Raw genomic sequence first — 53,900 nt, forward strand, 5'->3', positions numbered from 1 at the left:
CGCGGCACGGAGCGTTGGGAGTGGTCGGTCCGGATCGGCTGCTCAGCGCTTTCGTCACGGTCGTGCTGGAGACCGACGAGAACGGGACGGCCTCGTCGCACCCCCGGGGAGACGGGGCCCCAGGCGCATCGGGCCCCGGTCCGCGTCCCCTGCGCCTGCACGACCTGCGCCCGCACGAGCGCGCGGCAGGCTTCCCTGCCCGGCATCCGGAGATGAGCTCGTTCCTCGGAGTCCCCATTCGGATCCACGACAGGGTCTTCGGGACTCTGTACCTCACCGGGAAGGACGGAGACGGAGGATTCACCAGCACCGATGAGAAGCTCCTCGTCGCTCTCGCCGCGGCGGCCGCCATCGCGATCGCGAACTCCCGCCTGTTCGACGACTCGACGCGCAGGACACGATGGCTCGAGGGCGGGCTCGGTGCGGTCCGCGAGATCCTCGAACAGACCGACCCGGTCCGGAGCCATCCCGAATCGGTCGCGCACCACGCCCTGCGGGCATCGCACAGCGACCTCACACTCGTTCTCCGCGAGCACGGTGATCGACGAGCGCTCCTCTGCGTAGCGGCGGAAGGCCGGGACGCAGGCTCCTTCAGCGGGGAATCCTGGGACTATCCGGCGCTGCTGGACGATCTGACCGCGATGTCGCCCCCGTTGCTGCTGACACCGGCGGATACCGCCCGCCTGCTGCACGGGTCCTCCCTCCCTGCCCCGACGACGGCGGTGTGCGTACGACTCGCCGGGTCGGGAGAGCGGCACTACATCCTCTTCGTCCGCCGGGCGGAGGTCCCGTTCACCGACGTCGACCACGAGATGGTCCGGACGTTCGCGTCCCATGTGTCGTTGGCCCTGGAACTGCTGCGGGCCCAGCGGGAACGGGAACAGGAAGCGGTGTTCGGCGACCGGGACAGGATCGCACGCGACCTCCACGACCTGGTCATCCAGCGACTGTTCGCGACAGGCCTGAGCATGCAGGTCCTCAGCAAACAGCTCACGGATCGCAGGGCGCTCGAACGCATCAGCGTCGTGACCGCCGAGCTGGATGCCACGATCAGGGAACTGCGCGACACCATCTACTCACTGCGATCCGTTCCGCGGGCCACCTCGACCTTCAGCGCCGGCGTCTTCGCCCTCGTGGCGGCAGCGGCCAGGAGCCGCGCCCTCCAACCCGTCCTGCACCTCTCAGGCCCCCTCGACGCCGCTGTCGACCCCGAACTGGCCGAACATGTCCACGGGGTCCTCACGGAAGGCCTGTCCAACGCCCTCCGGCACGCCGCAGCACACTCCGTCACGATCACGCTGCAGGCCCTTCCGGATCGCCTCGAGATGGAGATCATCGATGACGGCTCCGGGTTCGCAGAACCGCCCTCGTGTCCCGGACTGACGGAGATGCGGCGCCGGACCGGACTCTGCGAGGGCACCCTCTCGATCTCGAGCACCCTCGGCCATGGAACGCACATCCTGCTCATCGTGCCCCTGGGCACCGAGGGCGGCGGGGACCAGGAATCCGGGAGGTAGGAGGCGATTGCGGTAATGTCGGTCTCGCCTCTAGAAGCGGGGCTCTTGGGTTTGTTGCATGTGAATGAGGCACTTCGTGAGTGATAACAGCAGGTTGGACCCGGCGAAGCTCTTCCCGGAGGATCTGACATCGATCGATCGGGATGACCTTGACATCCTGAACAGCAGGAACCACCGCTCGAGGGATGTGCAGTACATCCGTGACGGGGGCGTGGACGCGGAGACCGAAGGGCAGCACCACGAACTCCGGGAAGAGCTTGATCGCCGTCAGCTGGCACGCGACACCTTCGTATCCGCCGACAACGAGGACGCCGACAACGAGGCGAAGGAAGCCTGAGCCCGCCTCCGGTGGGCGCGACTACCGTCAGAGCGCCACGAGGGCATCGATGATGTCGCTGGTCTCCGTGCGGTTCGTGTAGTCCACGTGAACATCGATGAACCGGATGGTGCCCGTCGCGTCGGCGACGATCACCGTGGGGAACGGGATCGTCAGCGACCGGTCCAGGTTGGATCCGGCGACGTCGATCCCGAGGGCTATGCGCGCCAGCGTCGACTCGGGGCTGGGTGACGTGACGATCCCGAGCTGCGAGGCGAGGGTGTTCCCTGCGTCCGAGTAGAGCGATACGTACAGCCCCCTCTCGTGTGCCATCTTCCGCGTGATCTCCGGGTGCTGGGGGCTGACGGCGATGAGCCGCGTCCCGAAGGTCTCGGCGAGGGGGCTCAGTTCCCGCTGGTAGGTCTGCAGGGTGATGCTGCAGTAGGGGCACCACTCGCCCCGGTAGAACACGATGATCGCGGCTGCGGCCCCGAGGACCTCGCGCAGGGGCACCGGATGCCCTCCGTCGTCGTACAGGATCGCCTCGGGAAGCTTGTCGCCCACGCGGGCGATCCCCTGCGGCAGCCCTGCACGGCGGAGTTCCTCCTGCTCCATCATGAAGACCTCCGCGAGCGCCGGGCCCACCTGCGCCTCGAAGGTCGGCCTGAACTCGTCCACCTGCGCCGCGATCGTGTCGGTGAATTTCTGTCGTTGCTTCATCTTCTCCCTCCGCACACCACGACGGGAGCCTCGAGCCCGTCGCACTACCAATTGTGGGCCAGGCCACACGATTTCCCAAGACGACGGCCATATTCGGGCGGCGGCCGGGGCCCACCGGGGATGCGCGCTGCGGAAGACCTGACGGAATCCTTGGCCACCGCTCAGCGGATTCCGGCGGCTGCGGGGCAGATGCGACGGGACAATGGGGTGCGGGTCCCGCTGCATCGCGGGGACCCACGACGCCCGGGCAGCCGCTCGGCGACAAGGGCAAACCCGGCGCGAGCCGGGGACGCAAAGCCACGGGACCCTCGCGGTCAGCCGGGCCACCGAACCCGTGAGGTGCCGATCATGCTTCCCGTTCCCCGTCTCGCAGCAGCTGCAGTCCTGACGACCGCCGCGCGCCTCGTCGTGGTCGCCGCGGTGCTGTCCGTCCTCATGCTCGGGGTGCCGCCGGTGTCCGCCCAGGCCGCGGCCACGGGCACGCCCAGGGTCACGGTCAGCACCACCTCCGGAGTACCCGGCGCCGCCGTCACGGTGACGGGCGCGGGCTTCCCGAGGAAGAGCAGGGGAACCGTCGTGGCAGGGGCCGTGGGTGCGGCTCTGACCACGTCGCCGACGGGCGCCTTCACCGTCTCGATCGTGCCGACGGGGACCGGCCCGGTGGACATCACGGCGACGGTCGGTACCAGCACGGCGAGCGTCCGATACACGCTTCTCGAGCCTGCGCCCGCCCCGGGCGCCCCGAAGGGCATCCGCTTCGGCGTCGGCACCAATGGCGGGCCCGCGGCCGGCGGCGAGCTCGACGAGGTCGCGACACTCGCGGGCGAGGCCCCTTCCCTCGTGCTGTCCTACAAGGACTTCAACCAGCCCGCGCCCATCGCCGAGCTGGACGCGGTGCGCGCCCGCGGCTCCGAGACGCTGCTGACCTGGGAGCCGTGGACCTGGGGTGGCGGCGCCGACCAGCCCGCCTACTCCCTCGACCGCATCGCGGCCGGCGAGTTCGACGCCTACCTCCGCGAGTGGGGCACGGCTTTGGGGCACTGGGGGCAGCCCGTGTATCTGCGGTTCGCGCACGAGATGAACGGGGACTGGTACCCGTGGGCCGCCGGCGTCAACGGCAACACCGAGGCCGACTACATCGCGGCGTACCGGCACGTACACGACGTCGTCGCCTCCACCGGCGCGACCAACGTCAGCTGGGTCTGGAACCCCAATGTCCCCTACTGGGGGTCCACGCCCATGGATCGGCTGTACCCGGGTGGAGACTACGTCGACGTGGTGGCGCTCGACGGCTACAACTGGGGCACGTCGCAGGCGTGGAGCTCCTGGCAGGAACCCGAGGCGCTGTTCGGGGACGGCATCGCACAGCTCCGGCAGATCGCCCCGGGCACGCCGATCATGATCGCCGAGACTGCCTCGTCCGAGATCGGCGGGTCCAAACCCCGGTGGATCTCCGACCTGTTCAGGTACGTCTCCGCGCAGCAGGACGTCGTCGCGCTCGTCTGGTTCCACATCGTCAAGGAGGCCGACTGGCGCATCGACAGCTCCCCCGCCTCGACCGACGCCTTCGCCACGGCACTCGCCGCGCGACGCTGACCGGCGCCCGGCACGGGATGAGCCCGGACGCCGGCGTCAGTGCCCCGGCGGTGGCGGCTGGCAGCGCGGACACCACCAGGTCCGACGACGGCCAGGATCATCCGGGACCTCCGCCCTGACGTGCACGGCGGTGCCGCACCGGAGGCACGGCCTGCCGGCGCGACCGGCCACCCAGTGCTTCTCGCCCGGCCGGGTGTTCCCCGTGGTGACCTGGTGCGCACCCGGCTGCATCGCGGAGAACCGCAGGCACCGGGCGCCGAGGGCCACCAGTGCCGGCACGTCCACGTCGGCCACTGCTGTGTCGGGGTGGACACCCCGCAGGAAGCAGAGCTCGTTGGCCCACAGATTTCCGAACCCGGCGATGTTCCGCTGATCGAGCAGGGCGGCCGCCACGCGCTCTCCCGGGCCGCGGCGCAGCCTGCGCACCGCCTCGTCCGCGGACCAGTCCTCCCGCAGCGGGTCCGGACCGAGGTGACCCACGGCGTCGCCCTCCGCCCGCGTGGCCAGGAGGTTGACGACGGGCAGGTCCAGCCCGTACGCCGTGGGCCCGTCACGCACCGCGAGGATCACCCGAGCATCCGGCAGGAGCCTCCGCGGCAGCGCCCTCCCGGGGGCCGTGACCGTCCAGGACCCCTGCATCAGCAGGTGCGTGTGCAGGGTCAGCCCGCCGTCGAACCGCGTCAGCAGGTGCTTGCCGTGGGTCACGTGCTCCGCGATCCGCATCCCGTCGAGCGGCGTGGCGGCATGCGCGGGAACGCGCAGGTCGCCGCGGCTGAGCGCGCGCCCGTCGAGGGATCGCCGCAGGCGGACGGCGAGCCGGAACACGCTGTCCCCCTCGGGCACGGAGCCTCCCTGTCCTGGTGCTTCCGGCCAACCTAGCGCCCGGCACCGACACTTCCTCACACGGCAGGGCCTGCATCGCGGCACTCCCCTACAGCATGTTGCCTCTGGAAACTCCTCTCGCCCCGGCCGACCAGGTGGTCTAGATTCGAGAGGATCGCAGTCCATCGAAGGGAGAACACCATGAAGAACAAGCTTGTTTTCGCCGCAGGCACGGCGGTCGGCTACGTCCTCGGGACGCGGGCCGGCCGGGGGAGCTACGAGCAGCTCAAGACGAAGGCGCAGGCTCTGTGGGAGAGCCCGAAGGTCCAGGAGACCGTCGCCTCGACCACCGGCACGCTCAAGAGCAAGGCCCCCGAGCTGCAGGACTCCCTGAAAGGCGTCCTCAAGAAGGGCGGGTCCAGCAAGGGCGACAAGGCGCAGGGTGGCACCTCCGGGACCACCGGACCGAGCGGTGGGAACCCCCGCGACGTCGAGGACACCCCGTTCCAGGCCCAGGACAGCGAGACCCGTCCTGACCTCGGGAAGGATCTCGGGAAGTAGCGCTCGTCCCGGAGGCGGGTCACGACACGACGTCGGGGCCCGCCTCTCCCCTGCCCCCTGCGGGAGCAGTCAGACGCCCTCGCTGACCGCCTCCTCGACGTCGAGGAGGTCCTCACAGTCCTCCTTGACGAGGACGGCGTTGAGGGCCACCGCCGTCCGGTAGGCATCTCCGGCCGCGGTGATGAGGTGGGCTGCGGGGTCGGCTGCGTTGCCGACCACCCAGAGCCGGTCGCGGGACGCCCGGCCGAGGTGGTCGGTGACGATGCACCCGTCGTCGCGCACTTCGCATCCCAGCGAGGCCACGAGCGGCGAGCCCGCGTCCGCCCCCGGCTCGCAGAACACCGCGACGCACGGCACCCGCTCCCCGTCGGCGGACCCGTCGTCGACCCGGACGGCGACGAGCGCCTGCGGGGTACCGCCGCCGGGCACCCCGCCCAGGACGAACTCCCGGACGAGGCCTTCCACGACCCGCACGCCCCTCGTCCGCAGGCGGCGTGCGTCCTCCTCCGGCACGGAGCCGAGGAGGTGGGGGAAGTAGGTCACGTCCGCCGACCACTGCCGCAGCAGGAGCGCCTGCGCGAGTGACGCGTCGGTGGAACCGATCACGCCGAGGGCCTGGTCCGCGACCTCCCAGCCGTGGCAGTACGGGCACTGCAGCAGCCCGCTGCCCCACGCCTCCCGGGCTCCCGGGACCTCCGGGAGGACGTCCCGGAGACCCGAGGCGAGGACGAGGTGCCGTCCCCGCGCCGTCCCGCCCGCCGCGGTACGCACGCTCCAGAGGCCCCCCTGCTCCTCCGCGCCGTCCACGACGTCGTCCACGACGTGCACCCCGTAGGGTTCCAGTTCCGCCCGCCCGAGGGCCACGAGGTGCTCCGGTGTGGCGCCGTCGCGGGTGGTGAAGCCGTAGGTGGCGCCGGCCGGGGCATTGCGGGGCGTCCCGGCGTCGATCACGAGGACGCGCCGCCGCGCGCGCCCGAGCACGAGGGCTGCGCTCAGGCCCGCGATCCCGCCACCGACGACGACGACGTCATATGTTCCGAGTCTGTCCATTCCTCCATCCGACCACGCCGCGCGGCTCCGCCGTCCCCGGAGTTTCCGCTTGCGCTCAGTCGGCGGGCCCGGGGTGTCCGCCGGCTCCGCGCGCTCCGCCGTCGACGGGTAGCCCCAGCGACGCCACGAGGGACGAGAAGCGACCGTTCGCGGCGAGGTCCTCGACGAGGACGGCCCTGCCGTCGGCGTCGGCGAGGGGGATCCGCCAGTTGGGGTACTCGTCGCTGGTGCCCGGCTGGTTCTGCGTGCGCCGTTCCCCGACGGCGTCGGCGAGTGCCACGCCCAGCAGGATGGACGGCGTCTGCGCGATGAAGGCGTGCAGGGCCTCGACGGTCTCCGGGACCCCGACGGGGCCGTCCGCGAGGAGATGCCGCTCCCGGAGGAGGTCCAGGAACTTCTCCTGGACGGCGCGGTCCTCGGCCTGCTCCTCCGCGACGGGCCGGCTGAGCAGGCCGAGCCGTTCGCGCAGCGCCACGTGCTCGCCCGCCAGGTACCCTGCGCTCGGAGGGAGGTCGTGCACGGTCACCGTCGTCAGGCAGCCCTGGCGGTAGGCCTCGGGGGGAAGGGGGCCGTCGGCGTCCTGCTCGAACCACAGGATCGAGGTGCCGAGGATGCCGCGCTCGGCCAGGTACTCCTGGACGCCTGGTTCGAAGACCCCGAGATCCTCCCCGACCACGATCGCACCGGCCCGTTCCGCCTCGAGGGCGAGGATGCCGATCAGCGCCCGATGGTCGTAGTACACGTAGGCTCCCGCGCCGGGCGCCTCGCCCTGCGGGATCCACCACAGCCGGAACAGGCCGAGGATGTGGTCCACCCGGATACCGCCGGCATGCCGCAGGATGTTGCGGAGCATGTCGCGGAACGCCGTGTAGCCGGAGGCGGCCAGGCGCTCGGGGTGCCACGGCGGCTGGCTCCAGTCCTGGCCGAGCTGGTTGAACATGTCCGGTGGCGCGCCGACGCTGATCCCGGGGGCGAGCACGTCCTGCAGCGCCCACGCATCCGCCCCGCTGGGGTGGACGCCGACAGCGAGGTCATGCACCACGCCGATGGACATGCCGGCGTCGGTCGCCTCCAGCTGGGCTTCCTGCAACTGCTCGTCGAGCAGCCACTGCAGCCACGCGTGGAACTCGATCCGCGCCGCATGGCGCTCGGCGAACGCGCGGGCTCCGGGCGAGTCGGGGCGTCCGACGGTCTGCCATTCCGGGGCGTCCGGTGGATACGCCTCGGCGAGCGCCGACCACAGGGCGAAGTCGGCCAGCCCCCGGCCCTGCCGGGCGCAGTAGGCGTCGAAGTCCTGCCGGCGCTGCGCGGTGCGTTCGACGGCGAAGACCAGCTCGAGGGCCTCCAGCTTCGCGGCGTACGAGGTGTCCCGGTCGAGCAGTTCGGTGGCCGTATTCGCGGCGGAGAAGCCCGCGGCCAGGCCCTCGATGCGCTGCCGCGCCGGGGCGTCGAGCCTCGCGTATTCGGGGATGTCCTCGATGCGCAGGTACAGGGGGTGGAAGTACCGGCGCGTGGTCGGCAGGTAGGGCGAGGGTTCCACTGGCGGTACCGGCTCGGCGGCGTGCAGGGGGTTCACGAGCACGAAGTCGCCCTGGTGCTGCGCGGCCGCCTGCGCGATCCGGCCGAGGTCCGCGAGGTCGCCGATGCCCCAGGAGTCGGTGGATCGGACCGAGTACAGCTGGGCCATCAGTCCCCAGCTGCGGTGGTCGGCGAGCGCCGCCGTCGTGCTCAGCCGGTCCGGCGTGACGACGAAGGCGCAGGTACTCTCCTGCCCGTCCACGCTGGCGTGCAGCGTGTGCCAGCCGAGCGGGACGGCGTCCGGCAGCGTGCCGTCGCGCCGCTCGAGGTCCTGGCCGTCGACGGTCCGGGCCTGCCCGGCCGCACCGACGGTCCCCTCGTGGCGGACGCCGTCCTCGTCCACGGCCCAGAACTCCACCGTCGCACCGACCGGCACGTGGAGGGGCACAGGGTCGGCGTCGCTCTCGCGCACGACGACGACGGCGGGCAGGATCGAGCGCCAGGGAGCGGCCGCGGTGTCGGCGAGGGCCTGCGCGATGGCGGTATCGGAGGAGGCATCGACCCCGAGCGCCGCGAGGACCGCCACGAGCGTCTCCGGGGTCACCTGCGCGGGTTCGCCGTCCCACCCCTTGAAGGTGGTGCCCACCCGGTGCTCCTCGGCGAGCCGGGCGAGGGGGGACGGGTTCCGCGGGCGTGCGTCGTCGTGCTGCGTCGTATCGGCCATGGCTCCAATCTAGGCGGCCATCAGCAGGCTGTGCATCCGTTCCCGCAGCACGCCCCGCATTTGACGGGCTCCGGGACCCCCGCCTCCCTGCACCGCCGGCGCAGGGAGGGGCTACCAGGTGTCCTTCGTGTAGGTGCTGTTGAGACGGGCGATCAGCGTGCCGAGCGCCTCCACGTCCTCCGGCTTCCAGCTGCGCATGAGGGCCGTGAAGGCCGTGCGTCGGCCGCTCTGCGCGGCGGCGAGCTGCTGCTGCCCGAGCGGGGTCAGGACCACGCGCTGGGAGCGGGCATCGTGCGGGTCCAGCCCCCGGTTGACGAGCCCCAGCCGCTCGAGCCCGGCGAGCTGCCGGCTCACCGAGGGCTTGCCCACTCCGATGCTCAGGGCGATGTCCGTCGCCCTGAGGGACCCTTCCCGCTGCAGGAGCGTCAGGATGCCGTACGCGGCCGGCTCCATGTCCGGATGCACGTGCTTCGCCAGCGCGTGCGAGGTGGTCCGTTCCCGGCGCCACAGCACGCTGGTCTGTTCCTCGAGCACCTCGATGGCGTGATCGAATTCGACGTCACCGGCCGCCGTTGCTGTCTCCATCCCCGAAGCGTATAGACGAGCGGCCCGGCCGGGGAGGGGTTACGGCGAACAATCCGAAGATTTCAGGGCGCGGGCCTCGTCCCCGCCCTGACGAAGTCCCGGTGCATCTCCGTCTGGGAGAGCGCGGACAGCAGTTGGAAACCCTGCAGCCCCTCCCAACCCGCGGTCCAGGTCAGGCGCGACGCGAGGTCCCAGACGGTGGGCTCCCCCAGGGTCTCGAGGACCACCTCCACCTCCCGTGCGCGCTTCAGCTGATGGTCGGCGCTCTCCTCCGCCCGCTCGCCCAGCCCCGTGAACCGGTGGCCGTGCCCGGGGAGCGCCTCGTAGTGTCCGTAGCGGCGCACGCTGTCGATCGACGCCACGTAGTCGGCCACGGGGTTCGACGGCGTCGCGCCCCCGAGCCCCACCCCGGCGAACACGGTGGGCAGCACGTGGTCGCCCGTATAGAGGAGCCCGCGGTCGTCGTCGCGCAGGCAGATGTGGCCGCCCGTGTGGCCGGGCGTGCCCATCACCACCGTCCGGAAGCCGGGAACGGGCAGGACGTCGCCGTCGGTCAGGGTACGGTCCACGGCCGGCCCGAGCCCCGCGGGCGAGCGGTCCACGAATCGGGCCAGCTCGTCCCGGCGTTCCCGCGGAACATCCCACCCGTCGAGGCGCGCGGTCACCTCGTCGGGATCGAGCAGACGGGTGTGGTGCCGCTCGAGGGCGGCACGCTCCACGCCGTGCATCGCCAGGGGTGCGCCCGAGGCCCGCCGCAGCCGCGCGGCCATGCCCACGTGGTCGGGATGCAGGTGCGTCCCGGTGATCCCGGTGACCGCTCCGTCCGGCGCGACCGCCGCGAGCGCCGCCGTCAACCGGTCCCAGTTCGCGTCGGAGTCCCACCCGGGATCGACGACGTGGACACCGGCGTCCGCGCCCCGCAGCAGGTACGTGAGGGAGTAGGCGAGGTGCCCGCCCGGCATGGGCTGCGCGAGGCACCAGACGTCGTCGCGCACCTGCTCCAGCGGCGGGAGCTCTCCACGTGCGAGGGCTTCGACCTGCTGCGTGCTGGTGGCGTGCATCTGTCCTCCCGAGGGTCCCCTCCACCGTAGACCAGGCGTGCACGACGGGGGCGAAGCCGCGGCCGAGCCGGAGTGGTCGCCCACTCCCAGCCTGTGGTGCATCGGCGATGTCGGTTGCGCCGTGGACACCCCGAAGGGCTCACGCGAGAGGACTGCTGCCCGATCAGCCGCCGAAGAGAGCCGCGGCGCGGGTGAGGGTCTGGAAGATCCCGTAGACCAGGGGGACCCCGACGAGGGCCCAGACGGCGGCGATTCGTGCTCCGGCCATGTCAGGCCTCCTTTGCAAATTCTCGTGGCGCATTCCGGACGGGTTCGTGGAAGCGGGCGTTCACTGGCTTGACGAGCAGGTTGGCGATGAATCCCACGACCAGCAGGGCCACCATGGTGAGCAGGGCGGGCTGGTAGGCGCCTGCGGTGAGTTCGCCCGGGGTGCCCTGGGCATCGAGGAAGGAGTTCACGATCAGGGGCCCGGCGATGCCTGCGGCGGACCACGCGGTGAGCAGGCGGCCGTGGATGGCCCCGACCTGGTAGGTGCCGAACAGGTCCCGCAGGTAGGCCGGCACGGTCGCGAAACCGCCGCCGTAGAAGGAGATGATCACGAAGGCGAGCGCCACGAACAGGAGGGTCGTGGAGGAACCGGCCAGGGCGAGGATCAGGTACAGCACCGCGCCCACGCCGAGGTAGATCATGTAGATGCGCTTGCGGCCGATGAGGTCCGACAGGGTCGACCAACCGAACCGACCGCCCATGTTGCCGATGGACAGCAGGCCCACGAAGCCACCGGCGACGGCGACGGAGACCGCCGTCGTTCCGTCCGCGCCGCGGAAGAAGTCCTGGATCATCGGGGAGGCCTGCTCCAGGATGCCGATACCCGCCGTGACGTTGCAGAACAGGACGACCCACACGAGCCAGAACTGGGGGGTCTTGATGGCGTTCGCCGCCGAGACGTTGTCAGAGGTGATGAGGGGCTTGGACTTCAGCTGGGAGGGATCGAAGCCGTCCGGCTTCCAACCCTCGGCCGGCACCTTGATGGTGAAGGCGCCGAACATCATGTAGACGAAGTAGATGACGGCGAGGGTCAGGAACAGCTTCCCGACGGCGTCGCCGCTGGCCACCCAGCCCTCGGCACCCGAGTTCGGGTCGTACATGCGGAGCAGCTGTGTGGACAGGGGGCTCGCGATGAGCGCGCCGCCGCCGAAGCCCATGATCGCCATACCCGTGGCGAGGCCCGGGCGGTCGGGGAACCACTTGATCAGCGTGGACACGGGGGAGATGTACCCGATGCCCAGCCCGATGCCGCCGATGAACCCGTACCCGACATAGACGAGCCACAACTGGTTCGTGAAGATGCCGAGTGCTCCCACCAGGAAGCCGGAGGTCCACAGGGCGGCCGAGGTGAACATGGCCTTGCGCGGCCCGTTGCGGTCCACCCAGGTCCCGAGGAGCGCCGCCGACAGGCCGAGCATCACGATCGCGATCGAGAAGATGATGCCGATCTGTGTCAGCGTGGCGTCGAAATGCGCCGTCAGCGCGGTCTTGTAGACACTGGTCGCGTACGCCTGGCCGATGCACAGGTGGACGGCCAGCGCGGCGGGCGGGATCAACCAGCGGTTGAATCCGGGTTTGGCGATGGTGTGGTCGCGGTCGAGCCAACTCATCGATGGCCTCTCTGTCAGCTGGAGTGGCCTCCCCCGGCCATTGTTATCGAAAGCAATTATGCTGTGCATCACAGCGGCCGGGGTGCAACCCGCGTTCGACGGTAGTTGTGGCGCGTCGAGCGGTTCTGTGATTCGGACAATACCCAGCCAGCTTAGTAGTTTCGTTTACACTGACGCTCATGACCATCACCGAACAGAGCCCCGACACCAGACTGAAACGCGGCATCACCGGCCCGCTCCTGTACCTCTTCATCCTCGGTGACGTCCTCGGAGCCGGTGTCTACGCCCTGGTCGGGGTCATCTCGGAAGAGGTGGGTGGTGCCATCTGGATGCCGCTCATGGTCGCACTGGCGCTCGCCCTCCTGACGGCGGGCTCCTATGCCGAACTGGTGACCAAGTACCCGAAGGCCGGTGGAGCCGCCGTCTTCGCCGAGCGCGCCTTCAGGAAGCCGTTCATCTCGTTCCTCGTCGGGTTCTGCATGCTCGCTGCGGGCGTGACCAGCGCCGCCGGACTCGCCCAGGCGTTCGCCGGCGGCTACCTCACCACCTTCATCGACGTGCCCGCGACTCCGGCCGCGCTCGTCTTCCTCGTGCTCCTGGGTCTGCTGAACATGCGCGGCATCAAGGAATCGGTGCGCAGCAACGTGGTCATGACCGTCATCGAGGTCTCGGGCCTCGTCCTCGTGATCGTCGTGGTCGGGATCTTCGTGGCTGCCGGCAACGGTGACCTCTCGCGTGTCAACGAATTCCCACCCGGTGTGGGCCCGGCATCGGCCGTGCTCGCGGCGTCGCTCATCGCCTACTACTCCTTCGTGGGCTTCGAGGTCTCCGCGAACGTCGCCGAGGAAGTCCACGACGTCAGCCGTGTCTACCCCAGGGCCCTCTTCGGCGCACTCCTCACGGCCGGCGTCGTCTACCTCCTGATCGGGCTGGCCTCCTCCGCCGCCCTCGCCCCCGACCAGCTCGCGGGATCGAGTTCGCCGCTGCTCGACGTCGTGACGGCCACCGGCGCGGGCATCCCCGGCTGGCTCTTCAGCCTCGTGGCACTCATCGCGGTCGCCAACGGTGCACTGCTGACCATGATCATGTCGAGCAGGCTGACGTTCGGGATGGCCGAGCAGGGACTCTTCCCGTCGGTCTTCGACCGCGTGCTGCACCGCCGCCGCACCCCGTGGGTGGCCATCGTCGCCACCACCCTGGTCGCCATGGCGCTGACACTGACGGGCGGGCTCGAGTCCCTCTCCCAGACCGTCGTCCTGCTTCTGCTCTTCGTCTTCCTCAGCACCAACATCGCCGTGCTCGTCCTGCGGAAGGACGCGGTGGAGCACAAGCACTTCCGCATCCCGGCGGTCTTCCCCTACCTCGCCATCGCGTCCTGCATCCTGCTGCTCACCCAGCAGACGGCCGAGATCTGGTTCCGCACGGGTATCCTGCTCGCCGTCGGCCTCGCCCTGTACGGCGTGCAGCGGCTGGTCCGCAGCCGGGCACGGAGGGCTGTCGACCAGTAACTGGTCCCCCGCCTACCAGGTGTGGGGTGCGGGCCTCCGGGTGCTGGGCAGCCCGTTGTTGAGGCGCCACTCGTGGATCCAGTCGGGAAGCACCAGGTCCTCCGGCGGCGCCCCGAAGGCCGCGATGATCTCCTCGTTGCTGACAGGGCCCGACGACGAGACGAGCCTCGTCGCGATGAAGGCCCGTGCGTAGATCTCGCCGTCGGCCACGGCACGCTGCTCGAAGTAGACGGCGCGCTCGTCCAGTCCGATGATGCGCGTCTCGACGGCATAGCGTTGGCCGAGCTGGAGCGACTTGCGGAAACTGATGGTCTCCCCGGCCGCAACCGGGCTCCACCCGCGACGGCGCATCAGGCGCCACACCCCGCTGCGGACCATCAGGTCGAAGCGGCCGAGGTCGAACACCGAGAAGTACATCCCGTTGTTCATGTGCATCGCGATGTCGATGTCCGTGAGGAGGACCCGGAGGGTGACGCTGCTGGAGCCCCAGATACTGAGGTGTGACCGTCTGCCGGACCGGAAGAGCTGCAGCATCGTGCGGAAGATCAGGTGCATGGACAAGATATTACTCGCCGGTAACATAACCCCGGTCGGACGCACCCGCCTACACTCGGGAGATGGACCAGGCCTCCCCGCACGCCCTTCCGTTCGACCGCTACCGGGAGTTGCTGGACCGGGAGTACCGGATCCTCGCCGACCTCGTCCCCGCCACCCTTGACCTGCCCGTGCCCGCGTGTCCGGGCTGGACGGGCGAGGACCTCGCGCGGCACACCGCGATCGTGTTCCTCCACAAGGCGGAGACCATCCGGACGGGCGAGCGGCCGAGCCATGGCTGGCCTCCCGTGAGCATCGGTAGCTTCCCGCCGCAGGCCCTGCTCGCCCACTCCTTCACCAGCCTCACCGACCAGTTGGATCGGCACCGGCCGGAGGATCCGGCGGAGACGTTCGTCCCGTGGGACCAGACCGTCGGATTCTGGATCCGGCGGCTCACGCACGAGACCGCGATCCACCGGGTGGACCTCGAGGACACGGCAGGAGACGGGCCCACGCCGATGGACCCGGACCTCACCCTGGACGGCATCGACGAAGTGCTGACCGTGATGCTCGTCCGCAGCCAGCCGGACCTCACGGCGTCCGCAGCGGTGGTCCGCCTCGAGGCGGGCGGGCACTCCTGGGACGTGTGCCTGGCCCCCGGGCGGGTCGAGGTCACGCGGGACGCACCGGCGAACGGACAGCCGACCGCCCGGACGGACCCGGAGGCATTGCTCCTGTGGCTCTGGGGCCGTGCGCCGCAGCCCTTCCCGCCCTCGGACGCCCTCCGTGAACTGCGGGACCGCCTGGCCGGGGCACTCTAAACGGAATAGATCCTCCGGATCGCGGGTTGGCAGGTGCAGGAAGCAACCGACCCCCAAGGAGCAGCAATGACCGCCAGTACCCAGATCCAGCTCGTCCGACGTCCGGTCGGCGCGCCGACCCCGGAGGACTTCGCGCTCGTGACGGTGGACCTGCCCGAGCTCGGCCTCGATGAAGTGCGTGTCCGGAACGAATACGTGTCGGTCGACCCCTACATGCGCGGCCGGATGAACGGCTCCAAGTCCTACGTCGCGCCCTTCGGACTCGACGAGACCATGACCGGTGGAGCGGTGGGCCGGGTGGTGGAATCGACGTCCGAGGCGATGCCGGTCGGCACGGCGGTCCTGCACGGCCATGGATGGCGCGACGTGGCGCAGGGCCCGGCCTCCCACTTCTCGCCCCTGCCGGACACGGCGCTGCCGCTGTCCGTCTTCCTCGGTGCCGCCGGCATGACCGGCCTCACCGCCTACGCGGGACTCAAGCGGGTCGCCGGGCTGAAGGAGGGCGACGTCGTCTTCATCTCCGGCGCGGCGGGCGCCGTCGGCTCCATCGCCGGCCAGATCGCCCGGAAGCTGGGCGCCTCGCGGGTGATCGGCTCGGCCGGTTCGGCGGAGAAGGTGGCCCTCCTCAAGGAGAAGTACGGCTACGACGAGGCGTTCAACTACAAGGACGCCCCCGTGCGCCGTCAGCTCCGCGATCTCACACCGGGTGGCATCGACGTCTACTTCGACAATGTGGGTGGGGACCATCTCGAGGCAGCGATCGACCGCCTCAACACCGGAGGCCGCGCGGCCCTGTGCGGTGCGATCTCGCAGTACAACAACACCGAACGCACCCCGGGCCCCGACAACATGGCGAATCTGGTCACGCACTCCCTCACGCTGGAGGGCTTCATCGTGGGCCGGCACCAGGATCTGCAGGCCGAATTCGCGGAGCTGATGACGGGCTGGCTCGCCGACGGCAGCATCGTGTTCGACGAGACCGTGGTGGACGGCATCCGGAACGCCGTCGGCGCCTTCCTGGACATGATGAACGGTGCCAACACCGGCAAGATGCTCGTCCGCACCTGAGCGGCTGCGGCGCATCGCCGGCGCCACCGGGCAGGCTGGGATACTGGCGTCATGACCGCAGCGTTCACGTGCACGACAACCACCACGGTGGGCCAGGCCGAACTGTTCGACCGCTCGCGCAGCATCGATGCCCATGCGAGATCGATGCGCTTCTCACGGGAGCGGGCGGTCGCCGGGGTGACGAGCGGGCTCATCGGCCTCGGCGAGCACGTGACATGGCGGGCCTGGCACTTCGGTATCCCCGTCAGGATGACGAGCGTCATCACGGAGCTGGACGCACCGCACCGGTTCGTGGATGAACAGTACACCGGTCCGTTCCGCGACTTCCGGCACGTCCACGAGTTCTCGGAAGCCGACGGCCTCACGACGATGGTGGACCGGATACGCTTCACCGCGCCACTCGGTCCTGCCGGCGCCGTCGCGGAACGGATCCTCCTCCGGCCCTACCTGCGCTACCTCATCAAGGTGCGCAACCGCTTCCTGACGGCCGACCCCGCAGCCGGCCCGACGTCCGCCTGAGCGGGGACTCAGGCGTCCGAGGAGACGAGCAGCGCCGCTTCGAGCCGCTTGCGCTGGTCCACGGGCAGGAGGGCGCGGTACTGGGGGAACTCCCGGAGGAACTCCCGCACCCGCGGGCAGTAGGGCACGACGGCGATGCGCCGCTGGTGTGCGTTGAGGAGTACCCGCCGGATCAGCGCGGGTTCGACATCGACGGCGTCGAACTGCGGGTCGACGACCGCCTGGATGAGCACGGCGTACGGACCCTTCATCTCGTACTTGACGTGGCCCACCATGGTGCCGTCGCTGAAGAGCTCGAAGCGCGAGAACAGGGAATTGTCACGGAAGCCGCCGCGCGCCTTCGTGGGTTCGCTGCGCGTCTCGGCCTGCACCTCGCGGCGTTCGATCTCCTCGACCAGCAACTCGTAGTGGTGAACGGCTTCCATCGGGGGGAAGTCGCGATCGAGCACCCGGTAGGTCTGGTTGCAGAGGACCCTCAGCTGCCGGTTCGACACGGTGGACAGGTCGGCAGGAAAGCCTGCGTCCTCCGCACGGGACGCAGGGCCCTGGGAGGCTCCAGGGGCCGTGGCCAACCCGAACGGCTGGGGATCGGCGGCGGGCGCACTTTGGGTACGGTAATCGGCGAACGAAGAAGATTGCATGGTCAGCTCCACGATGGTGGTTCAATGGCCCGCTGCTAGGCCCTGTACAGAATTATACCGCGCCGGGGCCCGATGCGAAATCAAGGCATTCTTCGCATACCTTCTCCGCCTGACGGGCAGGGCCGCTATGGCTTGAGTGAATCTTGAGGGATGAGGGGCGCTGCCCGGACTATCGTGTCAGGAGGAGCGGCAGTCCCCGTCCGGATGCCACTGGACCCGAGGAGCCGCCGTGCAGTCCCAGACAGCATGTACGGCCATGGCGGAATCGTCACTGACCGTCCATGAGGTGTATCTGCACTACCTCAATTCGGGTGGATTCTTCGACGAGTTCGAGATGGATGCCTACCTGCACGGCCTCGCCCCGCTGCCCCGCGAGGAACGCGACTGCATCGCCCGGGCCGTGAACGAACTCATCGACGACCTGCTCGCGCGCGGCGCGCCGCATCGCCGGCCCCGGGCGTCCTACAGCCGAATCGCCTGAGCCGCTTCGATCGCGGAGGTCCGCGCGCGTGGGTCACCATCCAGCGGCTCTCCACGGGACATGCCGTTTGACGGGAGGTTCGGCGCGGGACAGGCTGGTGCTGACCCGTCACCTCTCGACCAGGACTCCCACCATGGCACTCGCCCCCACCGTCCAGCTCCGCAGCGGCGCCCACCTCCCCCTCCTCGGCCTGGGCACGTGGCCGCTGGACGACGCCGAAGCCGCGGACACCGTGGCCCTGGCCCTGGAGACGGGCTACCGGTTGATCGACACGGCGGAGAACTACCGTAACGAGCGGGGCGTCGGTGAGGGGATCCGCCGCTCCGGCGTCCCGCGGGAGGAACTGTTCGTCACCACCAAGTTCAACCGTGAACACCACGGTCGGGAGGGCGTCCGGCGTGCCTTCGAGACCAGCGCCGGCCTGCTGGGCCTTGAGTACATCGACCTGCTCCTGGTCCACTGGCCCAATCCCGACCAGGGGCGCCACGTCGAAGCGGTCGAGGGCATCGCCGCGCTGATGGAGGAGGGCCTCGTGGGCGCGGTGGGCACCTCGAACTACAAGCCGGCGCACCTGCAGCAGGTCATCGACGCCGGGATCGTCCCCGACGTGAACCAGATCCAGCTCGATCCCCAGCGGCCGCGCATCGTGGAACGGGCGTTCCACAACGAGCACGGCATCGTGACCCAGGCTTGGAGCCCGCTGGGCAAGGGCAGCGGGCTGCTCGACGAACCCGCCGTCGTCGCGATCGCCGAGGCCCACGACCGGACACCCGCGCAGGTGGTGCTGCGCTGGCACGTGCAGCAGGGGATGGTCGCCATCCCAAAGTCCTCCAACCCGGAGCGGCTCGCCCGGAATCTCGACATCTTCGACTTCGAGCTCTCCGGGGCGGAGCTGGCCGCGATCTACCTGCTCGACTCCGGTCGGGCCGACATCGTCGACTCGGACGAGTTCGGCCATTGAGCCGGTGCCGGCCCGGGTGACGCGGCGGACGGTGCAGCCCTAGGGCCAGAGCATCTCCCGGCGCCAGCCCTCACCGAACCGGCTGTACAACAGGCGGGTGTGGCGCCGCTCCTGGTCGGCCTGCCAGAACTCGACCGCGTCGGGTGCCACGATGAAGACCGTCCAGGTGGTCGACACGAGGCCGTCCGCCGCCTCGATGCGGCGCACCTGTTCCGCCACGGCGGTGTCGACGTCGCTCCTGCTGCGCACCACCGAGCTCTGGCTGCCGGCCAGCACCAGGGCGCGGGCCACCGGGTGGCGGCGCTGGAAGTCGGCGTCGTTCTCCTGTGCGGTGCCGGTGGAGACCGAGCCGCGGATCCGCACCTGGCGGCCGGCCTCCGGCCAGAAGAAGGTCAGCGCGGCGGAGGGATGGTCCGCCAGCTGCCGTCCCTTCGGACTGTCGCTGCTGGAAGCCACCTCCCATCCGGCGGGCGTGAGGTCCTTCAGGATCACGACGCGCGCATCCGGCAGGCCGTCCTCCCCCACCGTCGCGAGGGTGAGCGCGTGCGGCGCCGCGACGCCGTCCTCCACCGCCCGCTGCAGCCACTCGACGAACAGCGGGATCGGGGAATCGGGGGCTGCTCCCGGATCGAAGGGCGGCATCTCGTCGGGGAACACTGGGACGCCGCGGATGATGTCGCGGATCATGCCTGGATCGCTCATGCGGCCAGCCTAGCCCTCGTGCCCGCCGACACCCCGACGGGCGACCACGCAACCCGGCGTCGCCGGCCGGGCCCCGGGATGCCCCTGCCCGGGCCGCAGCATAGAGTCGGTGGATGCCAGCGCACCAGGACCAATACGTCGGACCACGAGACCTCACCCGGTGGACGTCGCCGGTGGGCCGGTTCCTCGTCCGGTGCGTCCGCCCCCTCGCCCGCTGGGCCGGTCCGCATGCCGCCCTGCTGCTCCTCATCGCGATCGGCGGCGGGGTGGCCGCGGCCCTGACCGCGGCGTCGGCCGAAGTGTACGAATCGGTGGTGGAGGCCGACGGCGTCGCGGCCCTGGATCAGCCGGCCCTCGACCTCGCCGTGTCGCTGCGCGAGGGCTGGTTCGACGCCTTCATCACCGGCTACACCAACATCGGCGGACCGATCGGCATGCCCATCCTCGCCGTCTCGGTGATGGTGCTGCTCGCCGTCCACCGCCGCTCCTGGACGCCGGTGATCCTGCTGCCGGCCGCGGCGTTCGGCTCCCTGCTCATGACGGTCGCCGGCAAGGATGCGATCGGCCGCCTGCGTCCGCCCATGGACCTGGCGGTCCCGCCCTACGAATCGTCGCCGTCGTTCCCCAGCGGGCACTCCCTCAACGCCGTCGTGATCGCCGGCATCGTGGCATACCTGCTGGTCCTGCGGCAGCAGCGCAAGCGCACCCGGGCGCTGACCGTCGCCCTCGCCGTCGTCTTCGCCGTGACCATGGGCCTCAGCCGGGTCTACCTCGGCCACCACTGGCTCACGGACGTCCTGGTCGCCTGGACGCTCGGGGTCGCCTGGCTCGCCGTCGTGATCACCGCACACCGGCTCTTCCTGACGTTCCGCCTCCACCGGACAGCCACCCGTGGCGTCACCACCTGAGCAGCCCGGACCCGGCGCCGGCCCGCCACCCGCCCTCCGGCCGCTCCGGCGGGATGCCCGGCACAATCGCGAGGTGGTCCTCGCCGCGGCCCGGCGCATGTTCGCCGTCCATGGCGCGGAGTGCAGTTTCGAGGACATCGCCCGTGAGGCCGGGGTGGGCGTAGGAACCGTGTACCGCCGGTTCCCCGATCGCCGCACCCTCATCGAGGCCATCCTCGAGGAGCGCGTGACGGACGTCGACGCGACGGTGTCCGAGGCCCTCGCGCTCGAGGACTCCTGGGCGGCAGCACGGCTGTTCATCGGCTCCGCCGCCCGCATGCAGCTCGAGGACCGCGGGCTGCGGGACCTGCTGCACGACCCCGGCTTCGTGTCGGCGGGACTCGCGATGCTGCGGCGTCGGATCGCTCCGGCGGCGGAGGAGTTCGCCGCACGGTTGAGGGACGACGGCGCGCGGCCGGACCTCACCGGTGAGGACGTCCTGGTGCTCGTCCGCATGCTGGGATCACTGCCCCCGGGGGCCGTGACGGCCGCCCCGACGGACCCGGACGCGGGCTTCCAGCGGTACCTCGGCCTCGTTCTGGACGGCCTCCGCCGCCGGGTGGCCGCCGAAGGATAAGCAGAACTGACGAATTGTCGTCAGGAATAATGATTTCCGGTCACCAACGGCCCGCTCCATACTAGGGGTGCACACGAGCACCCCCTAGGAACGGACGACGATGTCGGATTCATCAGCCCTGCAGAACCCACGATCGGTGTTGCGGCGCAAACCGATCGACAACGTCGAGGACGAGACGGGCCGCTCGACCCTGTTCAAGAGCCTCGGCCTCTGGCAGCTGACCGCCATCGGCGTCGGCGGCATCATCGGCGTCGGGATCTTCACCCTCGCCGGACTCGTCGCGAACGGCGGCCCGGACGGCGAGCCGGTGGGTCCGGCCGTGCTCATCTCATTCCTCATCGCGGGCCTGGCCAGCGCAGCGGCAGCGCTGTCCTACGCCGAGTTCGCCGGGATGATCCCCCGCGCCGGCTCCGCCTACACCTACGGGTACGTGGCCCTGGGTGAGATCGTCGGCTGGTTCATCGGCTGGGACCTGCTCCTCGAGTACATCGCCATCGTGGCCGTCGTGGCGATCGGCATCTCGGGGTACTTCACCGAGTTCATGTCCGGCATCGGCGTCACCGTACCCACCTGGATGCAGGGAACACCGGACACCATCCCGGGCGGAGTGATCAACCTGCCCGCGATCGTGGTCTGCCTGCTCGTCACCTTCATCCTCAGCCGCGGCACCAAGACCTTCGGGCGGTTCGAGCTCGTCGCGGTAGGCCTGAAGATCCTGCTCATCCTCGGCATCGTGGGTCTCGGCTTCTTCTACGTGAACGTCGACAACTATTCGCCGTTCGTCCCCTCCGGCTTCGGGGCCGTGTTCGCCGGCGCCGCCACCGTGTTCTTCGCCGTGTTCGGGTACGACGCCATGAGCACCGCCGCCGAGGAGGCCAAGGACGGCAAGAAGCACATGCCGAAGGCCATCCTCCTGTCCCTCCTCATCGCGATGATCCTGTACGTCCTGGCGACCCTCGTCCTCACCGGGATGCAGAACTACAAGGACATCAGCCCGACCGCCGGCTTCGCCTCGGCCTTCCAGTTCGTCGGCCTCCCCGTCGTCGCGACGATCATCTCGGCCTTCGCCGTGATCTCCATCCTCACCGTCATGCTGACCTTCCTCCTCGGTGTCACGCGCGTCTGGTTCTCGATGAGCCGCGACGGGCTCCTGCCGGCCTGGTTCTCGACGACGGACCGCCACGGCACGCCGCAGCGCGTCACCTGGATCGCCGGGATCGCCTCGGCGTTCCTCGCCGGGGTGTTCCCGATCCGCGCCGTCGCCGACCTCACCAACATCGGCATCCTCGCGGCGTTCGTCGTGGTCTGCATCGCGGTGATCGTGCTGCGGCGCACCCGTCCCGAGGTTCCCCGCACGTTCAAGCTGCCACTGATGCCGATCGTCCCCGCGTTCGGCGTCCTCGCGTCGCTGTTCCTGATGCTGCAACTGGACGGGGAGACGTGGCTGCGGTTCGGCGTGTGGCTCCTGATCGGCCTCGCCATCTACTTCTTCTACGGCAGGAAGCACTCGCTCATGAACCCGGACAGCCCGCGCCACGCCTTCCTGAAGCGGCAGGCCTAGCCTCCGCCGCATCGATCAGGGGCCTGCCGCCCGCGTCACGAACGTGCGGCAGGCCCGATCAGCTCCTATCCTCGACAGGTGCGCGGCCTCTCCACGACCGCGGACCCTCCACCCCCACCACTGAAGGACCTGCCCCATGGACCTCTTCCGGACCAAGTCCATCGAGCAGTCGATCAAGGACTCCGACGAGAAGGGGCGCGGCCTCAAGCGGTCCCTCACCACGTGGGACCTCATGGTCATGGGCGTCGCCGTCGCCGTGGGCGCGGGGATCTTCTCGGTGGGCGCACAGGCCGCCGCCTTCAACGCCGGCCCCGCGGTGACCATCTCCTTCGTCCTCGCCGCGATCACGTGCGCCCTCGCGATCATGTGCTACGCCGAGTTCGCGACGGCGCTGCCGGTCGCGGGAAGCGCCTACGTCTTCACCTACGCCACGATGGGTGAGCTGATCGCCTGGATCATCGGCTGGAACCTGATCCTCGAACTGCTCATGGCCGCCGCCGTCATCGCGAAGTTCTGGGGCGTGTACCTGTCCGATCTCTTCAACGCCCTCGACCTCGACGTCCCCGCCGAGGTCGGCCTGCTGGGCGTCGACCTCGCCTGGGGTCCGCTGCTGATCGTCGCGGTCTTCACCGCCGTCCTGGTCTGGGGCACCAAGCTCTCCGCGCGGGTCAACAGCGTCTTCACGGTCATCAAGATCGGCATCGTGCTGTTCGTCATCGTCGTCGGCTTCTTCTACGTCGATCCCGGGAACTACACGCCGTTCGTCCCGGCCTCCGAGCCTGCGACGGACGGCGGAACCGGCTGGGCAGACCAGCCCTTCCTCTCCTTCCTCAGCGGGGCGACACCGGCCGCCTTCGGTTTCACCGGCATCATCTCGGGAGCAGCACTGGTGTTCTTCGCGTTCATCGGGTTCGACGTCGTCGCCACCTCCGCCGAGGAGGTCGAGGATCCGAGCCGCACACTCCCCCGTGGCATCTTCGCGGGCCTCGCCGTCGTCAGCGTCCTGTACATCCTGGTGACCCTGGTCGTGACCGGCATGGTGTCCTACACCGAGCTCGGAGCCTCCGGTGCGCCGTCGCTCGCCACCGCCTTCCAGCTGGTCGGCGCGGACTGGGCCGCCGGCGTCATCTCGGTGGGCAGCCTCATCGGACTGACCACCGTGATCATGGTGCTGCTGATGGGCCTGGCGCGCGTGATCTTCGCGCTCAGCCGTGACGGGCTGATGCCGCGCGCCCTCAGCCGCACCTCGGACAAGCACGGGACGCCGGCGCGGACCCAGGTGCTCTGCGGGGTCGTCGTCGCCCTGCTCGCCGGGTTCACCCAGGTGGAGGTCCTCGCCGAGATGATCAACATCGGCACGCTGTCCGCCTTCATCACGGTGAGCCTCGGGATCATCGTCCTGCGGCGCAGGCGTCCGGACCTCACGCCGGCGTTCCGCGTCCCGTTCGGCAGTGTCATCCCGGTCGCATCCGCCCTGCTCTGCCTCTATCTGATGTTCAACCTCGCCACCATCACGTGGGTGTTCTTCGCAGGGTGGCTCGTGCTCGGCTTCGCCCTCTACTTCGCGTACGGCCACCGGCATTCCCGCCTCGGAGCCCAGCAGCGCGCGGACGCGGAGGATCCCGCGCACGTGTGAGGTGCGCCGGCGCCCTCGACGCGGGATGATGGTCTTCCCGGGGTTGCGTCATCCGGGACCGCCGAGCCGACCAGGAGAACCACGATGTCCCAGGATCCCTATCCCAGTGAACTCCCCTCCCCCGGCCACAGGAATCCGTACGACGGCGGCGCCTACGGTCCTGCCGGCGGCTACCCGCCGAACCAGCCCGGCAGCAGCCCCTACCAGCAGACCGGCAGCTATCCGTCGGGTCTCTACCAGTCCTCGTACCAGACGATGGAGGGCGAGAAGGCGGCCCAGCTCTCCCTGATCCTCGGTCTGGTGGGCTTCTTCGTGGCGGGCATCGTCCTCGGGCCGCTGGCCATCTGGCAGGCCCGGAAGGCGGAGCGCCTCGGCGTGCCCGCGACAGCAGGCAAGGTCCTGGGCTGGATCGTCACGGCGCTCTACGGTCTCGCGATCCTGTTCGGGATCCTGTTCTTCGTCCTCGTCATCGTGGGACTCGGCGCCACGGCCGGTTTCAGCGGCTGACCGGCAGCCCGACCCAGGGCCACCGCTGCCGTCAGAGCGTGGGGAAAAGGTGGGTGGACTGCTCTCCGGCCTCGAAGACGCCCGAGTGCGGCCCCGTCCCGACGATCAACGGATCGGGCGTGCCGACGACGTCGTGGTCCTTCTCTTTGTAGTCGAGGACGTACAGGACGTAGCGCATCGCCTCGATCCGGGCCCGCTTCTTGTCATTGCTCTTGATGACCGTCCACGGGGCGTCCGCCGTGTTCGTGTAGAAGAACATGGCCTCCTTGGCCGCCGTGTACTCGTCCCACTTGTCGAGGGACTGCAGGTCCATGGGGCTGAGCTTCCAGCGGCGCACCGGGTCCGTGTGGCGCTTGGCGAAGCGACGCCGCTGTTCCGCCTGCGACACCGAGAACCAGAACTTGATGAGGTGCGTGTCGCTGCGGACGAGCATGCGCTCGAATTCCGGGGCCTGCCGCATGAACTCGAGATACTCCGTGGGCGAGCAGAACCCCATGACACGCTCCACCCCTGCCCGGTTGTACCACGACCGGTCGAACAGGACGATCTCGCCGCCCGAGGGGAGCGTGGAGACGTAGCGCTGGAAGTACCACTGCGTCTTCTCCTTGTCGCTCGGCTTGTCCAGGGCGACGATCCTCGCTCCGCGGGGATTCAGGTTCTCCATGAAGCGCTTGATGGTTCCGCCCTTGCCGGCCGCGTCACGGCCCTCGAACACCAGCGCCACCTTGGCCTCGTTCGCCCTGACCCACCCCTGCATCTTGAGCAGTTCGATCTGGAGGGCCCTCTTGGCCTTCTGGTACTCCCGTTCCGTCATCCGCTTCTCGTACGGGTAGTCCTCGCGCCACGTCGGCTGGTCCGGATGCGGCAGGAGCACGGGGGCATCGCCCTCGGCGAGGGGATTCGGGACCGGGATGGCCGGCGCTTCGAGGGCGGGGGCGCCGTCGAGCACCGCGTCACCGGGGGCTGCCTTTGCTGAACTCATGCCTGGTCCTCCGGATTCGACCGTGCCGCGCGGATGCCCATCCTCTCAGAGAAAGCACCGGGGAGATACGGTTCCGGGGAATCCCCCGCCCCCATGACGGGTTACAGCCCACAAACGACCCGCAGGACAAGGAGCACCCGTGAGTGACGTCAAGACCCCGGAGGAACGCTGGCGCCGTTTCCGGAACGCCCGTGATGCGGCCCTGGCCGAGGAGCACGGCTGGCTGAGCCTGACGTCCTTCCAGTGGCTCGGCAGCGAGCCGGCCCGGGTCGACGTCGTGCCGGGGCTCTGGTCCTCCACGGGCGACGCCGCGCAGCTGACCGCGGGGACGTCGGACGGCCTGACCGATCTGACCGACCCGGCCGGCGGCAGGATCCTGGAGGGGACGATCACGGCGACCGTCGCCGACGAGGAATCGCTGATGTGGGTGGCGCACGGCGGGGAGGACGGGCGCCGGGTCGTCGTCGAACTCGCGCGCCGCGCCGGCCGCTATGCCATCCGGACCAGGGATGCCTCCTCGCCCACGCTCACCGGCTTCACCGGCGTGCCGACCTTCGACCACCGGCCCGATCTCGTGGTGGAGGGACGGTTCGAACCGTACGGGGATCCCCTGCACGAGCCGATCGCCACCGCCCACCCGGACGTGCCGGGAGTGCACGAGACGGCCGGTGAGGTGGTCTTCTCCCTTCCCGGCGACCACCGCCGGTTCCGGCTCCGCGCGGGCCAGGACGGGTCCGGGGCGCTCTCGATCACCTTCCACGACACGACGAACGGGGTCACCACCGCGGCCTGGCGCAAGGTGACCACGCGCCGGCCCCGCCCGGACGGCGGGGTCGTCCTGGACTTCAACCGGGCGATCAACTACCCCAGCGCCTTCACGCTCTACGGGACCTGCCCCGCACCGGTCGGCGCGAACGTCGTCGACGCTCCCGTCGAGGCGGGGGAGATGCGGCCGGCGGAGTTCCAGGCTCCCGTGGCGGGGTAGACGCTCCGGCGGAATCGCGTGCTGCTGCGGGGACAGCGCGCCGGCCGGAGCACAATGGTGGGGTGACCGATCCGTTCGACGCCCTGATTCCGCGCCCGCGGCGGGAGCTCGCGCCCGGCGCCGTGCACGTCCCCGACTGGCTGGACCCCGACCGGCAGCGCCGCCTGGTGGACCTCTGCCGCACCTGGGCGAGCGGGCCCGTCCCGATGCGCGCCGTGACCATGCCGAACGGCGGCGTGATGTCCGTGAAGAGCGTGAGCCTCGGCTGGCACTGGCTGCCGTACCGGTACAGCCGTACGGCCGACGACGTCGGAGGCGCCGCCGTCGCACCCTTTCCGGAGGTGCTGCGCGCGCTGGGCCGCGACGCCGTGACGGCGGCCTACGGTGAGGAGGCGGGCTCCTCCTACGAGCCCGACGCCGCACTCGTGAACTACTACGACGACGCGGCCCGGATGGGCATGCACCAGGACCGCGAGGAACGGATCAGCGCCCCGGTCGTCTCCCTCAGCCTCGGTGCAACGTGCGTGTTCCGGTTCGGCAACACGGAGAACAGGAACCGCCCCTGGGAGGACGTGCAGCTCGCCTCCGGTGATCTCTTCGTCTTCGGCGGACCCTCACGCTTCGCCTACCACAGTGTCCTGCGGACCCTTCCCGGGACGGCGCCGGCCGGTATCGGCTTCGAGGGGCGGCTCAACATCACGCTGCGGCAGACGGGCCTCGGCTAGCGCCGTCGATCGGCGAGGATGATCCCGCGGGCGTACGCGGCCTGGCCGGCGTGCTGCACGGCGTCGTCGAGCACGCTCACGAGCCGGACGAGCAGGGTGACCGGCGGATCCCAGCGCTCGTCGACCACCCGGTGGAGGTCCTCCTCGTCGAGGTCCGCCACGAGGGTCCGGGAGATCCGATGGACTGCGTCGAAGTAGTCCAGCAGTTGCTGCGCGGACGCCACGCGGACGGCGTCGACCTGGTCCCGCGAGTGCCCGTAGCCGGTGTCCTCCCGGTCCAGCGCGAGGTCCCAGCGGTCGGCGAAGCCGTCGGCCAGCCACACCTGCTCGTGGCCGAACGCCTCGGCGAGGTGGCTGTCCGCCACCCGCGTGAGGTGCCAGACGAGCCACGCGACCGGGTTCGCGGATCCACCCGGCCGGAGGGACAACTGGTCGGCATCGAGGCCGCGCACGGCGCTGCGGACGAGGCCCGGCAGCCGGGAGAAGGCTTCGGAGAGGACCTCGACGGACGTCATCGGCGATCCCGTCCTGCGGCACGAGCGGCCCCCGGCAGGCGGAGCCGACGGCGCCCCGTGCCCGGCACGAGCGGAAGGATCACGGCAGTGCCGCGGAGCCCCGAAGGCGGATCCGGCTGCTCCGCCCGGGCTTCCCGCCGTTCGAGTTCCTCGACGACGGCGTGGTAGCGCTCCCGGCTCTCGGGGGAGGGACGGTCCGCATCGAGCCGCTGGTAGATGCTGTTGCAGAGGATCCTCAGCCGGCGGGTCGGCACCTCGCGGAGATCCTCCGGGATGTCGGCCTCCGCACCCAGGAGGAGGCCGGGGAGGCGCGCGCGCCGACCCTCCTGGACGGTCGTCACCCCGTTCAGCCGCACGGTGGGATATTCGAGACTGTGAGGAAGATGATCCATGGCCTGCTCCACATCAAGGTCCATGGCCCGCTGCTCGACCAGATCCCTGCAGTCTAGGTATTCGGCATCGTGATGGAAAGCGCCTGGCGTCGGAAGGAATCGCTTGCATCCCGGGGGACGCCGGCCTCCCGGTAGAAGCCCTCGATGTGGTCGCGGACCAGGTCCGCCGCCGTTTCGCCCCGACCGGCCAGCACCGCGTCCAGGATGGCGCGGTGCTCCCTTCGGAGGCGGTCGGAGGTGGTGCTCCAATCCGGGAGCCGGGCCGTGAGCCGCTGCGTGTACGCCGCGATCGAGCCGCGGAGCGATCCCATCATGGCGCCGATCAGCACGTTGCCGGCAGCCTCCGCGAGCGCTACGTGGAAGAGTGCATCGCGCTCCAGGAAACCGTCCGGGCCGTCGTCGTGCTGGTCCATCTCGTCGAGGAGGAGGGCCGCGCGCGCCAGGGCGGGCGAGTCCGGGGAGGCGTGGGCCGCCGCCCACGTCTCGAGCAGCAGTCGCGTCTCGACGACGTCCTTGACGGGCAGGTGCGCGCTCGCGACGTGGAGCCGCAGGGCGGAGTCGAGGGCCAGCGCGGGATTGCCGGTGATGACGGTCCCGGCCTGCGGACCGGAGCCCACGCCGGCGCGGACGACGCCGAGCGCCTCCAGGACGCGTGTCCCCTCCCGCACGGAGGCACGGGAGATGCCGAGCTGCTCCGCCATCGCGCGCTCCCCCGGCAGGCGGGACCCGATGGCCAGCCGGCCGGCCGCGAGTTCCTGCTCGAGCCATGCGGACACGACCTGGTGATTGCGCATGCCGCCAGCATAGCTTGTGTGGTCGGACCACACGCCGTAGGATCTGTGGTCCGACCTCACTCGGCGCTCGACGACGCCGGCTGAGCCACGGTCCGACGACGAGCAAAGGCAGACCATGCAGACACCCTCGAGTGCATCCGTCCCTCCCGCCCTGAGGCGCCGGATCCCCAAGGTCGCGGACCTCGCACCGCTCATGCAGTTCAAGAAGCCGGAATTCGGCGCCGCCGGGCGCCTCCAGCGTGCCAACACCGTCTGGGATCTCCGCGACCTGGCCAAGCGGCGCACGCCCACCGCGCCCTTCGACTACACGGACGGTGCGGCGGAGGCCGAGATCTCCCTGGGGCGTGCACGCCAGGCGTTCCTCGACGTCGAGTTCCGGCCGGGCATCCTGCGGAACGTGGAGACGGTCAGCACGGTCACCCCGATCCTCGGGAAGGACTCCGCACTGCCGTTCGGTATCGCCCCCACCGGCTTCACGCGCATGATGCAGTCCGAGGGCGAGTACGCCGGGTCCCGGGCGGCCGCGGCTGCGGGCATCCCCTACACGCTCTCGACCATGGGCACGGCATCCATCGAGGACGTGGCGCAGGCGGCGCCGGACGGGCGCAACTGGTTCCAGCTGTATCTGTGGACGGACCGCGACCGCTCCATGGAGCTCATCGCGCGTGCCGCCGCGGCAGGCAACGACACCCTCATGGTCACCGTGGACACCGCGGTCGCCGGGGCCCGCCTCCGGGATGTCCGGAACGGGATGACCATCCCGCCGGCCCTGACCCTGAAGACCGTCGTGGATGCCTCGTACCGGCCTGCGTGGTGGTTCAACTTCCTCACCCACGAGCCGCTGTCCTTCGCCTCCCTCTCCCGCTACTCGGGCACGGTGGCCGACCTCATCAACTCGATGTTCGACCCCACCCTCACGTTCGAGGACCTCGACTGGCTGCGCAGCGTGTGGAAGGGCAACCTCGTGGTGAAGGGCATCCAGACGCTCGACGACGCGAAGAAGGCGGTGGACCACGGTGCTGACGGGATCATCCTGTCCAACCACGGCGGGCGCCAGCTGGACCGCGCGCCCGTCCCCCTGCACCTGCTGCCGCGCGTCGCCGCCGAGCTGAAGGGCAGGACGGCGATCATCCTCGACACGGGCATCATGAGCGGCGGGGACGTCGTCGCCGCCATGGCACTCGGCGCCGACTTCACCCTGATCGGCCGGGCCTACCTGTACGGCCTCATGGCCGGTGGCCGCAAAGGCGTGGACCGCACCCTCGAGATCCTCGGCACGCAGACGGCCCGCACCATGCAGCTCCTGGGCGTGAACCGGATCGGGGACCTCAATCCCGACCACGTCCGGCTGCTCGGCGAAGCACCCGCCGATGCCGATCTGCCGAAAGCCGCGATGACGCTGTAGGTGCCACCGCGATCCCGTTCCCGGACACCCCGGGTCCCATTACATATCGATTCGGTATCAATTTCCGGGAGAGCCCGGATGCCGGTCTAGTCTTTCCTCCAGTGGTCCTGCCCTGGGCGGGCCCGAGGGACCGATCCGGGAGACGAATATGGCGCGTAGGCGGGTGCACCATCCGTTGCCCTACAGGCGCGCCCGGTCCCTGCTCTACGTCATCGGGCTGTTCTGGCTGTGGCTGTGGCTCGGCGGCGGCGCCCTCGTGGATGGGCTCCACCATTCGCCGGTCCACGCGGCGCTCGCGGTGTACGCCGTCGCCGTCGTCCTCCTCGTGTCCATCCCCGCCGCGCTGCTCGCGGTGATCAGGATGCTCCTCACGCACGCCCGCCGGCGCGCCGTCGTCATGGCCCTGCCACTCCCGCGGCAGGCACCGCGAGAGGACGCGCACTGGTGGTACGGCGGGAAGGCCTCCTGAGGACTGCCCGCGGAACGGGACGGCCCCCTCGAGGGAGCGCCGTCCGTCAGCACCAGCGGGAGGTCTAGCCCTCGCAGTCGGTGCAGTACTGCCGGCCGTTCTTCTCGAGGGCGATCTGGCTGCGGTGCCGGACCAGGAAGCAGGACGCACACGTGAACTCGTCCTCCTGCGGCGGGATCACCTGGATGAGGAGTTCCTCGCCGGAGAGATCCGCACCCGGCAGATCGATGCCCTCCGCGGTGTCGCCGTCCTCGACGTCGACCGACGACGACTGGGCGGTGCTGCCGCGGTTCGCCTGGAGTGCCTCCAGGGATTCCGCTTCCTTGTCCTCGTCGTTGTTGCGCGGTGCGTCGTAGTCCGTTGCCATGCCGATGCCGTTCTTCGAGGGGGTCTGGTGCCCGGTGGGGCGTGTGCAGCACCTGAGTCTAATGGCAGGAATCAGCGCGCACGCGGCTTCCAGCGCTCCCCGTGATGCTTGTCATACCACCCGGGGCCGGGGTCCGCCTGCCGGGAAACCGGTGGACGCCCACCCGGCTGCGCTGGCACGCTGGACATTGTCCCAGCCCACCCGACGACGGGGAATACCATCGCCTCATCCACCCGGCCTCCCGCATCCGCTCCCCGCGCGGGCGCGCGTTCCCCCGGGCGTCGTAACGTGCTGGTGGGGGTCCTGTTCGGCTGCGGGATCATCGCCTTCATCGACGAGGCCGTGTTCCACCAGCTGCTCCATTGGCACCACTTCTACGACCGGTCGACGCCCGGCGCCGGCCTCGTGTCCGACGGCCTCTTCCACGCCTTCAGCTGGTTCGCGACGGTGGCGTCGCTCTTCCTGTTCGCCGACCTCCGACGCCGCAACGCACTGGACACCCGCCGGTGGGTGGGCGGAACCCTCGTGGGGATCGGCGCCTTCCAGCTGTACGACGGCCTGATGCACCACAAGATCCTGGACCTGCACCAGATCCGCTACGGCATCGACCTCCTGCCGTACGACCTGCTGTGGAACGGCGCCGCGGTGGTGTTCCTGGTCGCCGGACTCCTCGTGCTCAGGACGGCCCGGCGCGCCGGACGCGGGGGCGACACCGCGGACCGTGCCTGACGGCCCGCACCACCCCGGACCACCGGCGCCCGTCGTCGGTGATCCGACCGCCTTCGCGCCGGACGCGGCAGCCGTCGTCGTCTGGGCCTGCCTCGCCGTGCTGTATCTCGCCGCCGGGCGTGCCGCCGCCCTGCGCGGACGCGACGCCCGTCCGCTCCGGTACTCGATCGCATGGCTGTCCGGGACGGCGCTCGGGCTCGCCGTGACAGCGGGCCCCCTGGCACAGGCCGCCGCCGGGACCTTCACCGGGCACATGGCCGTCCATCTCGTCCTGGGCATGATCGTTCCACTGCTGCTCGTCCTCGGCGCTCCCGCCACCGTCTTCCTGCGGGCCGTGCCGGGCCGGGTGGGGCGCACGTACAGCAGGATCGTCCGTACGGCGGCGCTGCGGCTGCTCGCCCATCCCCTCACCGCCATGCTCCTGGCCACGGTACCCATGGCTCTTCTGTACTGGGACGGCGCAGGGCTCGCGGTGCTGCACCACGCCGTGCTCGGGCCGCTCCTCCACGTCCACTTCGTGGTATCCGGCACCCTGTTCGCCTATGCCGTCATCGGGATAGACCCCCATCCACACCGCGCACCTGCCTGGGTCAGGGCGGCGGTCGTCACGGCGGCCATCGCCGTGCACGGAATGGTCGCGAAGCACCTGTACTCCGTGGCCGGGCGGGGCGGCATGCCTCCCGACACCGAGCAGGCGGCCCTGCTCATGTACTACGGCGGCGATGTGGCCCACGCCCTCCTGCTGGTCCTCTTCTGCGCGCAGGTCTACCGCGAGACGGGACGGCACCGTCGAGGAGCCAGGATGCCGTCCGGGAGCACGGCCGGCTCCGACGCAGGACCGGGCGGGTCACCGACAGCCGGGTGACGTCCTGCCGCTCGCTGCGGGTGGCCGGCAGCTCGGCGACGTAGGCTGGTCAGCGCCCCGACTGCCGTCGGGGCGCTGCCCGAGAGGGGCGGGTGCGAGCAGACGGGAAGGCCTGTGCCATGAACGAACCCGAGTGGGTCCAGCACGCGATCTGGTGGCAGGTGTACCCCCTCGGCTTCGTGGGCGCGGAGAAGTCCGCCACCCAGGAGCCGGCCGAGGCGCATCGCCTGCTCGGTCTGATCCCGTGGCTCGATTACGCCGTGGACCTGGGCATGTCGGGGCTGGCACTCGGGCCCGTCTTCGCCTCCGAGACGCACGGCTACGACACCACGGACTACTTCGCCATCGATCCCCGGCTGGGCACGCTCGAGGACTTCGACACCCTGGTCGCGGAGGCGAACAGGCGCGGACTGCGTATCATCCTCGACGGCGTCTTCAACCACACGGGGCGCTCCTTCGCGCCGTTCCAGCAGGTCCTCGCCCAGGGGCCGGACGCGCCGACCACCGCCTGGTTCTCCCTCGACTGGCCCGACGGCGCCGGGCCCGGCGTCGAACCCGGGTACCGCGATTTCGAGGGCCACCACCACCTCGTGGCCCTGAACCACGAGGAGCCCGCGGTCGCGGACTTCGTCGTCGAAGTCATGGAGTACTGGCTGGGACGCGGGGCGGACGGCTGGCGGCTCGACGCCGCCTACGCCGTGCCGTCGTCGTTCTGGGCCGGGGTGACGCGGCGGGTCCGGGAGGCGCACCCCGACGCCTACTTCGTCGGCGAGTACATCCATGGGGACTACGCTGCGGCGGTCCAGTCCGGCGGCATCGATTCCACCACTCAGTACGAGCTGTGGAAGGCGATCTGGAGTTCGCTCAACGATGCGAACCTCTACGAGCTCGCCGCGGCCCTCGAGCGCCATGACGCGCTCCTCGCGGCCTTCGCGCCGCTGACCTTCATCGGGAACCACGACGTCACACGCATCGCGAGCAGGCTCGAGGACGCGTCCCTCGTGGAGCACGCCGTCGTCGTCCTCTTCACGGTCGGTGGGACTCCCTCCGTGTACTACGGGGACGAGCAGGGCTACCGCGGCATCAAGGCGGACCGCGCCGGGGGCGACGACGACGTCCGCCCCCTCTTCCCGCGCTCGCCGCAGGACCTCTCCCCGATCGGCGGGCCCGTCGTCGCCCTGCATCAGGAGCTCATCGGGCTGCGCCGCCGGCACGCATGGCTGCACCGGGCGAGGACCCAGGTGCTCCACCTGTCCAACGAGGTGCTCGCCTACCGCACCGCGCTCGGCTCCGACGCGCTCGTCGTGGTACTGAATCTCTCCTACGAGGCCCAGCGCGTCGGTGTCGCCGGCGCGTCGTCCGTCCTCGCCGGACACGCGGCGGTCGACGGCGGCGCGGACACGGCGCTCGTACCGGCCCGGCGCTGGGCCGTCCTCGGCTGAGGCACCTCCCGCGTGGATAATGGAGTTCCACGCCATGTTGCAGGGAGGGTCAGATGAGTTGGGACGAGCAGCCCGGGAACACCGACACGGCCGACTTCACGCCCTGGCCACGGCCGGTCCCGTGGCACGTGCTCACTGCGATCAAGAAGGTGCTCCTCGTGGCCGCGGTCCTCGTGGGCGTCCATCAGCTCTTCCCGTCCACCACGCTCGGCTCCTCCCTGAGCAGCACCTTCACCCTGCTCGTGGTGATGTCCTGGCTCGGACCACTCGCACGGATCCTCGCGGCGAAGCCCTGGACGCGGAAGGACCCCGACGAGGAGTAGGCGACGCGGCGCGACGGGTAGGCGGTCTTCATCGGTCGGCTAGGGATGTTCCGCCGACTCCTCGAGGGCCTCGCACAGATCGACCACGCCACTGGTGGTGTCCCTGACGATCTCGACCGCATCGGGTTCGACGGCGTCCTCGTCCTCCGAGAGGCTGATCTCGATCCTCAGCTTCCCGTCCTCGAAGTAGAAGAGCTCCGGGAACCCTCCTCTGTCCAGCTCCGCCGAGTCGGTCGCACTCACCGGATAGACGATCGAAGGCCCTTCCAACGTCTCCACGACGGTCGACCTGTCCGCCGAGATCCGCTGGCTGCCCGGCCCGGAGACGTCCAGTTCGTCGATGAAGCCTCCGTCGGGGAGGTCCCCGCCAGGGGTCGCCGTCAGGTCCACGGTGCCATCGCCCCGGTACCTGATCACCGTCGACCCGTCGTCCTTGAGCGTGGACTTGTAGTGGACGTCTCGGACGTCTCCGGAGGTCATGGTGACGCTGGTCCCGCACGCCGGGAACTCGATGGGGTCGTAGTAGTCGTCGGGGACGGGCACGTACTCGCCGTCCATGTCCGCCGGCGGCCAGGGGGCGGGAACCTCGTGGCGAGAAAGGAAAGACACAGCTTGTTCTGGATGTTCATCTCAGGCTCCCGAGTGCGGCAGGAGTGCAGCCGTGGTGCGTCCTGCCCGGATAAGGGGTGGATGCCGTGAAGGCGATGGGTCCGCCGACGGAACGGTCATCACCGTGTGCGTCAGTCAGGTCGTGCACCGCAACAAGCTACGCCTGGATTTTTCGGGCTGTCAATGGCAGCCGACGCCATACCGCTACCCGATCGGCGGACGAACCTACCCGCCGATCACCGGGGCACCGACAGCATGCACGTGCTGTGGGATCGAGTGGAGCTTAGGGGAATCGAACCCCTGACCTTTTCATTGCGAACGAAACGCTCTACCAACTGAGCTAAAGCCCCGGATACTACTTCCGAACACCAACACTGTACCCAGAAGTTCCCCCTACGCCCAAAGCGCGGGTGGTTCCCGCCCTCAGCGTGGATGTCAGCGCGCGGGCGTAGTCTTCTCCCCATGTCCAGCACCCCCACCCCGGCAACCGCCGGTCCCTCGAAGCACGACGAGATCAGGGCGTGGCCGGCCCTCTGGTCGCTCGTCATCGGCTTCTTCATGATCCTCGTGGATTCGACGATCGTCTCGGTTGCCACCCCGGCCATCATGGAGGGGCTGGACGCCGGCATCGACAGTGTCATCTGGGTGACGAGCGCCTATCTGCTGGCCTACGCCGTACCGCTGCTCGTGACGGGCCGGCTGGGTGACCGCTTCGGGCCGAAGCGCATCTACCTGGTGGGGTTGGTGGTCTTCACCCTCTCGAGCGCCTGGTGCGGGCTCTCCGGCACCGTGGAGGCACTCATCCTCGCCCGCGTGCTGCAGGGGTTGGGTGCCGCGCTCATGACGCCGCAGACCATGTCGGTCATCACCCGGATCTTCCCGCCCGAGCGGCGCGGTGCCGCCATGGGCCTGTGGGGTTCCGTCGCCGGCATCGCAACCCTCGTGGGCCCCGTGCTCGGCGGCATCCTCGTGGACTCCGCCGGGTGGGAGTGGATCTTTTTCATCAATGTCCCGATCGGCGTCATCGGCTTCATCCTCGCCTCCCGCCTCGTCCCGACCCTGCCCACCACGTCCCACCGCTTCGACATGCTCGGTGTGTTCCTCAGCGCAGCCGGCCTGTTCTGCCTCGTCTTCGGCATCCAGGAGGGTGAGACCTACAACTGGGGAACCATCGCCGGCCCCCTGTCCGTCTGGTCGCTGATCATCACGGGCATCGTGCTGCTCGTCGCCTTCGTGGTCTGGCAGAAGATCAACCGCGGCGAGCCCCTGGTGCCACTGCGGCTGTTCCGGGACCGCAACTTCTCCCTCGCCAACACCTCCATCAGCGCCATGGGCTTCGCCATCACCACCATGGCGCTGCCCCTCATGCTGTATGCGCAGACCGTCCGGGGCCTCTCGCCCACGCAGGCGGCGCTGCTCCTGACCCCGATGGCCGTCATCTCCGGCGCCCTCGCCCCCTTCGTCGGCAAATTCGTCCAGCGGGGCAACCCCAAGTACATGGCGATCGCGGGTTTCGCCGGCATGTCGGCGTCCCTCTTCTGGTTGGGGTCCATCCTCACGCCGGACGTCCCGATCTGGCAGCTCCTGCTGCCGATCTCCCTGCTCGGTCTCTCCAGCGCGGGGATCTGGGCGCCGGTGTCACTCACCGCCACCCGGAACCTCGCCCCGTCGCTGGCGGGAGCAGGGTCCGGCGTCTACAACACCACCCGCCAGATGGGCGCCGTGCTCGGGAGCGCTGCGATCGCGGCGATGATGCAGTCACGCCTCATGACGAACCTCGACGGCGGCGGCATGAGCGCCACCCCCGGAGGAGCGCTGCCCGACGAGTCGAAGGCCGGCTACGCCCTCTCGATGGGCCAGTCCCTCTACCTGCCGGCCGGCGTCATCATCATCGGCTTCCTCGCCGCGCTGTTCTTCGCCAGGCCGCAGCGGAACACCCAGTGGTCCCGGGACGCCGCGGCCGCAGGCTCGGCGGACCACGCCCAGGGTGACGCGCGACCGGCGACGGGCCCCCGGGCGACGACGCCCGCCGACTCCTGAGCTGTTGCCTCGGAGAACTACCGGTAGTCTTCTGGCATGGCTGATGAGACGACGGACACACCCACCACTGCCGCGCGGGAACAGGATGCACGGGCCAAGGAGGTGTCGGACGACTTCGCCGTCAGGGAGCACACGTCCGCCTCGGGGCTGAAGTACACGACGACGACCGGGCGGCTCGTCCTGCGGCGCGAGGAGACGAAGGACGGCAAGGTGGACGGCTTCAAGCCGAAGGCCGAGATCTTCCTCGTGGCGTACACCAAGCAGGACGCCGAGCCGGACCGGCCTGTCACCTTCGCCTTCAACGGCGGCCCCGGGTCCGCCTCCGTGTGGCTCCACCTGGGGCTGCTGGGTCCGCGCCTGGTGGACTCGGGGGACGTCGGCGCCATGACGCCCGCGCCCTTCGGGCTCGTCGACAACCCGGACAGCCTGCTGGAGTCGAGCGACCTCGTCATGATCGACCCGGTGAACACCGGCTACTCCCGCGTCGTCGACGGTGAGGCGGCCGACGAGTTCCACGCGTTCGTCCAGGACCGCGACCTCGTGGCGGAGGTCATCCGCCTCTGGACCACGCGCAACAACCGCTGGCTCTCCCCCAAGTATCTCGTCGGCGAGTCCTATGGCACGCTGCGTGCCGTCGCGGTGGCCGGGCGCCTGTTCGACGCCTACGGCATGGCCGTCAACGGGCTCGGCCTGATCTCCACCGTGCTCAACATGTCCACGCTGCGCTTCTTCCCGGGCAGTGACCTGCCCTACGCGCTCCACCTCCCCACCTACGCCGCCATCGCCCACTACCACGGGCGGCACGGTGACCGCGAGCTCTCCGACGTGCTCCGTGAGGCCGAGGAGTTCGCGGCGCGCGACTTCGGTTACGCCCTGACGCAGGGCAGCCGGTTGAGCCCGGCGGAGTACGACGACGTCGTCGCGCGACTGCACGCCATCACCACGCTCGACGAGGGCTTCATCCGCCGGACGAATCTCCGCTGGGCGTACCACGAGTTCGCTGCCGAACTCCTGCGCGGGGACGGCCTCGCGGTCGGCCGCATCGACGGCCGGTTCGCTGCCCGCCCCGAGAACCAGCAGGCCTCGGACTCCCTCGACGACCCGAGCATGCGGGCGATCACCGGACCGTACTCGGCGGCGATGAACCACTACGTCCGGGCCGAACTCGGCTACGAGAACGACCTCCCCTACGAGATCCTCACCGCCCGCGTCCAGCCGTGGAGTTACCGGACGTTCGAGGGCGCCCCCGTCGACGTCTCCGGCGTCCTCGAACGTCTCCTCGTGCACAATCCCGCCCTGCGCGTGCACGTCGACTACGGCTACCACGACGGCGCCACACCCCACTTCGCAGCCGAGTACGTCTGGGCGCACATGAATCTCGACGACGCCGCCCGGGCCCGCTTCACGCACCACTACCACGAGGCCGGGCACATGATGTACCTGAACCCGATAGCACGTGATGCCCAGCTCCGCGCGCTGGCTGCGTTCGTCACCGAGAACCGGACCACGCGGTGAATGATCAGTAGGATGATGAATCGACCGGCCGTGACCCTCGCGGCCCGGACCCGACCGTAAGGACACACCATGCTGCTGAAGAGAATCCTCTGGGCCCTCGTACCCGTCATCGCATCACGCCTCATGAACCGGCGGGGCCAGCCGTCGCGTGCCAGCAAGACGCGCTACAACGGCAGGTAGCAGCGGCAGGACACCACGGGACAGGAAGGCACGGTATCGCACTCCGGGATGAGGCGGGCTTCGTGGATCTCCGCTCCTACGCGGCGATCGGCGACGGCCGGACAGTGGCACTGGTGGCTCTCGACGGGTCCATCGACTGGTATCCGACCCCGGACCTCGATTCACCGCCGGCCTTCGCCCGGCTGCTGGATGCGCAGGAGGGCTTCCTGTCCCTCGCCCCCACGGAGGACTTCTCGGTGGAGCGCCGCTACGCGGACGGCTCCAACGTCCTGGAGAGCACCTACACCACTGCCGCAGGCACGGTGCGGGTCACGGATTCGCTCAACACGGGAGTGGCCGGCCGCCTTCCGTGGGGCGAGCTCGCCCGGCGTATCGACGGCCTGACCGGTTCCGTGGAGATGGCATGGGCCGTCGCACCCGGCACCTGTTTCGGCGCCGCATCGCCGTGGGTCGATACCGGTGCAGGGCATCCGATCCTGCGCATCGACGGCGTCGCGCTCGGTATCCTCGGCATCGACCACGGCCTCCGGCACTCCCAGGGGCGGTCCGTCGCGGGCGCCTTCACCACGTCACCGGACTCGAGGCACCTGGTCGCCGTCGTCTCCACGCACGGCGAGCCCCTCCCGCTCCCGGACCCGCAGACCATCGACGACGGCGTGGACCGCACCATCGCCAACTGGCAGTCGTGGTCGGACAACTTCGCCTACGACGGCGAGTACCGGCACGCGGTCCTGCGCAGCGCCCTCATCCTGAAGCTCCTGCTGCACAGCCCGTCCGGATCGATCGCCGCCGCAGCCACGACCTCCCTTCCCGAGAGCGTCGGGGGCGGCAAGAACTGGGACTATCGCTACGCGTGGGTGCGGGACACCGCCTACACACTGCATGCCCTCACCCGGGCGGGGGTCCGCGAGGAGGTCCACGCCGCCGTGTCGTGGATGCTGAAGAACCTGCGGGTGCAGGGGACCGAGCTGGAGGTCTTCACCCGGCTCAACGGTGACATCCCCGAGGGCACCGGACGCCCGGACCTGACCGGCTGGCGCCACATCGGGCCCGTCGTCGACGGCAATCCCGCCGCGGGCCAGCTGCAACTCGGCGTGTTCGGGGACATCTTCGACATCGTGTGGCAGTACGTCCAGGCAGGCCACGCCCTCGATCCGGCGACGATGCGCCAACTCGCCGACCTCGCCGACCTCACCTGCGACATCTGGCAGCGCCGCGACGCCGGCATGTGGGAGTTGCCGGAAGAACGGCACTACGTGACCTCCAAGCTCGGGTGCTGGAACGCACTGCGGTGCGCCGTCCTGCTGGCCGAGCGTGGCCAGCTCCAGGGGCCCGTCGAGCGGTGGGCCGCGGAGCGCGACCGCATCCGCGGCTGGGTGCATGAGCACGGCTGGTCCGAGGAACGCCAGAGCTACATCTGGTACCCGGGGTCCACCGAGCTCGACGCCTCGATCCTCCTGCATGCGATGAGCGGTTTCGATCGCGGACCGCGCATGTCCTCCACCCTGGACGCCCTCCGCGCGGAGCTCGGCGCGGGCCCCCTGCTCTACCGCTACAGCGGGATGCAGGAGGAGGAGGCGACGTTCGTGGCGTGCGCCTACTGGATGGTGTCGGCGCTCGTCGCCGTCGGCCGCCGGGACGAGGCCGTGCACCTGATGGAGGAGCTCGTGCCCCTGGCCAACGACGTCGGCATCATGGCCGAGATGATCGAACCGTCCGACAACGCGTTCATGGGCAACCTGCCGCAGGGGCTGAGCCACCTCGCACTGATCGTCGCGGCGCTGACCCTCTCGGGGGAGTCCTGACGCCTACTGGCCGGCGAAGTAGACCCAGACCCCGATGACCCAGGTGGCCCCGGCCAGGCAGGCGAGCGCCAGCTCGGCCAGGATCCCGAAGCCCGTCGCCTTCAGGGCATGCAGGCTCGAGGTCACCGCCTCCCGCACGTTCCGCTGCCGGGCGAACTCGCTCAGGAACAGCCCGAGGGCGAACCCGACGAAAAGGCCGACGACGGGGATGAGGAACATGCCCGCGATCCCCGCGAGCACACCGATGGTGACGGACCGGCCCGGGATCCGGCGCTGCCGGAGGGTCCTGCCGGTGAGGACGAGTCCGGCGGCGAGACCGGCACCCGCAAGGACGGTCCCGATCGCGAAGACCGTCCAGCCCGTGGCGCTCCCCACCGTGAGCGCCCAGACGAGCAGCGACACGATGATCAGGATGCTGCCCGGCAGCACCGGCACCACGACCCCCGCGATGCCCACGGCGATCAGGGCCCCGCACACCACGGTCATGAACAGCTGAGGATCCATGGCCCCAGTCTTCCATCCCCCGGTGCGGCGCGGCGCCACCGGTCTTTCCACCCGCCGTCATGGGATACTTCAAAGGAATACTAAGCCACCTTAGCGAGCCTGCGGGCCCTGAGATCAGGAGGACCGATGAGTACACCGGCAACAGGGAACACGGACGGCGAGCGCCGCGGCGCCGTCGGGTCCGAGCACGCCCAGACCCAGGACAACCCCACCGAACTGATGGACACCCACCGCACGGGAGCCGGAGAGAGCGGCTCCGGCGCTTCGGCCGTGGCGCCGTCGTCGGCCCGGAGCGGAGGGAACGACGCCGGGAGCGGGTACGAGTCCGACGACGACTCGGTCGGCGACTACGTCCCGGGCATGTATTCCGGTAGTTCGGCCGACACCGAGGACAGCACCCCCACCCGCCGGCAGGCGGCGCCGATCTCCGCCTCGCGGGACGAGCCGCGCCCTGCGGAGCACACGAGGACGCAGGCCCACACGCAGGTGGTCCCCGTGACGCCCGCCGGCAAGCGCGAGGAGCGCGGCACCGCCGATCCCGGCACCGACCGCCCCCTCCCCCGCGGCGCCGTGGCCGGCTCGGGTGTGCCCAGCCCGTCCGACCGCAAGCTGCTGCACCAGCGGGAGAAGGAACACTTCGGGGGCATGAAGTTCGGCTCCGCGTTCTTCGGCTGGCTCACCGCGACGGGCATGTTCGTGTTGCTCTCCGCGGTCGTGGGCGGCCTGGCCGCGCTGTTCGGCGTCGGCGGCACCCTCTCCATGCAGGACCTCACGAGCGGTTCGGGCGAGGCGCAGACCGCGGCCATCACGACCGCCGTCGTCCTCGGCATCATGCTGCTCGTCGCCTACTACACCGGCGGCTACGTCGCCGGACGCATGGCACGCTTCAGTGGCGCCAAGCAGGGTGTCGCCGTCTGGCTCTGGGCAGTGGTCGTCACCCTCGTTCTCGCGATCATCGGACTCATCGTCGGCAACCAGGCGAGCGTCACCGAGCGGGTCCAGGGTCTCGGCCTCCCCGCCCTGCAGGACTTCACGGGTCCCGGGCTCCTCGCCCTGCTCGTGGTGGCCGCCATCGCACTCGTCGGGGCCATCCTCGGTGGTCTCGCCGGCATGCGGTACCACCGCCGGATCGACCGCGCGGACTTCGACGCCCTGGACGAGGCGCCGTAACCGTCCAGCACCGTACAACACAGCAGCCCCGGACTCACAGGAGTCCGGGGCTGCTGTGGTCTGCCGTCAGGACCTACGGCGAAGGCATGCCGCCGTTGACGTTCAGGGTCTCGCCGAGCACGTAGCTCGACTCGGAGGACGCCAGGAAGACGTAGGCGGGCGCGAGTTCGGTCGGCTGGCCCGCACGGCCCAGCGGGGTGTCCTTCCCGAATTCGGGCAGTGCCTCTTTCGGCTGTCCGCCCGAGGGCTGCAGCGGCGTCCAGATGGGTCCGGGCGCCACAGCGTTGACGCGGATGCCCTTGGGCGCGAGCTGCTGCGCGAGTCCCTTGGTGAAGTTGTTGATCGCGGCCTTGGTGCTCGCGTAGTCCACGAGGGTGGGCGAGGGCTCGTAGGCCTGGATCGAGGTCGAGTTGATGATCGCCGAGCCGGGCTCGAGGTGCTTGAGCGCCTCCTTGGTCACCCGGAAGAACGAGTAGATGTTCGTCTTGTACGTGTGGTCCAGCTGCTCGTCGCTCAGGTCCTCGAGCGACTCGACGGCCACCTGCTTGCCGGCGTTGTTGACGAGGGTGTCCAGTCCGCCGAGGCCGTCCACGGCCTGCTGCACGAGGGAGATGCAGTACGCGGGGTCCTTCAGGTCACCCGGGATGCAGACGGCCGTGCGGCCCTCCGCCTCGATGAGTGCCTTGACGACCTGCGCGTCGCCTTCCTCCTCGGGGAGGTAGGACAGGGCGACGTCGGCTCCTTCGCGGGCGAAGGCGATGGCCACGGCGGCGCCGATCCCGGAGTCCGCGCCGGTGATGAGGGCCTTGCGACCCGTGAGGCGGCCCGTTCCGCGGTAGGAGGTCTCGCCGCGGTCGGCCTTGATCTCCATGCTGGACTCGAGCCCCGGCTCCGCCGTGTGCTCGGCAGGAGGGGTGATGCTCTCGAACCTGGTGACGGGGTTCTGGAAGGTGTACTGGTCGGTCGATCCTGTGGTGCTCTCGGAGGTCATGAGTGTTCTCCCTGGGTTGGTGCGTGTCCTGCGCCGCGACGGACGCCGGAACGAAGGTCGGCCCGCCGGTAAAGCTAAGCCTACTTACGACCCTAGGCGCGCGAGGACACCACCGACAAGTCGAGGACCACGCCGGACCGCACTGGCGGTAGCCGGCCTCGAGGACTATGGGCGGCAAGGGCAATCCTGCCGGAGGCGCGCACCGGCCGGAAGGTACTAGAAGATGACGGAGAAGAAACCCGCACCGATGCTGAGGACCAGGGCGGCGACGAGGAGCCAGACGATCGGGGTGCGGAGCCTGCGCATGTGATCCATAGGCGCCGAGTCTAGTCGCCGCTCCGCGGCCACCGTGCATCGCCTCGGGACGACGGGTGCCCGACCTGGGCCGCGGCCGCCCGTCGGGCGCGGGCCAGGCGCTTCAGCCCGTCGGCCGGGCGGACGGGTTCCGGCCATCGCGGTTGCAGATCGTCACCCAGCGTCACCTTCCGCAGGCGCCGCCCGAACATCGGCACCACCCACTCCCCGAGCCAGGCCGACTCGCGGCGCAGCCCCGCCACCAGCCCCGCATACCCCTCCCGCTCGGGCAGGCGCGGCGTGAGGGAGTGGTCGACGCCGAGGACCCGCAGCACGTGCGCCGCCAGGTTCCGGTGCCCGGCGGGGGACATGTGCAGCCGGTCGGCGTCCCACAGTCCCGGATCCGAGTACTCGTCGAAGCACCAGTAGTCCACGAGGACGGCGTCGTACGTTCGCGCGATGCGCCGCACGTGGTCGTTGTAGAGCCAGTTGCGGCGCTTCATCGGCTCGAAGACGGGGCTCAGCGGGATGTCGAACCCGGTGAACAGGAGCGGACGGGCGCCCGATGCCGCGATGCGCGCCACCACGGACTCGTACTCCCGCATGAGGGATGCCATGTCGGTACGCAGCTCGAGGATGTCGTTGCCGCCGGCGTAGAGGCTGACGAGGGTCGGCTCGAGGGCCAGCGCGCGGTCCACCTGTTCGTCCCGCACGTGGTGCAGCCGCTTGCTGCGGATCGCGAGGTTCGCGTACTCCCATGCGGGGTCCTGGCGCCCCAGCTGCTTGGCCACGCGGTCCGCCCAGCCCCGCACCCCGTTGGGGAAGGAGTTGTTCCAGTCACCGACCCCCTCGGTGAAGGAGTCCCCGATCGCCACGAACCGTCCAGCCATTCGAAGGAGCCTAGCGGCGCCCGGCGGCCCGCGGACCATCGGTCGGCGAACAGACGGTGAAGCGGGGAGGAAATATTTCCGTCCCCGCCGTGGCTGTTCCGGGCATGGAGCAGCGCATCGCAGTCACAGGGTCGACCGGCATGGTGGGCGGACGTGTCGCCCGGGAGCTCGCCGCCGAAGGGGCGCCGCTGATCCTCCCGGTCAGGTCACCGGACCGGGCGGAGCATCTCGCCGACGCCGTCATCCGGCAGTGCACGTACGCCGACGCCTCCGCCGCGGCGCTCGCGGGCGTCGATGTCCTGTTCATGGTCTCCGCCGCCGAGGAGGCCGACCGCGTGGCGACCCACCGCACCTTCATCGACGCGGCGAAGGCGGCCGGCGTGCGGCACGTCGTCTACACCTCGTTCCTCGGCGCCTCCCCCGACGCCACGTTCCTGCTCGGCCGTGACCACTGGGCCACGGAGGAGTACCTGCGGCGCTCCGGCATGGCCTGGACCTTCCTGCGTGACAATCTCTACCTCGACGTCGTACCCGCCCTCGCGGAGGACGGCGTCATCCGCGGTCCGGCCGGGGACGGCCGGCTCTCCGCCGTCGCCCGGTCCGACGTCGCCCGGGCAGCCGCCGCAGTGCTGCGGACGCCCACGGACCACGAAGGCAGAACGTACCGGCTGACCGGCCCGGAGTCCTTCACCCTGACCGAGGCCGCTGCGACCATGAGCGCGGCGACCCCCGCGACCGTGCGGTTCGAGGACCAGACGTACGACGAGGCGATGGCCTCCCGGGCCCACCACGGCGCGCCGCGCTGGCAGGTCGAGGCCTGGGTGAGCACGTACACGGCCGTCGCCCGCGGCGAGCTGGCCGAGGTGTCCCCCGACGTCGAACACCTCACCGGGCGGCGCCCGCTCGGCCTCCGCGACCTCCTCGCGGCGCAGGGCTAGGTCCGGATGCGCAAGGACGTCGTCCCGGACCCCGCGAACAGCCGCGCGTTCTACAAGTTCCTGACCTCCGTCGTCGTGCCACGCCCCATCGCCTGGGTCTCGTCGACGTCCGCTGAGGGCGTGGACAACCTGGCGCCGCACTCGTTCTTCACGATCGCGTCGGTCAACCCGCCGATCGTCCAGTTCACGTCCGTGGGCCGCAAGGACTCCGTGCGCAACATCGAGGCCACGGGCGAGTTCGTGGTGAGCTTCACCCCGGAGGACCTCTTCGAGGCCGTGAACGCCACCGCCACCGACTTCCCGCCGGAGACCAGCGAGTTCGACGCCGCCGGGCTCACCCGGGAGCCGAGCACCGCGGTGAAGCCACCGCGGGTCCTGGAATCCCCCGTGGCGCTCGAGTGCCGGCTGCACCTGATCCAGGAGATGGGCGACTGCACCCTCGTCTTCGGCGAGGTGCTGCACGCCGCGGTCTCGGAAGACGTGCTCGACGGCGACCTCCCCTCGATCGCCGCGCTCAGGCCGCTCTCGCGGCTGGGGAAGAACGAGTGGGGCACCGCGGGGACCATCCGGACGATTCCGCGCATCCCCGTCGGGGACTGGCCCGCGCACTACCGCGGGATCCGCACGGCTCCCGCCGCCCCTGAGTACCACGCGGAGCGCCGGAAGAGGGAATACTAAGGGGGCTTTCTTCTGTGTCGTCGGGCCCTTACCGTGAAGAGATGTTCTTCCTCTTCGGCCTCACCACACGTGAGCACCTCCAGTCCACCCGCTCCGCTTCCTGCCGCTACTGCGGGAGGTTCGCACCGCAGCAGGTGATCCAGCGCAGGACGAAGATCTCCGTGTTCTTCATCCCGCTCCTCACCGTGAACAAGACACGCCTGCAGGTGTGCACGAACTGCGGCGGCACCTCGCGCATCAACGGTGCGGAGGAGCGCGCCCTGGTCCGCTGACCGCGGCGGCGCTCAGCCTCCGACGGCGCCGATCGTGCCCCTGACCATGCTGACGCTGGAATGGGTGGGGTCCCCGTCGAAGGGCTCGTCGGAGATGTCCACGATGGGGTACTGCGCCAGGTCGATGTCGTCCGGCACCGCGAAGCTGCCATGCTCCGCCTCCAGCAGGCCGATGCTGTACATCTCCTGCAGGTCGGGGGCGATCAGCCACACCTGCCGGAACCCCTCCGGCGTCGCCCCGGCGAGGTCCACGTCGAGGCTCCGGGTACCGTCCTCGGCACGCGAGACCGTCGCCTCCCCGGAGCCGGAGAAGCCGGGCAGCGGCTCGAGCTCGGTCTGGGCCAGCACCACGCTGTTCTCCCCCGGCCGCAGGGTCTCCCACCCCCAGAGCGCTCCTCCACCCACCAGGATGCCGACACCGGCGGCGACCGCAAGCCAGCGGGTGGAGAACTGCCGCCTCCCGCGGTCGGGCCTGTCCCTGACCGCAGAGAGGTTCTGCACGGTCGCCACCGACTCCGCATCGGGCCCCGCGCCCTCCGCACGCAGGCCGAGCTCGGCCCTGATGGCCTCCCAGATCGCCGGGTCGGGCCGCTCGAGGACCGCTACGGTACCATCGGCTTTCGCGGCGGCGACGACGCTCCGCAGTTCGTCCACCTCGGCCGCGCACGTGCCGCACTGTCCCAGGTGCTCCTGCGACCAGGGGTCGAGTGGTTCACCCAGCGCAGCGAGTCCGACGGCGTCCGGATCAAGATGCTGCATTCCACTCCCCCAATCGATTGCGTAGGTGCACGAGACTCCTTCGGATGTGGCTCTTGACGGTTCCCAGGGGGAGATTCATCCGCGCCGAGATCTGTTGATGTGTGAGGTCTTCGTAGAAGGCCAGCTTGAGGATGGAGCCCTGGGGCTCCCCGAGCCGTTCCAGCTCCGAGCCCAGGACCACGCGGTCGGTGATGGTGTCCACACCGAGATCGAGGGCGGCGCCGGATTCCGGGGCGAAGCCGGCCCGGGCCACCAGCTGTTCCTGCCGGCTGCGGGCCGAGAGCGAGTCGAGGATGACGTTCCGGCAGATCCCCATGATCCACGCCGGCACCACCCCTGATTCCGGGTCGAAGCGGTCCCTCGATCGCCAGGCCCTGACGAACACGTCCTGGGTGACGTCCGCGGCGGCCGCACGGTCCCTCAACGATCGCAGGGCGATCGTGTACACGAGCGGGGAGAAACACTCGTACGCAGCGGTCATCGCCCGCTCGTCCCCTGCGGAGAAATCCAGGTCGAGCTGCTTCGTCCACTCGGGGCCCGGAGATGCCACGTGTCACTCCTCAAGCCGGGGCCGATGCCGCACCGATGCGGCATCCTGTGATCCTAGGCTCTTACCCCATCAGACTCAGAGCGGTAAGGCTGTGAGCACTACATTATCCTCATAGTCCCCTTCCTCGGGCAGCCACTCACCCCCACAGGTGATGATCTTGAGCTCGTGGCTGCCGTCGCGGTCGAAGATCTCCGACCCGTCCAGCGTGGCCTTCGGGACGTTCCGTACGTCGGAGACCGCATAGGTCAGTGACCGCCCGTCCTCCAGCCCCACCGTGACGGTGGTCCCGATCGCGACGTCCTTCAGCTGGGCGAAGGGCATCACCTCCGTGAGGCTGTCGACGTGGGCGGCGATTACCGCATTGCCGGCTTCCGCACCTGGCGCGGGGCCGTACCGGTACCACCCCGCTTCGTAGAAGCTGTCGGGGATCTCCATGGCGTCGTTCTCCTCGATCCCGACGTCCACGACCTTCACGGAGATGTCGGTGCCGGCGACGACGAGCGAGACCGGGGCCGGGTCCTGCGGCCGGAGCGCCCCGTCCGCAGGCTGGACGGGCACGTCGGTGATCGCCGTCGGTGGCACGGCGGCCTCGGACGCCGGGGCTGGGGCGGGCGCCGGAACTGCGGCGTCGCCGGCGGGCGCCGACCGGGTGGGGACGGGAGCCGTGATGGCCGGTGCCGGATCCGCCGGATCGTCGGCCTGCGCGCATCCCACGAGGAGGATGGAGGCGAGGACCGCCGCGGCTGTCGCTGATCGTCTGGGATGCACTGTCCGGAACTCTCCTGCAGATGGTGGTGCCGGGCGGGGAGGAGTGGGGTACCTCCCCGCCCGGCAGTACTGGTGTCAGACGCGGGCGGTCCGACGGCGGGCGACGGCTGCCGCGCCGCCCAGCAGGACCAGGAGGAACGCCCCGATCCCGACGGCCGCGCCGTTGTCGTCCTGGGCCGCGAGGCCGGACTGGCCTCCGGGGACGGCACCCGGCGAGGAGTGGAGTCCCTCGATCGACTGGGTGGCGAGCGCGAGGTTGCCGGCCTCGAGGCTGCCCCAGGCATAGACGATCGTCGAGGTGCCCTCGGGGAGGTTCAGATCGGCAGGGCCGATCACCGGGTCGGTGGTGCCCGTGGCTGCGACGGCCGCCGACACCATGCCGGGATCCGTGGTCAGCGAAGCCTCGTCCGGGTTGCTGAGGTTCTGGACGATCGGCGCATCGCCGGCCAGGACGTCGACGGCGGGAGCGGCCGCGACGTGGCGGACCGTCAGCCGTGTCTTGCCGGCCTCGATGGTCGAGACGTCGTTGGTGAAGAAGTTCGCCGTCGGCTGCCCCGCGGCGTCGAGATTCGCCGTCGCGGTGTAGTTCCCACCGGCCTCCAGCGTCACGTCGACGGGACCGATCACCGGCGCACTGGCATCCGCGGCGTCCGACGCCGTGATGGCCAGCTGGTAGTTCCCCGCCGGCAGGGCGAGCGGACCGGCCAGCGTGCCCGGGGTGAAGTCGTCCAGCGTGAGGGCGCCGTTGACGTAGACGTCGACGGTGAGGTCGGGGACGCCGTGAAGGACGGACAGGGACGCATCGGCCGGCGCTTCGGCTGCGGTCGCCGGGGCGGCGATGGACGCTGCTCCCAGGGCTGCGACGGCTCCAATGGCGTACAGGCTTCGTTGCATGGCTACTCCTTGGTGTGGCCCCGTGGCGGGGCTTTTTCGCTGACACCCGGTACTACCCGATGGCGGGGCGATTCGGATGCACGGAACACCAAGAATTTTTTCGGTCAGGCGTTCCAGAGCCCGTAGGAGTCCGCGAGGGAGGAGATCTTCTGCGCGCGTGCCAGGCGCGGCAGGTAGGAGCCGTCACCCACCACGGCGCCGGCGGCGTGCTCGCGGAGGAGCTCGGCGGCCCAGCTGATCTCGGACTCACTGGGCGACAGCCCGCGGTTGATGGTGTCGGTCGCATCGGTCAGCAGGCACAGCTTGCCCGTCATCCCCATGGAGGCCGTGACCCTGCAGGCCTCGAGCAGCTCGTCCCCCAGGGCGCCGACGGTGGGGCCGTCGATCGGTCCGGGCAGCTGCCCCACGCGGGAGGCGACCACGAGCTTCGACCGCGCATAGGCGAGCGCCATCGGGTCGTCGGAGGCACCGGTGTCGCGCCGGAAATCGCCGACGCCGAACGCCAGGCGGAACGTGCCCGGCGCGCTGGCGATCGCCGTCGCGTTCTCGATGCCGAGCGCCGATTCGATGAGCGCCAGCACGGGCGTGCCGGCCTGGAGGCGCATGGCCGTGTGGGTGACCTGTTCGGGCTTCTCCGTCATGGCGAGCATGACGCCGCGCAGGCCGGGCGCCCTGGACAGGGCGGCCAGGTCATCGGCCCAGTACTCCGTCTCGATGCCGTTGACCCGCACCCACGCCGTCATCCCGGTGGAGAGGGCCTCGACCACGCGCTCCCGCGCTTCGGCCTTGCCTGCCGCGGGGACGGCGTCCTCCATGTCGAACACCACGGAGTCGGCCTCGGAGGTGAGGGCCGGGATGAAGGTGTCCTCGGAAGCCGCGGAGGCCAGCAGCCAGGATCGTGAGAGCTTGGCGGGAAGCGCTGCGGCGCGGCTGTTTCTGAGGAAGGTGGCCATGGTCAAACACTACTGAGGATCGCTCCGAGTTACCCAACGAACATCACCGCATCGCGTGAACACTACGACCAAAACCGGCCGGGCGAGCCGGGACCGCGCACGGGGGTTCACCGTGCAGCGGACCCCTGCCCGTCGCGCAGGGGGTGCGACATGGTGAGCTCGTCCGCCGATCCGATTCCGGACGGGTCCGCCACCAGCATGGCCCTGCGGTCCGCGTCGCTGCCGGTGGAAGCGGCGGCGGTCTCGGTCAGCAGGGCCAGCTGGTGCTCGAGCGCCGCTCGCCGCTCGGGGAGCGCGACGGTCAGCAGATCCTCCAGCGCTGCCCGCAGGCGCCGGACGACCTGGGGTGATCCCGCGCCGGCCTGCCGGATCTCGTCGAACGCGAGGCGCACGTAGCCCTCCCAGTGCATGGTGGGCACGGTGAGCCGCAGCGTCCCGTCCCTGTCCTCGTACCGGCCGTCGTGCAGCGGTCGCTGGGCGATCTGGCGCAGGATGTCATGGATGCGGTCGATGGACTGCACGGCGGTGGTGGGATCATCGAGGGGTCCTCCTGACAGGGAGTGCTCGGCGATGTCCACCAGCATCCTCAGGCCGTAGGCCACGTCCTGGTTCATGGTCCGCTCGGGGCCGGTGACGATGGCCCTGCTCACGGCGCGGTGGGAGATGCCGGACGGATCCCCGACGATGCGCACGATCGAGGCCCCCTTCGGCACGAAGTCCCCCACCGCCCACAGCAGTTCGAACCGGCAATCCGCCTTCGTGGCCAGGAGGATGAGGCGATCGTGGTCGATGGTGAAGACGACCCCTCCGTGGGGCGCGGAGACGAAGCCTGGATCAGGGTCCGCCGCCGTCCCCGGTCCCGGGTAGACGCGATCGAGGGTCCTCATCGTGTCGTGGGCGACCCAGCCGACCAGCGCCGCGGCGCGCAGGGACTGGCCGATGTGATTCAGGTACCAGACGAGTGTCGCGATGCACGAGAGCACCAGCACGATGGCGATGAGGACGGCAAGGCCAGGGACGGTCCCGCCGTCGGGAGTGGTCCTGATGGCCCGCATCGAGAGCAGGGCGTGGCTGAACGTCCCGGCGAACAGGCCGAGCGCCACCTGGCTAGGGCGGTCCTGCAGGATCTGGCGGACGATGCGCGGCGAGAAGCTGCCCATTGCGAGCTGAACGACCAGCACCAGTAGCGACAGCACCAGCCCCGTGAGGGTCAGCATCGCGAAAGCGATGAGATAGAGGATCTGCATCGCGGCCGTGGTGTCGCCGGTGACACTCTCGGGGATCATGTCTCCGTCGTCGATCGACGTGGTGATCAGGGACAGGGCGATGCCCCCGAGGATGAACAGCACCGGCACGACCCACAGGCTCGTCTTGAGCCAGTGTTCGAGGCGGAATCGTCTCATGACCACCTACTTCTGAACCATCGAGTGCATCCCGCCCACTCTTGCTGGCTTCGGGGTCCCGGTGCAAGGACTCCCGCCCTCCGGTCCGCGGTCGCCACCGCCACGATTTCCTGCATAGCGAGGAGGAACCCTTGACCCCTCCCGAAGCTCGGCCTAGCATTCGTATACGATTTTGTGCCCGACGGCGACGACCAGGGCGTCCTCACCCGGCACACGAGTAGCCACGCACTGCAAAAACAAGGGAGTTTTTCATGGCACTAGCGTCCGAGCGTCCAGACGCACAGCCCCGGGACGGCATGAGTGCGGCCGACCGCAAGGTCCTCGCCGGCACCATGGTGGGCACCACGATCGAGTGGTACGACTTCTTCATCTTCGCCCAGGCCGCCGGCATCGTCTTCGCGACACTGTATTTCGGGCCGCTCGAGGGCGAGAGCCCCGGTCTCGCCCAGCTCGTCGCCTGGGCCACGATCGGTATCAGCTTCTTCTTCCGGCCCCTCGGCGCCGTCGTCGCAGGTCGTCTCGGTGACAAGATCGGCCGGAAGAAGATGCTCGTCTTCACCCTGATCCTGATGGGGTCCGCGACCGCCCTGATCGGCCTGCTGCCCACCTACGCACAGATCGGCATCTGGGCGCCGATCCTGCTCATGCTCCTGCGCATCCTGCAGGGTTTCTCCGCTGGCGGGGAGTGGGGTGGCGCAGCCCTCATGGCCGTCGAGCACGCACCGGTGAACAAGCGCGGCTTCTGGGGGGCCTACCCGCAGATCGGCGTCCCGGTCGGCATGATCCTGGCCACCCTGGTGCTGTTCCTGCTGCGCAGCTCGATGTCCCCGGAGGACTTCCTCGCCTGGGGCTGGCGCATCCCGTTCCTGCTCTCCGTGGTCCTGATCGTCGTCGGCTACTTCATCCGCGCCGCCGTCGCCGAGAGCCCCGTCTTCAAGCGCATGATCGAGCGGAAGCGCGACACCGCCACCCCCCTGCGCGATCTGCTGAAGAGCAACAAGAAGCACGTGATCCTCGCCGCGGTCATCTTCATCGGCAACAACGCCGCCGGCTACCTCGTGATCGCGTTCCTCTCGTCCTACGCACAGCGCACCCTCGGCATGCCGGCGGCTCCCGTGCTCCTCGCGACGCTCCTCGCGTCCTTCGGCTGGCTCATCTTCACGCTCTACGGCGGCATCCTGTCCGACCGCATCGGCCGCGTGCGGACCTTCCAGATCGGCTACGGCCTCATCTTCGTCTGGATGATCCCGATGTTCATGCTGATCGACACCCGCAGCATCTGGGCGTACGGCATCGCCATCTTCGTCCTCACCATCGGACTCGGGCTGTCCTACGGCCCCATGTCCGCGATGTACGCCGAGATGTTCCCCGCCAACGTCCGTTACTCCGGCATCGGCATCGGCTATGCCCTCGGGGCGATCCTCGGTGGCGCCTTCGCAGCCCTCATCGCCGAGGCACTCCTCATCGCCACCGGATGGTCCGGCTCCATCAGCCTCTACATCATGGGCCTCTGCGTCATCTCCTTCATCGGTGTCACCCTGGTCAAGGAGACCAAGGGGGCGCCCCTGGAGGCGGAGACGGACGACGCCGGCGCGGGGGCCGAGCACCGCGCCTGACCGGCCGACGCCGTCGGGCCCGGCCCGCCGCACCCCCTGGACATGCCCACCGACCGCACCGGCCCGGCGGGCATGTCCACGCATGCCCACCGGGCGGGCCGGCCCGGCGGGCGGAGCGGCCGGGGAGAACGCGGGGAACCGCGCGCCGTGCCCGCTATAGTGGCACTCGTCGGGCGCCACGGGCGCCGTGCCTGAAAAAGAGGCAATAAGGGCATCGCCCGAGGCACATACGGAATTCACCCACCAGGTCCCCGGGTGACCGTGTGCCTGCACCAGCGCCACGGGGACTTCGCCTGCAAGGATCCGACAATGGCCACCGTCTCCGCCCGCATCGTCTCCGCCCTCCTGCCCGCCACCACCGAGGTGTTCGGCGTCATGGGCAACGGGAACGCGCATTTCCTCGACGCCGTCATGGCCGCACCCACCCTGCACTTCACCGCGGTGCGGCACGAGGCCGGGGCCGTCGCGGCCGCCGACGCCTACCACC

At 69.9% G+C, this 53,900-nt stretch carries 58 protein-coding genes, 1 tRNA gene and 1 riboswitch (2 of these 60 only partly in view); of the genes, 32 read left to right on the forward strand and 27 right to left on the reverse strand.

Going from position 1 to position 53,900, the window contains the following annotated elements; translation table 11 throughout:
* Both AC4D2F_RS08890 and AC4D2F_RS08895 read left to right on the forward strand, forming a co-directional pair.
* On the forward strand, window positions 1-1,517 hold the 3' portion of the coding sequence (locus tag AC4D2F_RS08890; RefSeq protein WP_490910216.1) for a GAF domain-containing sensor histidine kinase. 154 nt of this gene lie to the left of the window's left edge; only the last 1,517 of its 1,671 coding nucleotides appear in the window; the start codon falls outside the window, past its left edge; it ends in the stop codon at window positions 1,515-1,517.
* Between the two features lie 76 nt (window positions 1,518-1,593).
* Window positions 1,594-1,854 (forward strand): hypothetical protein, encoded by a 261-nt coding sequence (locus AC4D2F_RS08895; protein ID WP_490910217.1) that lies wholly within the window; start codon window positions 1,594-1,596, stop codon window positions 1,852-1,854.
* A 27-nt stretch (window positions 1,855-1,881) separates the two neighbouring features.
* Here the strand turns inward: AC4D2F_RS08895 and AC4D2F_RS08900 are convergent, their stop codons facing one another.
* A complete protein-coding gene (locus AC4D2F_RS08900) occupies window positions 1,882-2,553 on the reverse strand; it encodes a peroxiredoxin-like family protein (RefSeq protein ID WP_490910218.1) in 672 nt (223 codons plus the stop codon).
* Window positions 2,554-2,809: 256 nt separating this feature from the next.
* Window positions 2,810-2,884, forward strand: a riboswitch (cyclic di-GMP riboswitch).
* Between the two features lie 17 nt (window positions 2,885-2,901).
* On the opposite strand from AC4D2F_RS08900, the gene AC4D2F_RS08905 reads away from it, so the two are divergent.
* A complete protein-coding gene (locus tag AC4D2F_RS08905; RefSeq protein ID WP_490910219.1) occupies window positions 2,902-4,149 on the forward strand; it encodes a glycoside hydrolase family 26 protein in 1,248 nt (415 codons plus the stop codon).
* Window positions 4,150-4,185: 36 nt separating this feature from the next.
* On the opposite strand, the gene AC4D2F_RS08910 is transcribed toward AC4D2F_RS08905, so the two are convergent.
* On the reverse strand, window positions 4,186-4,992 hold the full coding sequence (locus AC4D2F_RS08910; protein ID WP_490910220.1) for a DNA-formamidopyrimidine glycosylase family protein: 807 nt from the start codon (window positions 4,990-4,992) through the stop codon (window positions 4,186-4,188).
* Window positions 4,993-5,172: 180 nt separating this feature from the next.
* On the opposite strand from AC4D2F_RS08910, the gene AC4D2F_RS08915 reads away from it, so the two are divergent.
* Window positions 5,173-5,532, forward strand: a complete 360-nt coding sequence (locus AC4D2F_RS08915; protein WP_490910221.1) for a YtxH domain-containing protein — start codon at window positions 5,173-5,175, stop codon at window positions 5,530-5,532.
* 69 nt (window positions 5,533-5,601) lie between these two features.
* Here the strand turns inward: AC4D2F_RS08915 and AC4D2F_RS08920 are convergent, their stop codons facing one another.
* The 6 genes from AC4D2F_RS08920 to AC4D2F_RS08945 form a co-directional block, all read right to left on the reverse strand.
* A complete protein-coding gene (locus AC4D2F_RS08920) occupies window positions 5,602-6,582 on the reverse strand; it encodes an NAD(P)/FAD-dependent oxidoreductase (protein ID WP_490910222.1) in 981 nt (326 codons plus the stop codon).
* Window positions 6,583-6,637: 55 nt separating this feature from the next.
* Window positions 6,638-8,824, reverse strand: a complete 2,187-nt coding sequence (malQ, locus tag AC4D2F_RS08925; protein WP_490910223.1) for a 4-alpha-glucanotransferase — start codon at window positions 8,822-8,824, stop codon at window positions 6,638-6,640.
* A 111-nt stretch (window positions 8,825-8,935) separates the two neighbouring features.
* Entirely contained in the window at window positions 8,936-9,409 is a 474-nt protein-coding gene (locus AC4D2F_RS08930; RefSeq protein WP_490910224.1) for a MarR family winged helix-turn-helix transcriptional regulator, read from the reverse strand.
* Between the two features lie 62 nt (window positions 9,410-9,471).
* The gene (locus AC4D2F_RS08935; protein WP_104167860.1) at window positions 9,472-10,470 is read right to left on the reverse strand and encodes an MBL fold metallo-hydrolase; all 999 of its coding nucleotides are present in this window, start codon (window positions 10,468-10,470) and stop codon (window positions 9,472-9,474) included.
* Between the two features lie 163 nt (window positions 10,471-10,633).
* Entirely contained in the window at window positions 10,634-10,738 is a 105-nt protein-coding gene (locus AC4D2F_RS08940; protein WP_459337035.1) for an MFS transporter small subunit, read from the reverse strand.
* A gap of 1 nt (window position 10,739) precedes the next feature.
* Window positions 10,740-12,128 (reverse strand): OFA family MFS transporter, encoded by a 1,389-nt coding sequence (locus AC4D2F_RS08945; RefSeq protein WP_490910225.1) that lies wholly within the window; start codon window positions 12,126-12,128, stop codon window positions 10,740-10,742.
* Window positions 12,129-12,307: 179 nt separating this feature from the next.
* Here AC4D2F_RS08945 and AC4D2F_RS08950 point away from each other — a divergent pair, with 179 nt between their 5' ends.
* Window positions 12,308-13,636 (forward strand): APC family permease, encoded by a 1,329-nt coding sequence (locus tag AC4D2F_RS08950; protein WP_490910226.1) that lies wholly within the window; start codon window positions 12,308-12,310, stop codon window positions 13,634-13,636.
* Window positions 13,637-13,648: 12 nt separating this feature from the next.
* Here AC4D2F_RS08950 and AC4D2F_RS08955 read toward each other — a convergent pair whose 3' ends face one another.
* Window positions 13,649-14,191: an acyl-CoA thioesterase gene (locus tag AC4D2F_RS08955; protein WP_104167855.1), complete on the reverse strand. Its 543-nt coding sequence runs from the start codon at window positions 14,189-14,191 to the stop codon at window positions 13,649-13,651.
* A gap of 62 nt (window positions 14,192-14,253) precedes the next feature.
* Here AC4D2F_RS08955 and AC4D2F_RS08960 point away from each other — a divergent pair, with 62 nt between their 5' ends.
* The 3 genes from AC4D2F_RS08960 to AC4D2F_RS08970 all read left to right on the forward strand — a co-directional run bounded on the left by AC4D2F_RS08960 (window position 14,254) and on the right by AC4D2F_RS08970 (window position 16,578).
* Window positions 14,254-14,991, forward strand: coding sequence for a maleylpyruvate isomerase family mycothiol-dependent enzyme (locus AC4D2F_RS08960; RefSeq protein WP_490910227.1), 738 nt, complete (start codon window positions 14,254-14,256; stop codon window positions 14,989-14,991).
* Between the two features lie 66 nt (window positions 14,992-15,057).
* Complete coding sequence (locus AC4D2F_RS08965) at window positions 15,058-16,059, forward strand: NADP-dependent oxidoreductase (protein ID WP_490910228.1); 1,002 nt, start codon at window positions 15,058-15,060, stop codon at window positions 16,057-16,059.
* Between the two features lie 51 nt (window positions 16,060-16,110).
* Entirely contained in the window at window positions 16,111-16,578 is a 468-nt protein-coding gene (locus AC4D2F_RS08970) for an SRPBCC family protein (RefSeq protein ID WP_490910229.1), read from the forward strand.
* A gap of 8 nt (window positions 16,579-16,586) precedes the next feature.
* Here AC4D2F_RS08970 and AC4D2F_RS08975 read toward each other — a convergent pair whose 3' ends face one another.
* Window positions 16,587-17,219: a GNAT family N-acetyltransferase gene (locus AC4D2F_RS08975; RefSeq protein WP_490910230.1), complete on the reverse strand. Its 633-nt coding sequence runs from the start codon at window positions 17,217-17,219 to the stop codon at window positions 16,587-16,589.
* A gap of 256 nt (window positions 17,220-17,475) precedes the next feature.
* On the opposite strand from AC4D2F_RS08975, the gene AC4D2F_RS08980 reads away from it, so the two are divergent.
* Complete coding sequence (locus AC4D2F_RS08980; protein WP_104167850.1) at window positions 17,476-17,700, forward strand: hypothetical protein; 225 nt, start codon at window positions 17,476-17,478, stop codon at window positions 17,698-17,700.
* Between the two features lie 133 nt (window positions 17,701-17,833).
* Complete coding sequence (locus tag AC4D2F_RS08985) at window positions 17,834-18,661, forward strand: aldo/keto reductase (RefSeq protein WP_490910231.1); 828 nt, start codon at window positions 17,834-17,836, stop codon at window positions 18,659-18,661.
* A gap of 39 nt (window positions 18,662-18,700) precedes the next feature.
* Here AC4D2F_RS08985 and AC4D2F_RS08990 read toward each other — a convergent pair whose 3' ends face one another.
* Window positions 18,701-19,363: a pyridoxine/pyridoxamine 5'-phosphate oxidase gene (locus AC4D2F_RS08990; protein WP_490910232.1), complete on the reverse strand. Its 663-nt coding sequence runs from the start codon at window positions 19,361-19,363 to the stop codon at window positions 18,701-18,703.
* Between the two features lie 113 nt (window positions 19,364-19,476).
* Between AC4D2F_RS08990 and AC4D2F_RS08995 the strand changes: the two genes are divergently transcribed.
* From AC4D2F_RS08995 to AC4D2F_RS09015, 5 genes are all read left to right on the forward strand, one after another.
* Entirely contained in the window at window positions 19,477-20,271 is a 795-nt protein-coding gene (locus tag AC4D2F_RS08995; RefSeq protein ID WP_490910233.1) for a phosphatase PAP2 family protein, read from the forward strand.
* On the forward strand, window positions 20,255-20,887 hold the full coding sequence (locus tag AC4D2F_RS09000; protein ID WP_490910234.1) for a TetR/AcrR family transcriptional regulator: 633 nt from the start codon (window positions 20,255-20,257) through the stop codon (window positions 20,885-20,887). Before AC4D2F_RS08995 ends, AC4D2F_RS09000 begins: the two co-directional genes overlap by 17 nt.
* Window positions 20,888-20,987: 100 nt before the next feature.
* Complete coding sequence (locus AC4D2F_RS09005; RefSeq protein ID WP_104167845.1) at window positions 20,988-22,448, forward strand: amino acid permease; 1,461 nt, start codon at window positions 20,988-20,990, stop codon at window positions 22,446-22,448.
* Window positions 22,449-22,584: 136 nt separating this feature from the next.
* Window positions 22,585-24,084: an APC family permease gene (locus tag AC4D2F_RS09010; RefSeq protein WP_490910235.1), complete on the forward strand. Its 1,500-nt coding sequence runs from the start codon at window positions 22,585-22,587 to the stop codon at window positions 24,082-24,084.
* Window positions 24,085-24,168: 84 nt separating this feature from the next.
* Entirely contained in the window at window positions 24,169-24,591 is a 423-nt protein-coding gene (locus tag AC4D2F_RS09015) for a DUF4190 domain-containing protein (RefSeq protein WP_104167843.1), read from the forward strand.
* 31 nt (window positions 24,592-24,622) lie between these two features.
* Here the strand turns inward: AC4D2F_RS09015 and ppk2 are convergent, their stop codons facing one another.
* Window positions 24,623-25,573, reverse strand: coding sequence for a polyphosphate kinase 2 (gene ppk2, locus AC4D2F_RS09020; protein WP_490910236.1), 951 nt, complete (start codon window positions 25,571-25,573; stop codon window positions 24,623-24,625).
* A gap of 139 nt (window positions 25,574-25,712) precedes the next feature.
* Here ppk2 and AC4D2F_RS09025 point away from each other — a divergent pair, with 139 nt between their 5' ends.
* On the forward strand, window positions 25,713-26,558 hold the full coding sequence (locus AC4D2F_RS09025) for a DUF1684 domain-containing protein (protein ID WP_490910237.1): 846 nt from the start codon (window positions 25,713-25,715) through the stop codon (window positions 26,556-26,558).
* Between the two features lie 62 nt (window positions 26,559-26,620).
* On the forward strand, window positions 26,621-27,283 hold the full coding sequence (locus AC4D2F_RS09030) for an alpha-ketoglutarate-dependent dioxygenase AlkB family protein (RefSeq protein WP_490910238.1): 663 nt from the start codon (window positions 26,621-26,623) through the stop codon (window positions 27,281-27,283).
* Here the strand turns inward: AC4D2F_RS09030 and AC4D2F_RS09035 are convergent.
* Genes AC4D2F_RS09035 through AC4D2F_RS09045 form a run of 3 tightly spaced genes read right to left on the reverse strand, consistent with a single transcriptional unit; the run spans window position 27,280 to window position 28,984 of the window.
* Entirely contained in the window at window positions 27,280-27,798 is a 519-nt protein-coding gene (locus AC4D2F_RS09035) for a mycothiol transferase (protein WP_490910239.1), read from the reverse strand. The genes AC4D2F_RS09030 and AC4D2F_RS09035 overlap by 4 nt on opposite strands.
* Complete coding sequence (locus tag AC4D2F_RS09040) at window positions 27,795-28,214, reverse strand: hypothetical protein (RefSeq protein ID WP_490910240.1); 420 nt, start codon at window positions 28,212-28,214, stop codon at window positions 27,795-27,797. Before AC4D2F_RS09040 ends, AC4D2F_RS09035 begins: the two co-directional genes overlap by 4 nt.
* A gap of 29 nt (window positions 28,215-28,243) precedes the next feature.
* On the reverse strand, window positions 28,244-28,984 hold the full coding sequence (locus AC4D2F_RS09045; RefSeq protein ID WP_490910241.1) for a FadR/GntR family transcriptional regulator: 741 nt from the start codon (window positions 28,982-28,984) through the stop codon (window positions 28,244-28,246).
* A 115-nt stretch (window positions 28,985-29,099) separates the two neighbouring features.
* Here AC4D2F_RS09045 and AC4D2F_RS09050 point away from each other — a divergent pair, with 115 nt between their 5' ends.
* Together AC4D2F_RS09050 and AC4D2F_RS09055 are read left to right on the forward strand one after the other, a co-directional pair.
* Window positions 29,100-30,389 carry an alpha-hydroxy acid oxidase gene (locus AC4D2F_RS09050; protein ID WP_490910242.1) on the forward strand — a complete coding sequence of 430 codons (1,290 nt, stop codon included), beginning with the start codon at window positions 29,100-29,102 and terminating at the stop codon, window positions 30,387-30,389.
* 148 nt (window positions 30,390-30,537) lie between these two features.
* Complete coding sequence (locus tag AC4D2F_RS09055) at window positions 30,538-30,858, forward strand: hypothetical protein (RefSeq protein WP_490910243.1); 321 nt, start codon at window positions 30,538-30,540, stop codon at window positions 30,856-30,858.
* 64 nt (window positions 30,859-30,922) lie between these two features.
* Here the strand turns inward: AC4D2F_RS09055 and AC4D2F_RS09060 are convergent, their stop codons facing one another.
* Window positions 30,923-31,225 (reverse strand): DUF4193 domain-containing protein, encoded by a 303-nt coding sequence (locus AC4D2F_RS09060; protein ID WP_490910244.1) that lies wholly within the window; start codon window positions 31,223-31,225, stop codon window positions 30,923-30,925.
* Between the two features lie 288 nt (window positions 31,226-31,513).
* Here AC4D2F_RS09060 and AC4D2F_RS09065 point away from each other — a divergent pair, with 288 nt between their 5' ends.
* The 4 genes from AC4D2F_RS09065 (at window position 31,514) to AC4D2F_RS09080 (ending at window position 34,584) form a co-directional block, all read left to right on the forward strand.
* Window positions 31,514-31,954, forward strand: coding sequence for a DUF2243 domain-containing protein (locus tag AC4D2F_RS09065; protein WP_490910245.1), 441 nt, complete (start codon window positions 31,514-31,516; stop codon window positions 31,952-31,954).
* Window positions 31,947-32,819, forward strand: coding sequence for a cytochrome c oxidase assembly protein (locus AC4D2F_RS09070; protein WP_490910246.1), 873 nt, complete (start codon window positions 31,947-31,949; stop codon window positions 32,817-32,819). The genes AC4D2F_RS09065 and AC4D2F_RS09070 overlap by 8 nt, the downstream gene beginning before the upstream one ends.
* 119 nt (window positions 32,820-32,938) lie before the next feature.
* The gene (locus AC4D2F_RS09075) at window positions 32,939-34,261 is read left to right on the forward strand and encodes an alpha-amylase family glycosyl hydrolase (protein WP_490910247.1); all 1,323 of its coding nucleotides are present in this window, start codon (window positions 32,939-32,941) and stop codon (window positions 34,259-34,261) included.
* A gap of 53 nt (window positions 34,262-34,314) precedes the next feature.
* Window positions 34,315-34,584 (forward strand): hypothetical protein, encoded by a 270-nt coding sequence (locus AC4D2F_RS09080; RefSeq protein WP_490910248.1) that lies wholly within the window; start codon window positions 34,315-34,317, stop codon window positions 34,582-34,584.
* A gap of 39 nt (window positions 34,585-34,623) precedes the next feature.
* Here AC4D2F_RS09080 and AC4D2F_RS09085 read toward each other — a convergent pair whose 3' ends face one another.
* The gene (locus AC4D2F_RS09085; protein WP_490910249.1) at window positions 34,624-35,193 is read right to left on the reverse strand and encodes a hypothetical protein; all 570 of its coding nucleotides are present in this window, start codon (window positions 35,191-35,193) and stop codon (window positions 34,624-34,626) included.
* A 277-nt stretch (window positions 35,194-35,470) separates the two neighbouring features.
* Window positions 35,471-35,543, reverse strand: a tRNA-Ala gene (locus AC4D2F_RS09090).
* Between the two features lie 112 nt (window positions 35,544-35,655).
* Between AC4D2F_RS09090 and AC4D2F_RS09095 the strand changes: the two genes are divergently transcribed.
* From AC4D2F_RS09095 to AC4D2F_RS09105, 3 genes are all read left to right on the forward strand, one after another.
* Window positions 35,656-37,233, forward strand: coding sequence for a DHA2 family efflux MFS transporter permease subunit (locus AC4D2F_RS09095; RefSeq protein ID WP_104167828.1), 1,578 nt, complete (start codon window positions 35,656-35,658; stop codon window positions 37,231-37,233).
* A 36-nt stretch (window positions 37,234-37,269) separates the two neighbouring features.
* Window positions 37,270-38,748, forward strand: a complete 1,479-nt coding sequence (locus AC4D2F_RS09100; protein WP_490910250.1) for a S10 family peptidase — start codon at window positions 37,270-37,272, stop codon at window positions 38,746-38,748.
* Window positions 38,749-38,990: 242 nt separating this feature from the next.
* Window positions 38,991-40,733: a glycoside hydrolase family 15 protein gene (locus AC4D2F_RS09105; protein ID WP_490910251.1), complete on the forward strand. Its 1,743-nt coding sequence runs from the start codon at window positions 38,991-38,993 to the stop codon at window positions 40,731-40,733.
* 3 nt (window positions 40,734-40,736) lie between these two features.
* Here the strand turns inward: AC4D2F_RS09105 and AC4D2F_RS09110 are convergent, their stop codons facing one another.
* Complete coding sequence (locus AC4D2F_RS09110; protein ID WP_104167825.1) at window positions 40,737-41,237, reverse strand: DUF456 domain-containing protein; 501 nt, start codon at window positions 41,235-41,237, stop codon at window positions 40,737-40,739.
* A 126-nt stretch (window positions 41,238-41,363) separates the two neighbouring features.
* Between AC4D2F_RS09110 and AC4D2F_RS09115 the strand changes: the two genes are divergently transcribed.
* Window positions 41,364-42,407 carry a hypothetical protein gene (locus AC4D2F_RS09115; protein ID WP_490910252.1) on the forward strand — a complete coding sequence of 348 codons (1,044 nt, stop codon included), beginning with the start codon at window positions 41,364-41,366 and terminating at the stop codon, window positions 42,405-42,407.
* Window positions 42,408-42,480: 73 nt separating this feature from the next.
* On the opposite strand, the gene AC4D2F_RS09120 is transcribed toward AC4D2F_RS09115, so the two are convergent.
* Both AC4D2F_RS09120 and AC4D2F_RS09125 read right to left on the reverse strand, forming a co-directional pair.
* The gene (locus tag AC4D2F_RS09120; protein ID WP_104167823.1) at window positions 42,481-43,398 is read right to left on the reverse strand and encodes an SDR family oxidoreductase; all 918 of its coding nucleotides are present in this window, start codon (window positions 43,396-43,398) and stop codon (window positions 42,481-42,483) included.
* 326 nt (window positions 43,399-43,724) lie between these two features.
* Complete coding sequence (locus AC4D2F_RS09125) at window positions 43,725-44,582, reverse strand: SGNH/GDSL hydrolase family protein (protein ID WP_490910253.1); 858 nt, start codon at window positions 44,580-44,582, stop codon at window positions 43,725-43,727.
* A gap of 89 nt (window positions 44,583-44,671) precedes the next feature.
* Here AC4D2F_RS09125 and AC4D2F_RS09130 point away from each other — a divergent pair, with 89 nt between their 5' ends.
* The 3 genes from AC4D2F_RS09130 to AC4D2F_RS09140 are packed head-to-tail and all read left to right on the forward strand — an operon-like array spanning window position 44,672 to window position 46,470.
* A complete protein-coding gene (locus AC4D2F_RS09130; protein ID WP_490910254.1) occupies window positions 44,672-45,520 on the forward strand; it encodes an SDR family oxidoreductase in 849 nt (282 codons plus the stop codon).
* Window positions 45,521-45,526: 6 nt separating this feature from the next.
* Window positions 45,527-46,198: a flavin reductase family protein gene (locus AC4D2F_RS09135; protein WP_104167820.1), complete on the forward strand. Its 672-nt coding sequence runs from the start codon at window positions 45,527-45,529 to the stop codon at window positions 46,196-46,198.
* Between the two features lie 41 nt (window positions 46,199-46,239).
* On the forward strand, window positions 46,240-46,470 hold the full coding sequence (locus tag AC4D2F_RS09140) for a zinc-ribbon domain-containing protein (RefSeq protein WP_104167819.1): 231 nt from the start codon (window positions 46,240-46,242) through the stop codon (window positions 46,468-46,470).
* A gap of 12 nt (window positions 46,471-46,482) precedes the next feature.
* Here the strand turns inward: AC4D2F_RS09140 and AC4D2F_RS09145 are convergent, their stop codons facing one another.
* The 6 genes from AC4D2F_RS09145 to AC4D2F_RS09170 form a co-directional block, all read right to left on the reverse strand.
* The gene (locus AC4D2F_RS09145) at window positions 46,483-47,229 is read right to left on the reverse strand and encodes an anti-sigma factor domain-containing protein (RefSeq protein ID WP_490910255.1); all 747 of its coding nucleotides are present in this window, start codon (window positions 47,227-47,229) and stop codon (window positions 46,483-46,485) included.
* The gene (locus AC4D2F_RS09150) at window positions 47,216-47,779 is read right to left on the reverse strand and encodes an RNA polymerase sigma factor (RefSeq protein WP_258069871.1); all 564 of its coding nucleotides are present in this window, start codon (window positions 47,777-47,779) and stop codon (window positions 47,216-47,218) included. The genes AC4D2F_RS09145 and AC4D2F_RS09150 overlap by 14 nt, the downstream gene beginning before the upstream one ends.
* A 75-nt stretch (window positions 47,780-47,854) precedes the next feature.
* Window positions 47,855-48,547 (reverse strand): class F sortase, encoded by a 693-nt coding sequence (locus tag AC4D2F_RS09155; protein WP_490910256.1) that lies wholly within the window; start codon window positions 48,545-48,547, stop codon window positions 47,855-47,857.
* Window positions 48,548-48,622: 75 nt separating this feature from the next.
* The gene (locus AC4D2F_RS09160) at window positions 48,623-49,441 is read right to left on the reverse strand and encodes a DUF4397 domain-containing protein (protein WP_490910257.1); all 819 of its coding nucleotides are present in this window, start codon (window positions 49,439-49,441) and stop codon (window positions 48,623-48,625) included.
* Window positions 49,442-49,545: 104 nt separating this feature from the next.
* Window positions 49,546-50,394: an HpcH/HpaI aldolase/citrate lyase family protein gene (locus AC4D2F_RS09165; RefSeq protein ID WP_104167816.1), complete on the reverse strand. Its 849-nt coding sequence runs from the start codon at window positions 50,392-50,394 to the stop codon at window positions 49,546-49,548.
* A gap of 107 nt (window positions 50,395-50,501) precedes the next feature.
* Window positions 50,502-51,797: a DUF2254 domain-containing protein gene (locus AC4D2F_RS09170; protein ID WP_490910258.1), complete on the reverse strand. Its 1,296-nt coding sequence runs from the start codon at window positions 51,795-51,797 to the stop codon at window positions 50,502-50,504.
* Window positions 51,798-52,048: 251 nt separating this feature from the next.
* On the opposite strand from AC4D2F_RS09170, the gene AC4D2F_RS09175 reads away from it, so the two are divergent.
* Window positions 52,049-53,413 (forward strand): MFS transporter, encoded by a 1,365-nt coding sequence (locus AC4D2F_RS09175; protein ID WP_104167814.1) that lies wholly within the window; start codon window positions 52,049-52,051, stop codon window positions 53,411-53,413.
* A gap of 309 nt (window positions 53,414-53,722) precedes the next feature.
* On the forward strand, window positions 53,723-53,900 hold the 5' end (the start) of the coding sequence (locus AC4D2F_RS09180; RefSeq protein ID WP_490910259.1) for a thiamine pyrophosphate-binding protein. The gene runs 1,472 nt beyond the window's last position; 178 of the gene's 1,650 nt are visible here — the first part of the coding sequence; it begins with the start codon at window positions 53,723-53,725; the stop codon falls past the right edge of the window.

The sequence above is a fragment of the Arthrobacter sp. TJ-263 genome, from assembly GCF_058269155.1.

Excerpts from the sequence above, each read along its gene's own strand:
- AC4D2F_RS09075 (WP_490910247.1), top strand. The coding sequence starts at position 32,939 with ATGAACGAACCCGAGTGGGTCCAGCACGCGATCTGGTGGCAGGTGTAC.
- AC4D2F_RS09100 (WP_490910250.1), top strand. The coding sequence starts at position 37,270 with ATGGCTGATGAGACGACGGACACACCCACCACTGCCGCGCGGGAACAG.
- AC4D2F_RS08945 (WP_490910225.1), bottom strand. The coding sequence starts at position 12,128 with ATGAGTTGGCTCGACCGCGACCACACCATCGCCAAACCCGGATTCAAC.
- AC4D2F_RS09125 (WP_490910253.1), bottom strand. The coding sequence starts at position 44,582 with ATGGCTGGACGGTTCGTGGCGATCGGGGACTCCTTCACCGAGGGGGTC.
- AC4D2F_RS09040 (WP_490910240.1), bottom strand. The coding sequence starts at position 28,214 with ATGGACCTTGATGTGGAGCAGGCCATGGATCATCTTCCTCACAGTCTC.
- AC4D2F_RS09110 (WP_104167825.1), bottom strand. The coding sequence starts at position 41,237 with ATGGATCCTCAGCTGTTCATGACCGTGGTGTGCGGGGCCCTGATCGCC.
- AC4D2F_RS08980 (WP_104167850.1), top strand. The coding sequence starts at position 17,476 with ATGGCGGAATCGTCACTGACCGTCCATGAGGTGTATCTGCACTACCTC.
- AC4D2F_RS08995 (WP_490910233.1), top strand. The coding sequence starts at position 19,477 with ATGCCAGCGCACCAGGACCAATACGTCGGACCACGAGACCTCACCCGG.
- AC4D2F_RS09140 (WP_104167819.1), top strand. The coding sequence starts at position 46,240 with ATGTTCTTCCTCTTCGGCCTCACCACACGTGAGCACCTCCAGTCCACC.
- AC4D2F_RS09035 (WP_490910239.1), bottom strand. The coding sequence starts at position 27,798 with ATGACGTCCGTCGAGGTCCTCTCCGAAGCCTTCTCCCGGCTGCCGGGC.
- AC4D2F_RS09080 (WP_490910248.1), top strand. The coding sequence starts at position 34,315 with ATGAGTTGGGACGAGCAGCCCGGGAACACCGACACGGCCGACTTCACG.
- AC4D2F_RS09145 (WP_490910255.1), bottom strand. The coding sequence starts at position 47,229 with ATGCAGCATCTTGATCCGGACGCCGTCGGACTCGCTGCGCTGGGTGAA.
- AC4D2F_RS09160 (WP_490910257.1), bottom strand. The coding sequence starts at position 49,441 with ATGCAACGAAGCCTGTACGCCATTGGAGCCGTCGCAGCCCTGGGAGCA.
- AC4D2F_RS08900 (WP_490910218.1), bottom strand. The coding sequence starts at position 2,553 with ATGAAGCAACGACAGAAATTCACCGACACGATCGCGGCGCAGGTGGAC.
- AC4D2F_RS08930 (WP_490910224.1), bottom strand. The coding sequence starts at position 9,409 with ATGGAGACAGCAACGGCGGCCGGTGACGTCGAATTCGATCACGCCATC.
- AC4D2F_RS09010 (WP_490910235.1), top strand. The coding sequence starts at position 22,585 with ATGGACCTCTTCCGGACCAAGTCCATCGAGCAGTCGATCAAGGACTCC.
- AC4D2F_RS09055 (WP_490910243.1), top strand. The coding sequence starts at position 30,538 with ATGGCGCGTAGGCGGGTGCACCATCCGTTGCCCTACAGGCGCGCCCGG.
- AC4D2F_RS08950 (WP_490910226.1), top strand. The coding sequence starts at position 12,308 with ATGACCATCACCGAACAGAGCCCCGACACCAGACTGAAACGCGGCATC.
- AC4D2F_RS09045 (WP_490910241.1), bottom strand. The coding sequence starts at position 28,984 with ATGCGCAATCACCAGGTCGTGTCCGCATGGCTCGAGCAGGAACTCGCG.
- AC4D2F_RS08940 (WP_459337035.1), bottom strand. The coding sequence starts at position 10,738 with ATGGCCGGAGCACGAATCGCCGCCGTCTGGGCCCTCGTCGGGGTCCCC.
- AC4D2F_RS08920 (WP_490910222.1), bottom strand. The coding sequence starts at position 6,582 with ATGGACAGACTCGGAACATATGACGTCGTCGTCGTCGGTGGCGGGATC.
- AC4D2F_RS09115 (WP_490910252.1), top strand. The coding sequence starts at position 41,364 with ATGAGTACACCGGCAACAGGGAACACGGACGGCGAGCGCCGCGGCGCC.
- AC4D2F_RS09095 (WP_104167828.1), top strand. The coding sequence starts at position 35,656 with ATGTCCAGCACCCCCACCCCGGCAACCGCCGGTCCCTCGAAGCACGAC.
- AC4D2F_RS08970 (WP_490910229.1), top strand. The coding sequence starts at position 16,111 with ATGACCGCAGCGTTCACGTGCACGACAACCACCACGGTGGGCCAGGCC.
- AC4D2F_RS09175 (WP_104167814.1), top strand. The coding sequence starts at position 52,049 with ATGGCACTAGCGTCCGAGCGTCCAGACGCACAGCCCCGGGACGGCATG.
- AC4D2F_RS08960 (WP_490910227.1), top strand. The coding sequence starts at position 14,254 with ATGGACCAGGCCTCCCCGCACGCCCTTCCGTTCGACCGCTACCGGGAG.
- AC4D2F_RS09005 (WP_104167845.1), top strand. The coding sequence starts at position 20,988 with ATGTCGGATTCATCAGCCCTGCAGAACCCACGATCGGTGTTGCGGCGC.
- AC4D2F_RS08990 (WP_490910232.1), bottom strand. The coding sequence starts at position 19,363 with ATGAGCGATCCAGGCATGATCCGCGACATCATCCGCGGCGTCCCAGTG.
- malQ (WP_490910223.1), bottom strand. The coding sequence starts at position 8,824 with ATGGCCGATACGACGCAGCACGACGACGCACGCCCGCGGAACCCGTCC.
- AC4D2F_RS08915 (WP_490910221.1), top strand. The coding sequence starts at position 5,173 with ATGAAGAACAAGCTTGTTTTCGCCGCAGGCACGGCGGTCGGCTACGTC.
- AC4D2F_RS08955 (WP_104167855.1), bottom strand. The coding sequence starts at position 14,191 with ATGCACCTGATCTTCCGCACGATGCTGCAGCTCTTCCGGTCCGGCAGA.
- AC4D2F_RS08935 (WP_104167860.1), bottom strand. The coding sequence starts at position 10,470 with ATGCACGCCACCAGCACGCAGCAGGTCGAAGCCCTCGCACGTGGAGAG.
- AC4D2F_RS09015 (WP_104167843.1), top strand. The coding sequence starts at position 24,169 with ATGTCCCAGGATCCCTATCCCAGTGAACTCCCCTCCCCCGGCCACAGG.
- AC4D2F_RS09050 (WP_490910242.1), top strand. The coding sequence starts at position 29,100 with ATGCAGACACCCTCGAGTGCATCCGTCCCTCCCGCCCTGAGGCGCCGG.
- AC4D2F_RS09135 (WP_104167820.1), top strand. The coding sequence starts at position 45,527 with ATGCGCAAGGACGTCGTCCCGGACCCCGCGAACAGCCGCGCGTTCTAC.
- AC4D2F_RS08975 (WP_490910230.1), bottom strand. The coding sequence starts at position 17,219 with ATGCAATCTTCTTCGTTCGCCGATTACCGTACCCAAAGTGCGCCCGCC.
- ppk2 (WP_490910236.1), bottom strand. The coding sequence starts at position 25,573 with ATGAGTTCAGCAAAGGCAGCCCCCGGTGACGCGGTGCTCGACGGCGCC.
- AC4D2F_RS08905 (WP_490910219.1), top strand. The coding sequence starts at position 2,902 with ATGCTTCCCGTTCCCCGTCTCGCAGCAGCTGCAGTCCTGACGACCGCC.
- AC4D2F_RS09060 (WP_490910244.1), bottom strand. The coding sequence starts at position 31,225 with ATGGCAACGGACTACGACGCACCGCGCAACAACGACGAGGACAAGGAA.
- AC4D2F_RS08985 (WP_490910231.1), top strand. The coding sequence starts at position 17,834 with ATGGCACTCGCCCCCACCGTCCAGCTCCGCAGCGGCGCCCACCTCCCC.
- AC4D2F_RS09170 (WP_490910258.1), bottom strand. The coding sequence starts at position 51,797 with ATGAGACGATTCCGCCTCGAACACTGGCTCAAGACGAGCCTGTGGGTC.
- AC4D2F_RS09120 (WP_104167823.1), bottom strand. The coding sequence starts at position 43,398 with ATGACCTCCGAGAGCACCACAGGATCGACCGACCAGTACACCTTCCAG.
- AC4D2F_RS08965 (WP_490910228.1), top strand. The coding sequence starts at position 15,058 with ATGACCGCCAGTACCCAGATCCAGCTCGTCCGACGTCCGGTCGGCGCG.
- AC4D2F_RS09165 (WP_104167816.1), bottom strand. The coding sequence starts at position 50,394 with ATGGCCACCTTCCTCAGAAACAGCCGCGCCGCAGCGCTTCCCGCCAAG.